Annotated in this window: 64 protein-coding genes, 2 riboswitches and 1 other annotated feature (2 of these 67 cut by a window edge); of the genes, 7 read left to right on the forward strand and 57 right to left on the reverse strand. The window is 43.1% G+C overall.

The features are described from left to right. The 5 genes from kdpC to EJP82_RS04515 all read right to left on the reverse strand — a co-directional run. On the reverse strand, window positions 1–525 hold the 5' portion of the coding sequence (gene kdpC / locus EJP82_RS04495; protein ID WP_127190846.1) for a potassium-transporting ATPase subunit KdpC. The gene continues 96 nt to the left of window position 1, outside the view; 525 of the gene's 621 nt are visible here — the first part of the coding sequence; it begins with the start codon at window positions 523–525; its stop codon lies beyond the left edge, outside the window. A gap of 37 nt (window positions 526–562) precedes the next feature. Continuing rightward, window positions 563–2596: a potassium-transporting ATPase subunit KdpB gene (gene kdpB, locus EJP82_RS04500; RefSeq protein ID WP_127190847.1), complete on the reverse strand. Its 2034-nt coding sequence runs from the start codon at window positions 2594–2596 to the stop codon at window positions 563–565. Window positions 2597–2612: 16 nt separating this feature from the next. After that, entirely contained in the window at window positions 2613–4289 is a 1677-nt protein-coding gene (gene kdpA, locus EJP82_RS04505) for a potassium-transporting ATPase subunit KdpA (RefSeq protein ID WP_127190848.1), read from the reverse strand. Continuing rightward, window positions 4237–4443, reverse strand: coding sequence for a K(+)-transporting ATPase subunit F (gene kdpF / locus EJP82_RS28785; protein WP_170220126.1), 207 nt, complete (start codon window positions 4441–4443; stop codon window positions 4237–4239). Before kdpF ends, kdpA begins: the two co-directional genes overlap by 53 nt. 127 nt (window positions 4444–4570) lie before the next feature. After that, the gene (locus EJP82_RS04515) at window positions 4571–4984 is read right to left on the reverse strand and encodes an HAD family hydrolase (RefSeq protein WP_127190849.1); all 414 of its coding nucleotides are present in this window, start codon (window positions 4982–4984) and stop codon (window positions 4571–4573) included. Between the two features lie 199 nt (window positions 4985–5183). Continuing rightward, window positions 5184–5371, reverse strand: a riboswitch (cyclic di-AMP (ydaO/yuaA leader). 412 nt (window positions 5372–5783) lie between these two features. Then, window positions 5784–5950, forward strand: a riboswitch (cyclic di-AMP (ydaO/yuaA leader). A gap of 126 nt (window positions 5951–6076) precedes the next feature. Between EJP82_RS04515 and EJP82_RS04520 the strand changes: the two genes are divergently transcribed. The 3 genes from EJP82_RS04520 to EJP82_RS04530 all read left to right on the forward strand — a co-directional run bounded on the left by EJP82_RS04520 (window position 6077) and on the right by EJP82_RS04530 (window position 7591). Continuing rightward, on the forward strand, window positions 6077–6535 hold the full coding sequence (locus EJP82_RS04520) for a hypothetical protein (protein ID WP_127190850.1): 459 nt from the start codon (window positions 6077–6079) through the stop codon (window positions 6533–6535). 63 nt (window positions 6536–6598) lie between these two features. After that, window positions 6599–7084 (forward strand): hypothetical protein, encoded by a 486-nt coding sequence (locus EJP82_RS04525; RefSeq protein WP_127190851.1) that lies wholly within the window; start codon window positions 6599–6601, stop codon window positions 7082–7084. Between the two features lie 36 nt (window positions 7085–7120). Then, window positions 7121–7591, forward strand: a complete 471-nt coding sequence (locus tag EJP82_RS04530) for a hypothetical protein (protein WP_127190852.1) — start codon at window positions 7121–7123, stop codon at window positions 7589–7591. A gap of 13 nt (window positions 7592–7604) precedes the next feature. On the opposite strand, the gene EJP82_RS04535 is transcribed toward EJP82_RS04530, so the two are convergent. From EJP82_RS04535 to EJP82_RS04550, 4 genes are all read right to left on the reverse strand, one after another. Then, window positions 7605–8276, reverse strand: coding sequence for an ABC transporter ATP-binding protein (locus EJP82_RS04535; RefSeq protein WP_127190853.1), 672 nt, complete (start codon window positions 8274–8276; stop codon window positions 7605–7607). Continuing rightward, window positions 8273–9391, reverse strand: a complete 1119-nt coding sequence (locus EJP82_RS04540) for an ABC transporter permease (protein ID WP_127190854.1) — start codon at window positions 9389–9391, stop codon at window positions 8273–8275. The genes EJP82_RS04535 and EJP82_RS04540 overlap by 4 nt, the downstream gene beginning before the upstream one ends. 69 nt (window positions 9392–9460) lie before the next feature. Continuing rightward, window positions 9461–10837: a sensor histidine kinase gene (locus EJP82_RS04545; protein ID WP_127190855.1), complete on the reverse strand. Its 1377-nt coding sequence runs from the start codon at window positions 10835–10837 to the stop codon at window positions 9461–9463. Next, window positions 10834–11511, reverse strand: coding sequence for a response regulator transcription factor (locus EJP82_RS04550; protein WP_127190856.1), 678 nt, complete (start codon window positions 11509–11511; stop codon window positions 10834–10836). The genes EJP82_RS04545 and EJP82_RS04550 overlap by 4 nt, the downstream gene beginning before the upstream one ends. A gap of 212 nt (window positions 11512–11723) precedes the next feature. Between EJP82_RS04550 and EJP82_RS04555 the strand changes: the two genes are divergently transcribed. Further along, window positions 11724–12659 (forward strand): amidohydrolase family protein, encoded by a 936-nt coding sequence (locus EJP82_RS04555; protein ID WP_127190857.1) that lies wholly within the window; start codon window positions 11724–11726, stop codon window positions 12657–12659. 81 nt (window positions 12660–12740) lie between these two features. Here the strand turns inward: EJP82_RS04555 and EJP82_RS04560 are convergent, their stop codons facing one another. The 25 genes from EJP82_RS04560 to spoIVA all read right to left on the reverse strand — a co-directional run bounded on the left by EJP82_RS04560 (window position 12741) and on the right by spoIVA (window position 35231). Continuing rightward, window positions 12741–13244, reverse strand: a complete 504-nt coding sequence (locus EJP82_RS04560; protein WP_127190858.1) for a DUF2798 domain-containing protein — start codon at window positions 13242–13244, stop codon at window positions 12741–12743. A 384-nt stretch (window positions 13245–13628) separates the two neighbouring features. After that, complete coding sequence (locus tag EJP82_RS04565) at window positions 13629–14723, reverse strand: prephenate dehydrogenase (protein ID WP_127190859.1); 1095 nt, start codon at window positions 14721–14723, stop codon at window positions 13629–13631. 25 nt (window positions 14724–14748) lie between these two features. After that, the gene (gene hisC / locus EJP82_RS04570) at window positions 14749–15846 is read right to left on the reverse strand and encodes a histidinol-phosphate transaminase (RefSeq protein ID WP_127191165.1); all 1098 of its coding nucleotides are present in this window, start codon (window positions 15844–15846) and stop codon (window positions 14749–14751) included. A 29-nt stretch (window positions 15847–15875) separates the two neighbouring features. Then, window positions 15876–16697, reverse strand: a complete 822-nt coding sequence (trpA, locus tag EJP82_RS04575) for a tryptophan synthase subunit alpha (RefSeq protein ID WP_127190860.1) — start codon at window positions 16695–16697, stop codon at window positions 15876–15878. Next, the gene (gene trpB / locus EJP82_RS04580) at window positions 16694–17893 is read right to left on the reverse strand and encodes a tryptophan synthase subunit beta (RefSeq protein WP_127190861.1); all 1200 of its coding nucleotides are present in this window, start codon (window positions 17891–17893) and stop codon (window positions 16694–16696) included. Before trpB ends, trpA begins: the two co-directional genes overlap by 4 nt. After that, window positions 17890–18558 carry a phosphoribosylanthranilate isomerase gene (locus EJP82_RS04585; protein WP_127190862.1) on the reverse strand — a complete coding sequence of 223 codons (669 nt, stop codon included), beginning with the start codon at window positions 18556–18558 and terminating at the stop codon, window positions 17890–17892. The genes trpB and EJP82_RS04585 overlap by 4 nt, the downstream gene beginning before the upstream one ends. Next, window positions 18551–19390: an indole-3-glycerol phosphate synthase TrpC gene (gene trpC, locus EJP82_RS04590; protein ID WP_127190863.1), complete on the reverse strand. Its 840-nt coding sequence runs from the start codon at window positions 19388–19390 to the stop codon at window positions 18551–18553. The genes EJP82_RS04585 and trpC overlap by 8 nt, the downstream gene beginning before the upstream one ends. Continuing rightward, window positions 19380–20420: an anthranilate phosphoribosyltransferase gene (gene trpD, locus EJP82_RS04595; RefSeq protein WP_127190864.1), complete on the reverse strand. Its 1041-nt coding sequence runs from the start codon at window positions 20418–20420 to the stop codon at window positions 19380–19382. Before trpD ends, trpC begins: the two co-directional genes overlap by 11 nt. A 73-nt stretch (window positions 20421–20493) precedes the next feature. After that, window positions 20494–22056, reverse strand: coding sequence for an anthranilate synthase component I (trpE, locus tag EJP82_RS04600; RefSeq protein WP_127190865.1), 1563 nt, complete (start codon window positions 22054–22056; stop codon window positions 20494–20496). A 543-nt stretch (window positions 22057–22599) separates the two neighbouring features. Continuing rightward, the gene (aroH, locus tag EJP82_RS04605; protein ID WP_127190866.1) at window positions 22600–22974 is read right to left on the reverse strand and encodes a chorismate mutase; all 375 of its coding nucleotides are present in this window, start codon (window positions 22972–22974) and stop codon (window positions 22600–22602) included. Further along, complete coding sequence (aroB, locus tag EJP82_RS04610; RefSeq protein ID WP_127190867.1) at window positions 22967–24070, reverse strand: 3-dehydroquinate synthase; 1104 nt, start codon at window positions 24068–24070, stop codon at window positions 22967–22969. The genes aroH and aroB overlap by 8 nt, the downstream gene beginning before the upstream one ends. Then, window positions 24070–25239, reverse strand: a complete 1170-nt coding sequence (gene aroC / locus EJP82_RS04615) for a chorismate synthase (RefSeq protein WP_127190868.1) — start codon at window positions 25237–25239, stop codon at window positions 24070–24072. The genes aroB and aroC overlap by 1 nt, the downstream gene beginning before the upstream one ends. A 222-nt stretch (window positions 25240–25461) precedes the next feature. Further along, a complete protein-coding gene (locus tag EJP82_RS27890; RefSeq protein ID WP_170220127.1) occupies window positions 25462–25629 on the reverse strand; it encodes a hypothetical protein in 168 nt (55 codons plus the stop codon). 67 nt (window positions 25630–25696) lie between these two features. Continuing rightward, window positions 25697–26527, reverse strand: coding sequence for a CheR family methyltransferase (locus EJP82_RS04620; RefSeq protein ID WP_127190869.1), 831 nt, complete (start codon window positions 26525–26527; stop codon window positions 25697–25699). Continuing rightward, the gene (gene ndk / locus EJP82_RS04625) at window positions 26518–26961 is read right to left on the reverse strand and encodes a nucleoside-diphosphate kinase (RefSeq protein WP_127190870.1); all 444 of its coding nucleotides are present in this window, start codon (window positions 26959–26961) and stop codon (window positions 26518–26520) included. The genes EJP82_RS04620 and ndk overlap by 10 nt, the downstream gene beginning before the upstream one ends. Window positions 26962–27070: 109 nt before the next feature. Further along, window positions 27071–28045 (reverse strand): polyprenyl synthetase family protein, encoded by a 975-nt coding sequence (locus tag EJP82_RS04630; protein WP_127190871.1) that lies wholly within the window; start codon window positions 28043–28045, stop codon window positions 27071–27073. Continuing rightward, window positions 28045–28908, reverse strand: a complete 864-nt coding sequence (locus tag EJP82_RS04635; RefSeq protein WP_127190872.1) for a menaquinone biosynthetic enzyme MqnA/MqnD family protein — start codon at window positions 28906–28908, stop codon at window positions 28045–28047. The genes EJP82_RS04630 and EJP82_RS04635 overlap by 1 nt, the downstream gene beginning before the upstream one ends. Further along, window positions 28889–29515: a UbiX family flavin prenyltransferase gene (locus EJP82_RS04640; protein WP_127191166.1), complete on the reverse strand. Its 627-nt coding sequence runs from the start codon at window positions 29513–29515 to the stop codon at window positions 28889–28891. The genes EJP82_RS04635 and EJP82_RS04640 overlap by 20 nt, the downstream gene beginning before the upstream one ends. Further along, complete coding sequence (locus EJP82_RS04645) at window positions 29515–30387, reverse strand: UbiA-like polyprenyltransferase (protein WP_127190873.1); 873 nt, start codon at window positions 30385–30387, stop codon at window positions 29515–29517. The genes EJP82_RS04640 and EJP82_RS04645 overlap by 1 nt, the downstream gene beginning before the upstream one ends. After that, on the reverse strand, window positions 30380–31108 hold the full coding sequence (locus EJP82_RS04650) for a demethylmenaquinone methyltransferase (RefSeq protein ID WP_127190874.1): 729 nt from the start codon (window positions 31106–31108) through the stop codon (window positions 30380–30382). Before EJP82_RS04650 ends, EJP82_RS04645 begins: the two co-directional genes overlap by 8 nt. 14 nt (window positions 31109–31122) lie before the next feature. After that, window positions 31123–31995: a heptaprenyl diphosphate synthase component 1 gene (locus EJP82_RS04655; protein ID WP_127190875.1), complete on the reverse strand. Its 873-nt coding sequence runs from the start codon at window positions 31993–31995 to the stop codon at window positions 31123–31125. A 138-nt stretch (window positions 31996–32133) separates the two neighbouring features. Further along, window positions 32134–32673 carry a hypothetical protein gene (locus EJP82_RS04660; protein WP_127190876.1) on the reverse strand — a complete coding sequence of 180 codons (540 nt, stop codon included), beginning with the start codon at window positions 32671–32673 and terminating at the stop codon, window positions 32134–32136. A 105-nt stretch (window positions 32674–32778) separates the two neighbouring features. Next, on the reverse strand, window positions 32779–33039 hold the full coding sequence (gene mtrB, locus EJP82_RS04665) for a trp RNA-binding attenuation protein MtrB (protein ID WP_127190877.1): 261 nt from the start codon (window positions 33037–33039) through the stop codon (window positions 32779–32781). A gap of 129 nt (window positions 33040–33168) precedes the next feature. Further along, a complete protein-coding gene (locus tag EJP82_RS04670) occupies window positions 33169–33441 on the reverse strand; it encodes an HU family DNA-binding protein (RefSeq protein ID WP_127191167.1) in 273 nt (90 codons plus the stop codon). Window positions 33442–33752: 311 nt separating this feature from the next. Then, window positions 33753–35231, reverse strand: coding sequence for a stage IV sporulation protein A (gene spoIVA, locus EJP82_RS04675; protein ID WP_127191168.1), 1479 nt, complete (start codon window positions 35229–35231; stop codon window positions 33753–33755). A 45-nt stretch (window positions 35232–35276) separates the two neighbouring features. On the opposite strand from spoIVA, the gene EJP82_RS27895 reads away from it, so the two are divergent. Continuing rightward, complete coding sequence (locus tag EJP82_RS27895) at window positions 35277–35426, forward strand: hypothetical protein (protein ID WP_170220128.1); 150 nt, start codon at window positions 35277–35279, stop codon at window positions 35424–35426. A gap of 271 nt (window positions 35427–35697) precedes the next feature. On the opposite strand, the gene EJP82_RS04680 is transcribed toward EJP82_RS27895, so the two are convergent. The 20 genes from EJP82_RS04680 to EJP82_RS04770 form a co-directional block, all read right to left on the reverse strand. Beyond that, entirely contained in the window at window positions 35698–36456 is a 759-nt protein-coding gene (locus tag EJP82_RS04680; RefSeq protein WP_246053985.1) for a hypothetical protein, read from the reverse strand. Window positions 36457–36491: 35 nt separating this feature from the next. Further along, a complete protein-coding gene (locus tag EJP82_RS04685; protein ID WP_127191170.1) occupies window positions 36492–36842 on the reverse strand; it encodes a 2Fe-2S iron-sulfur cluster-binding protein in 351 nt (116 codons plus the stop codon). A gap of 11 nt (window positions 36843–36853) precedes the next feature. Beyond that, window positions 36854–37495, reverse strand: coding sequence for a nucleotidyltransferase family protein (locus tag EJP82_RS04690; RefSeq protein ID WP_127190878.1), 642 nt, complete (start codon window positions 37493–37495; stop codon window positions 36854–36856). A 43-nt stretch (window positions 37496–37538) separates the two neighbouring features. Then, entirely contained in the window at window positions 37539–37718 is a 180-nt protein-coding gene (locus tag EJP82_RS04695; RefSeq protein WP_127190879.1) for a DUF2768 family protein, read from the reverse strand. A 168-nt stretch (window positions 37719–37886) separates the two neighbouring features. Next, complete coding sequence (locus tag EJP82_RS04700) at window positions 37887–38159, reverse strand: stage VI sporulation protein F (RefSeq protein ID WP_127190880.1); 273 nt, start codon at window positions 38157–38159, stop codon at window positions 37887–37889. Window positions 38160–38295: 136 nt separating this feature from the next. Then, on the reverse strand, window positions 38296–39336 hold the full coding sequence (locus EJP82_RS04705) for an NAD(P)H-dependent glycerol-3-phosphate dehydrogenase (RefSeq protein ID WP_127190881.1): 1041 nt from the start codon (window positions 39334–39336) through the stop codon (window positions 38296–38298). Next, on the reverse strand, window positions 39329–39940 hold the full coding sequence (plsY, locus tag EJP82_RS04710; protein ID WP_127190882.1) for a glycerol-3-phosphate 1-O-acyltransferase PlsY: 612 nt from the start codon (window positions 39938–39940) through the stop codon (window positions 39329–39331). Before plsY ends, EJP82_RS04705 begins: the two co-directional genes overlap by 8 nt. Before the next feature lie 11 nt (window positions 39941–39951). Further along, window positions 39952–41274, reverse strand: coding sequence for a ribosome biogenesis GTPase Der (der, locus tag EJP82_RS04715; RefSeq protein WP_127190883.1), 1323 nt, complete (start codon window positions 41272–41274; stop codon window positions 39952–39954). A 196-nt stretch (window positions 41275–41470) separates the two neighbouring features. Further along, window positions 41471–42709, reverse strand: a complete 1239-nt coding sequence (gene rpsA, locus EJP82_RS04720) for a 30S ribosomal protein S1 (protein WP_127190884.1) — start codon at window positions 42707–42709, stop codon at window positions 41471–41473. A 115-nt stretch (window positions 42710–42824) separates the two neighbouring features. Further along, a complete protein-coding gene (locus tag EJP82_RS04725; RefSeq protein WP_127190885.1) occupies window positions 42825–43412 on the reverse strand; it encodes a lysophospholipid acyltransferase family protein in 588 nt (195 codons plus the stop codon). Then, entirely contained in the window at window positions 43409–44113 is a 705-nt protein-coding gene (gene cmk, locus EJP82_RS04730; RefSeq protein WP_211350041.1) for a (d)CMP kinase, read from the reverse strand. The genes EJP82_RS04725 and cmk overlap by 4 nt, the downstream gene beginning before the upstream one ends. Before the next feature lie 399 nt (window positions 44114–44512). After that, window positions 44513–45166, reverse strand: coding sequence for a flagellar brake protein (locus EJP82_RS04735; RefSeq protein WP_211350042.1), 654 nt, complete (start codon window positions 45164–45166; stop codon window positions 44513–44515). Window positions 45167–45301: 135 nt separating this feature from the next. Next, window positions 45302–46669, reverse strand: a complete 1368-nt coding sequence (ypeB, locus tag EJP82_RS04740; RefSeq protein WP_127190886.1) for a germination protein YpeB — start codon at window positions 46667–46669, stop codon at window positions 45302–45304. Between the two features lie 101 nt (window positions 46670–46770). Beyond that, window positions 46771–46923 carry a hypothetical protein gene (locus tag EJP82_RS27900; protein ID WP_170220129.1) on the reverse strand — a complete coding sequence of 51 codons (153 nt, stop codon included), beginning with the start codon at window positions 46921–46923 and terminating at the stop codon, window positions 46771–46773. Window positions 46924–47000: 77 nt separating this feature from the next. Beyond that, on the reverse strand, window positions 47001–47690 hold the full coding sequence (gene prsW, locus EJP82_RS04745) for a glutamic-type intramembrane protease PrsW (protein WP_127190887.1): 690 nt from the start codon (window positions 47688–47690) through the stop codon (window positions 47001–47003). A 72-nt stretch (window positions 47691–47762) separates the two neighbouring features. Next, window positions 47763–48383, reverse strand: coding sequence for a genetic competence negative regulator (locus EJP82_RS04750; RefSeq protein ID WP_127190888.1), 621 nt, complete (start codon window positions 48381–48383; stop codon window positions 47763–47765). Between the two features lie 189 nt (window positions 48384–48572). Beyond that, window positions 48573–48926 (reverse strand): hypothetical protein, encoded by a 354-nt coding sequence (locus EJP82_RS04755; protein WP_127190889.1) that lies wholly within the window; start codon window positions 48924–48926, stop codon window positions 48573–48575. 157 nt (window positions 48927–49083) lie between these two features. After that, complete coding sequence (serS, locus tag EJP82_RS04760) at window positions 49084–50397, reverse strand: serine--tRNA ligase (protein WP_127190890.1); 1314 nt, start codon at window positions 50395–50397, stop codon at window positions 49084–49086. 278 nt (window positions 50398–50675) lie between these two features. Continuing rightward, window positions 50676–51041 carry a hypothetical protein gene (locus EJP82_RS04765; RefSeq protein WP_127190891.1) on the reverse strand — a complete coding sequence of 122 codons (366 nt, stop codon included), beginning with the start codon at window positions 51039–51041 and terminating at the stop codon, window positions 50676–50678. Further along, entirely contained in the window at window positions 51038–51631 is a 594-nt protein-coding gene (locus EJP82_RS04770; RefSeq protein WP_127190892.1) for a CPBP family intramembrane glutamic endopeptidase, read from the reverse strand. The genes EJP82_RS04765 and EJP82_RS04770 overlap by 4 nt, the downstream gene beginning before the upstream one ends. 106 nt (window positions 51632–51737) lie before the next feature. On the opposite strand from EJP82_RS04770, the gene EJP82_RS04775 reads away from it, so the two are divergent. Both EJP82_RS04775 and serA read left to right on the forward strand, forming a co-directional pair. Next, window positions 51738–52658 (forward strand): hypothetical protein, encoded by a 921-nt coding sequence (locus EJP82_RS04775; RefSeq protein WP_127190893.1) that lies wholly within the window; start codon window positions 51738–51740, stop codon window positions 52656–52658. Window positions 52659–52826: 168 nt separating this feature from the next. After that, window positions 52827–53055 (forward strand) — a binding site (T-box leader). A 220-nt stretch (window positions 53056–53275) separates the two neighbouring features. Then, window positions 53276–54865 (forward strand): phosphoglycerate dehydrogenase, encoded by a 1590-nt coding sequence (gene serA / locus EJP82_RS04780; RefSeq protein ID WP_127190894.1) that lies wholly within the window; start codon window positions 53276–53278, stop codon window positions 54863–54865. Between the two features lie 198 nt (window positions 54866–55063). Here serA and EJP82_RS04785 read toward each other — a convergent pair whose 3' ends face one another. From EJP82_RS04785 to ccsA, 3 genes are all read right to left on the reverse strand, one after another. Beyond that, entirely contained in the window at window positions 55064–56509 is a 1446-nt protein-coding gene (locus tag EJP82_RS04785; protein WP_127190895.1) for an ATP-binding protein, read from the reverse strand. Between the two features lies 1 nt (window position 56510). Beyond that, a complete protein-coding gene (locus EJP82_RS04790; RefSeq protein ID WP_127190896.1) occupies window positions 56511–57227 on the reverse strand; it encodes a response regulator transcription factor in 717 nt (238 codons plus the stop codon). Between the two features lie 63 nt (window positions 57228–57290). Continuing rightward, on the reverse strand, window positions 57291–57671 hold the final stretch of the coding sequence (gene ccsA / locus EJP82_RS04795; RefSeq protein ID WP_127190897.1) for a cytochrome c biogenesis protein CcsA. Its footprint extends 882 nt past the window's final position; the window shows 381 of its 1263 coding nt (coding positions 883–1263); its start codon lies off the right edge, out of view — the gene reads right to left on this strand; the stop codon is at window positions 57291–57293.

A 57671-nucleotide genomic window follows, 5' to 3' on the forward strand; every position in this document is an offset into this window, starting at 1 on the left:
GCTTACCAACTCCTCCAATTGAGAAGCTGGAATACCGGTCAGTTTGCTGATCCGCGGAATTTGCACGATTGCCGAGTCCGGTGTGATGTGTGGATCAAGTCCTGATCCAGAATTGGTTACCAAAGCTACGGGTAATTCGCTCAAGGGAACATCCGGGTTATCCACTTGCCATTGTGTAATGAAATCTTTCGTACGCTGCAACATATCCACGTTAGATGGTCCATAGTTATTGGAACCGGAAGCCTCCGCTTTATACTCAATACTAGAGACCCGACTATGGAACAACGCAGGATCACTAAAATTTTGACCTATCAATTCCGATCCCACTACAACCCCATCTTCATTCTTCAATAGGCTCCCATTCGCTTGGGAAGGCATGAGAACTTGGGCGATGGCTGTAGATGCCAGAGGATAAATGATTCCGCAGAGAACAATGAATACCAAACTTAGTCGTACAATAATAAAGAAATAAGAACCTTTCGATGGTGACTGCTGTTCAGGAGCAGCTTCGATGGAGTTCGCCATGATGCTCTCACCCTTTCTATAATTAGTCAATACGTCGTTATATCCACACACTTACAATCATATCAATGATCTTAATACCCACGAAAGGAACAATGATCCCACCCAGTCCGTAGATCAAAATATTACGGCTGAGTAGCTTAGTGGAACTCATCGGTTTATATGAAACACCTCTCATAGCAAGCGGAATTAATAACGGGATGATGATCGCATTAAAGATTAGCGCCGATATGATCGCCGAGCTCGGTGAGCCGAGTCCCATAACATTCAATGCTTCCATCTCTGGAATAGCTAATGTGAACATCGCTGGTATAATTGCAAAATATTTGGCGATATCGTTCGCTATACTAAACGTTGTCAAAGCGCCTCGTGTCATCAGCAATTGCTTACCTATAGCTACGACTTCAATAATCTTTGAAGGATCGGAGTCTAGATCGACCATATTAGCTGCTTCTTTGGCTGCCGACGTGCCGCTGTTCATCGCTAGACCAACATCAGCCTGAGCTAGAGCAGGTGCATCATTCGTACCGTCACCTGTCATGGCTACCAGTTTACCTTCGTTCTGTTCACGGCGAATGACAGCAATTTTGTCCTCAGGCGTACTTTCGGCAATAAAATCATCTACTCCAGCTTCGCGAGCAATCGTTGCGGCAGTCAGTGGATTGTCACCCGTACACATGATCGTCTTGATCCCCATAGAGCGAAGTTCTTCAAAGCGTTCCTTCATGCCAGGCTTAACCGTATCCTTCAGATAGATGAGTCCATAGATCCGGTTATCTACCGCAACAGCAAGCGGGGTTCCCCCTAGCCGGGCAATGGCATCCGAGTTACTATCCAAATTAGTAGGAATCTGACCCCCTTTGGACAGTACCCATTTCTTCACGGAGTCAACCGCTCCTTTACGAACGGAGCGTCCGTCAAGTAGATCAATACCACTCATTCTTGTTTCCGCCTTGAACTCTACGAATTCACCACCATCTCCAAGACTGCTGTCATAACTGCAATCTAGCTTCTTAGCCAATTCAATGACAGAACGTCCTTCTGGTGTCTCATCCTTCAGTGAGCTTATCGCTGCCCAAGCCGTAAGCTCGGCTTCCGTTTCATTCCCCACGGGTACAAATTCACTTGCCATCCGGTTACCGAAAGTAATAGTACCGGTCTTATCTAATATCATCGTATTGATATCACCGGCAGCCTCAACCGCCTTCCCTGACATCGCCAGCACATTAAACTGAGTAACGCGGTCCATGCCTGCAATACCAATCGCTGAGAGTAACCCGCCGATCGTTGTAGGAATCAGGCAGACCAGCAATGCAATCAAGACTGGGATTTCAAGGTCAATATTTAAATAGCTCGCAATGGGACGCAAAGTAACTACGACGATCAAGAAAATAAGTGTCAAACTAATCAGGAGCGTATTCAATGCGATTTCATTCGGTGTCTTCTGACGCTTGGCACCTTCTACAAGTGAGATCATCCGATCTAGAAATGATTCGCCTGGGTCGCTTGTAATCCGCACTTTGATCTCATCACTCACCACTCGTGTGCCCCCAGTGACGGAGTTGAAATCACCACCCGCCTCTTTAATGACAGGTGCGGATTCTCCTGTAATAGCCGATTCATCAACGGAAGCTAGCCCTTCAATTACCTCGCCATCACCAGGGATTAGTTCTCCTTGCCTTACGATGACGATATCTCCCTTACGAAGTTCCGAGGAAGAGACAGTCTTAAGTACCGTTCCCACCAACTTATTAGCGGTAATGTCCTGTTTCGTCTTCTTGAGCGAATCAGCCTGCGCCTTTCCTCGTCCTTCCGCTAGTGCTTCAGCAAAGTTTGCAAACAACACAGTAAATAGAAGAATGAACAATACGGTAATGTTGAAGCCTACTGAATCTTCAGCGTTGAAATACCCTGGTGCCAACACCATGAGTAAAACAACGATCGTTCCGAGCTCAACGACAAACATGACCGGATTTTTCATCAAAGTTACCGGATTAAGCTTTATAAAACTATCCTTAACAGCGCTTAGGATTATGGGTCCGGTCAGCAGCTTTTTTCTTTGTACAGTACTCATCTAGATCTCCCTCTTCCTATCCTAAGGTCAAATATTCTGCAATCGGACCAAGCACGATGACCGGCAGAAAGGTCAGCGCACCGATAATTAGTACCGTAACAATCAGAATACCCGTGAATAGGTGATTGTCTGTACGGAAAGTACCGATTGTCTCTGGAACTGGCTTCTTGCGGAGCAGGGAGCCTGCTACTGCAAGCATGGCTATCATCGATATATATCGTCCTAGCAACATGACGATCCCTGTGGTGATATTCCAGAAGGATGTGTTATCCGCAAGTCCTTCAAAACCCGAGCCGTTATTAGCGGCAGAAGAAACATATTCGTATAATACCTGAGACAACCCATGAAAGCCGGGATTCGTAATAGCACCTTTACCGAGATCAGTCAGAAAGGCCCCGGCCGTAGGTACGAGAATAATAAGCGGATGAGCCAAAATCGCGATCGCGATCAGTTTCATCTCCCTCGCTTCTATCTTTCGTCCGAGAAATTCTGGTGTCCTACCGACCATCAGACCGCAGAGGAACACGCCCAGGATGGCATACATCAGCATATTGATTAGCCCGACACCCTTGCCGCCAAATACATTGTTCAGCATCATCAACGCCAGTGGGGTAATCCCGCCCAGTGGGGTCTGAGTATCATGCATATTGTTAACACTACCTGTGGTCGCCGCAGTTGTTACAGCAGTAAACAGCGAGGACTGTGGTATACCGAAACGTACCTCTTTACCTTCCATGCTGCCCTGCGATGAGTCAATTCCCATGGCGTTAATGACGGGGTTCCCTTTGCTTTCGGCATAAAAATTCAGCGAGAGTAGCAGGACGAATAACGTCATCATCGCGGTGAAAATCACCCAACCTTGACGCTTGTTCTTAGCGAACAGTCCAAACATATACGGTAGGGATGCCGGTAACAACCACATCGAGAGCATTTCAATTACATTGGTAAGTGGGCTCGGGTTCTCAAATGGATGCGCTGAGTTGGCACCGAAGAACCCTCCTCCGTTAGTACCTAAATGCTTGATCGATTCTAGTGATGCAACCGGGCCGATGGCAATTTGCCCAGTTTGCCCCTCAAGTGTAGCGACCTCCAGTGTCGACTTCAGCGTCTGTGGTACCTGTAATCCTACCAACACTAGGGTAACCAGTAACGCTAAAGGAATGAATACACGGATATGTGCTTTGACAAAATCCTCGAAGAAGTTTCCCACCGACTTTTGCCCGGTTATCCCTCTGACAAAAGCAACAGCAACCGAGAAACCACTAGCCGCCGAGGTGAACATCATCATCGTAATGACCGCCATTTGCGAGAAATAGGAAAGCCCCGTTTCACCGCTATAATGCTGTAGATTCGTATTCGTCATGAAGCTGATTACTGTATTAAAAGAAAGCGTCTGCTCCATGCCCCCGATTCCATTCGGGTTTAGCGGTAATCCCCGCTGCAATCTAAGAAAAATATAACTGAAAGCTACCAATACGATATTGGTCAAAATAAAACTCATCGCATATTTTTTCCAAGACATTCGATCCCGTTTTTTCAATCCAATCAAGGAATAGATGCCCTTTTCAATACGCGAAAACCATTTATCCGTACGATTCGGCTCATTGGAAAATACATGAAATAAATAAGTGCCCATCGGCTTAACCAGTAACAGCAAGATTCCGATTACCACTATGATTTGTAAAATGCCCATGAATGACTGACCCTCCTATAATTAGGCTTATATTGCCTAAAACTTCTACAATATTTAGAGTTACGTTATTATGAAATAAAAATTTTTCCGGATAAATCAAGGCATACACTAAATATAGGAACAATAAAAAGGTAATCGAGATAATCAGAATCACAATTCATTCCTCCCCGTATCTTCAATTACACGTTCGCACCAAGTCGTAAATCCATAAAACAAACCGTATATAACTGCTAATGCAACCACCATATACAGATCCATCATGGTTCATCACACTCCTTTCATTATTCTAATAGGGCGGATTTGTCTGCCAGAAAGGCCACATCACCGCTGTGAGAATAAATTACATATTTCGCCCCAAGCCCCTTATACACTAATCGCGGATTTATAGAAGTTGTGATTACAAAAATGGGTTTTCTCGTCCATGAGCGGCACATCTGAATGTAACGACAACATAACGTAAGGCTGCTCTCAAACAGATATACTCTTCCTACCGGGAACGGCGGGAGATTCCACGTATTCGGATGACTCGTATCTGCCAAAATACAATGCTCGATTCCCAATTCTTCTAGCCGACTTTTGCCCATTTGGCTGTTGGTTATCCCTGATACCTTAATGCCTTTGAATTTCAATAATTTTATGAAATTTTCTCCGGCCTTTGTTGGTGCCCATACAACTACATATTCTTCTTTCGCCATCTCTATCTTTTCCCTTCTCAAGCACATAAGGAGGCAACGAAAATCTCCGAACGATCCTTTGATCAGTCATCATTTTCGGACACAGTTCCTAATCACTGTGTCACGTCATTAGACGGTACCTGTAAATAATTTTCATAAAATGGCACAACAAAAAGCCACAGAGGAAATCCTCTGTGACTCAAAAGCCGTCACATTGCACTCATCCTCTCTCCATACGCTTACGAGGTTAGCTGTCGGATTCGGGCGGTGAGAGTCGCCCTACCTGTATCAATGCACTACTCATGCATCATTTACAGGATTCACCCCATAATCGGCTCCGACTCTCACATCGGATGCCCATTGTTGGTTCCCCCGCTTTCCTTAACGGAAATTAAGCGGATAAATATTCGATTGTTTTTTGAATTGTGTGATGGAAACAGGAGTAATCATACATTCAAGCTGATTTATTGTAAAATGCGATTGTTGCCAAAAAAATGCAAATTCGAAACTAAATACATATTGGAGAGCGCTTACTTGATATCTATACTCCTTATCTCTCTTATTTTCGTGAGTTTGCAATGATTATCGCGAAAATGGTAATGATTGTGATAAATTTAATACAGAATAGAAAATGGGGACTTTGACCACTCAAAAACCTATAAATCAAGAAACCGAGCCTGAGAGAGGTAGAGGCCTTGTAATAGGTCACATATATGCTTTTAGTCCATTTTTTCTCCGTTGTTGCCCGAATTTGGTTTAACCCTGACTTAAGAGATAACTTTTGACTTTTACAAAAGGATTCAAGCCATAGTATCATTCTGAGGAACACACGCTGAATTACCGCGTTCCGCGGGAAACGGGGGAACCATCAGGCCGATAAGGCCTACTGGGGTGAATCCGAAGGAGATGATTTGTAGTCTCATAAGGTAGGGCGACTCTCACCGCCCGAATCCGACAGCTAACCTCGTAAGCGCATAGAGAGAGACCCTTCATTCGCCACGCATTTGCGTCAGGTTTATTTGTCCCTGTAATCGCAAACCGCAGCAGAGGTCCTACTCTGTCTGCGGTTTTTTTGATGCCTACAATGAAAGAGTTGCAAAGGGATGAGTCACTTTGAATGAAAAAAAGGTTTATTATTTGGGGATACATCAAAACATGCTTGAACCCGTAAGTCTAAGCTACTTATGCTTCGGGGCGCTATGGTATGAGGATAATAATCAGCGATATATTGTGGGTTACGGATTTGGTGAGAACAAAATAGAGGTGCTTCGCCAGTTTAGTAACCATTCATCTTGTGAGAAATGCATGGATCCAAACATTGTACGCGAGGTGTATAGAAGCATTCGGGATAAGCAGCAGAAACAGGATTGGTCTACACGACTCAGATTTCCACTCTCCAATGTCTTTAGAGCACCTTGGAAGGATGTTGCCTCCGGTTGGTATATCGTAAGATCTCGCAAGATCTTTCCTTTACATCTATCTGCTATTCATAAAAAGAGATATCGGATATGGCTGGAGCACTGGAGCATACTGCTGTCTGTGAGAGTGAATCCGAACTGTTCGCTTTTATAGAAAAGGTTAAATTCACCCATAATGTGGATCTTAAACTTATGGAATCCTCAGGAGGAACGCTAAATGGATCAGAATAAACTTTCGCAAATAGAACTCTTTGCTTTTGATTCTCCCCCATTTCTTCTGAGTGGGACCGGACAATCAGAACGATGCTGGCATGTTGTCCTTAAGCTTTCTTGTGGTAAACAATGTGGCTTTGCTGAATGTATCCTTTCTGCGGATGATACAGCAGTGGATTTAATTAGGTGGGGTTCCTTCCTAATGAATATCCGGAACCGTACACTTGAAGAGGCGTTGGAGATTGTTCGCCATAAAGACTCTGAATGGGCAAAAAATCAGTTTAAATTGGTTCAGACTGCCTTACTGAAACTTGCTCAAGTCAAATATGTACAGTATAGAATTGCTGTGGGTTCAGAATTATGGGAGTACCGCAATCATTCAATTTTATTAAAAGCATTGCCGAAGGTCTTAATCCCGAAGCAGCCTCACTTTGATCTAAATACAACGAATTTAATCAATAAATCTACGGCTTACTTCTCGATTTTATAAATTTATCACAATTTTTCTTTAGAGAGGACTTTTGCAATGAACACGTCTCCCTTACTACGAAAACTCCATAGTAACAATAAGATGTATGCCAAATACGTACACAAGTACGCGAATTCAATATACTCCCTTAGTTATGTGATGTTGGAAGAATCCGTTGCAGCGGAAGAAGTAACAACGTGTACCTTTTTGGAGCTCTACGAGCCCTTTTCTCAAGCGGATTGGAATCCTCGTCAGTTCTCTTTGCAAGCTTATCAATTTTGTATACGTCAATGCTCTGAAGGACTGACGAGCGATCCCCTACGATCTACTGAGGCTCTTAACGAGAGAGTCCTGAAGTTTCTATGGTACGGGATGAAGCTCCCCTTAGCCGATATTCAATGCATACTTGGGCAAAGTGTTCCTATACTGAAAGCGCAGCTTAGAAAAGAACGTGAACAAGCTAACAAAAAGGGGCATCCCAGTAACCATTCACATGGTTTGTGGAACACCCCTATTTTAAAAATATAAGTGAATGAATTCTTTACACAAGCACTCCATCCTGTAAGTGCAACACACGGTCACACCACTCTAACATTCGCTCGTCATGCGTAACCATGACAGCTGATTTACCTTCTGATTTCACTTCATCAGCTATCATTTGTACCACTTGTCTACCTCGCTTGAAATCCAAGCTGGCTGTTGGCTCATCTGCGAACAGAATCGCAGGATTGTTCATCCATGCCCGAGCTATAGCTACCCGTTGTTTCTCCCCTCCAGATAACTTCTCAGGATAAAAATTACGACGTTCCCATATATCCAGACGTTTCAATAAACGCTCGGAACGGTCTTTCGCTTCCTTGGAATTCATCCCAGTAAGCCTTGCCACATATAACAACTGCTCTTGCACTTTTAAATAAGGCAGTAGATTGGCGCTTTGAAACATAAAGCCAATTTTGTGCAAACGAATTGAAGTAAGCTCCTGCTTACTTTTTCCAGTCAGAGACTCTCCGTCCAGAATGATCTCTCCACTCGTTGGAGATAACAGCGCACCCGCCGTTGACAAGAACGTACTCTTACCAGAACCAGAAGGACCAAGAACAGCTACAAACTCTCCTTCATTAACTTCGAGGTTTAAACGGTTAAGGATTGAGATCGTTGAATCTCCGTCACCAAAGGTCTTTGTAACTTGCTTCATTATCAATTTTGAACTCATGCTCCAACCCTCCCAATAGCTTCCAATGCATCTACTTTAGCAACCTGAGTTACTGAAATAAGTGATCCTAACAAGGACGTGACCACAAACAGACCACTTGTTAATAAAGCGGTAGACAGATTCATCTGGAACGGCATGGATTCAGGAAGGATTGACATTAATCCCCATGTCAACAACAGACTCAGACTAAGACTTACAACAGATAAGATTAAAACCTGTCCTACCACACTTCTTGCGAGATATGCTGTCTTCGTTCCCATGGCTTTCAATATCCCAAATTGACTGGTCTTTTGAATCGTTAGGACATAGAAGAAGACTGCTAGAACGAATGCACCAATAACATATAAAAAGGATATCATCAGCAAGAGTGATTTTTGCTCTTCCGCATAACCTGGAATATTAGAAACAGCTTCTTTTTGTGTCATCACTTCCAAGTTGTCCACTTTCCCCGATAACGCCGTTGCTTGATCAGAAGTGACATCTAGTGCAATAGCATTAAACAGGGATGATTTCAATATCTCAGGGTCCTGAGACATCAGCCCTTTCATGGTTTGCCAGTCATGAATATTCATAAAAATAACCGGAGTATGGCTATAGGACTGATTTTTGACAATTCCCGTAACCGTCAGAGTCATTCCCGTCGATTGATCTTTAATGGTGCTACCAATCTTCAATCCTGCATCAGCTAACTTAGAATCCACCAAGACATTCCCATTGTCATCATTGGTGACAGCTTCACCTTCCACAACTTTAGGTGAGAGTGCTCCTGCCATATCTACTGCAAAAAAGGTAACATCCGATTTCGTATCCAGTCCTTCAACTGTAACTGCACTCATTTGCATTGCAATTGGAGTTGCGTTCTCTTCTCCTACAATCGAGCGGACTTTGTTCAAATCATCTTCACCCAGTTGCGAACGTCTAAATTTCTGCTCCGCATCCCCCTGCATCACGAAATGATTATTTGACATACTTTCGATTGCCGAGATATTCGCGTCAGCAAGTCCCTTCGCCAAACCGGTTACGAATAGAACCAGAAAAGAGACTAACAACATAATGACCATTATAAAAATGTATCTAACCTTCGAGTGACGCATTTCTCTTAGTGCTAAGAACATAAAAATTTCCCTCCTTGTCTCTATGACTCTAGTTTAGGAGGGAAACATGAACGGAATATGAATAACAAATTACAAATACGGCAAAGTCACGGTAAATACGGTTCCTTCTCCTAGCTTACTAGCTACTTGAATCGACCCGTTGTGAGCATGAACAATTTTTTGAACAATGGAAAGTCCGAGCCCCGTGCCGTTACTTTCACGAGTTCGCACCCGATCCACCTTAAAGAAACGGTCGAAGATATTAGGTAAATCCCCCTCAGCAATGCCTTCACCCGTATCGGATACAGTAACAATGCAGTGCTTGTCCTGAACTTCTGCAGCGATCATCACCTTACCGCCAGCCGGAGTATGTTTTATCGCATTTGAAATGAGATTCATCCATACTTGATGCAATAAATCTTCATCCCCATATAAATTCATGTCAGGCACACTTAATTTAAGAAATAATTCCTTATCCGTAAGTTTCCATTCCATGATTTGAGCGACTTGGCGAATTTGGGCGCGAAGATTAAATGTTTTCATGTGCAATGTATTTGAATCATAGTCCAAGGTGGATAACGTCAATAATTGCTTACTTAGTAAGGATAACCGTCTGCTCTCCTCTTCTATAATAGAAAGATAATAAACCCTTTGATCATGTGTTATCGATTGATCCTTAAGTGTAGTAGCAAACCCCTGAATAGAGGTAAGTGGAGATTCGATTTCATGAGATACGTTAGCAACAAATTCCTGTCTCGCTCTTTCAGTCCGTTCCAGTTCTTGACTCATTATTGTAAAACTATTTGCTAATTGCCCTATCTCATCACGTCTTCGAGTCTGCACTCTCAAGTTATACTTCCCCTTGGCAATATCTTGGGTAGCCACAGTAAGCCGTGAAATCGGTCTTACGATATGAAGAATGCTAATCATTAAGAAGAGAAAGCTAAATAAAACGGCCGCACCTAAGAGCAGTGCAAAGAACACTCGCAATTCACCGAATTGCACATTAGCATCTGGACGCATAAACATGGCGAAAGTCCGATGTTCGATTTGAACAGGTACACCTATCGCATTTTCTATTTCACTATCAAAGAATCCTGTAATAAACAAATTGGCCTTATACTCAGCGACACCATGAAAAATATTTCCGTCTAATACATGCTGTAATTGCTCCTGTTTCAAATCATAACTCTTAAAGGGGTTACCAAAAAAACGTTCATCCCCTTTATTGTCCGTCAAGTATATTCGATATCCTAGCGAAGCAGCATTACTAAGGTATTCATCAATCGAGTTCGGATGCTCTTCACTAAATTTCTGTAAGTTCAACGCCATTTGTGTTAATTTCTTATCATTTTGAGGTTTTATCTTTACATGATAATAGCCGTTTGATAACAGAAATCCGAGAAGAAAGCTCACGACAATCATCGAACAAAATACAATGCACATCCTTGCATATAAAGACTTCATGTATTCACCAGCTCCAATTTATATCCTACACCTCTAACAGTACGAATAATGAAGCTATCCTCGTAATCGGCAAATCTTCCCCGCAGCCTTTTAATATGTACATCAACTGTTCGTTCATCACCTTCATAATCAAACCCCCACACTAACTCAATCAATTCTCCTCGCGAGAAGAGCCGACCTGGAAACTGAGCTAACTGGGCTAGGAGTTCGAATTCCTTTGCGGGCAATAACAGCATATCTTTCCCATCCGTAACCTCATAGTTTTTACGATCAATCACAAGTTCCTTCAAACGAATCTTGTCCTCAAAAGCAATCGAGTAGCGGCGAAACAATGCCCGTATCCGGAATAATAACTCATCAGGTTCAAACGGCTTAGTTAAATAATCATCTGTTCCACGCAAATACCCTTGTTCCTTATCACTTAATTGTTGACGCGCTGTCAGCAAAATAATCGGAATATCATAATTCTCACGGATATGCTGGCAAAGTTCCAAGCCATCGATATGTGGCATCATGACATCGAGAATGGCTAAATCAACCGTAGCCTCTTTCATTTTTTCAATAGCCTCTTTGCCATCCTTGGCTTCCAATACGAAATACCCTTCATTAGTTAATACATGTCTTAATAAAGTACGAATATGTGGATCATCATCTGCGATTAATAGATTTTTCACCGTTCCAACTCCTAACGAACTGTAATATTACTGACGATCGATGACCGCCTCATGGGCCAAATATCTATACGATCACTGTTATTTAGTGTAACTTATATTTCTTTATTTTCAAAAATTAATTCGCACCCCTTAGTACCTACATTTCGCACACCCAAAATCCCCTTAATCTGCTACGCTGTTTTTATTTACATAGGTAGAGGGGGAATAAGCTTATGACAGATTCATTTATTTCGGCACTCGAAAACAATAACATCGACTTATTACGTCAAGCTCCCAAAAGTGATCTACATAACCATGCTGCACGAGGTGGTAACAGAAAATATATTGAAGCATGGTCGAACACATCGATTGTGGAGCCACCCAAATTTGAGTCGTTAAATGCGATGCAACATTGGTATGATACCCATGTGAAGTCACTTTGTATAGGTAAAGCGGGTTTTGTTATACGAATTGAGGCTGCTTTTCAACAGGCCCTTGATGATGGGATCCAATTGTTATGTATGAGTTTTGGAACAGGTGATAAAGTTCATTACAACGGAAGTTTAAAAGAATTTATTGACGCCATACATAACATTCATTTGGCAATTGCTCCACAAATAGAGTTTATCCCGGAAATCTGCTATCCAAGAACTAATGATATTTATGCTGTTGAAGAAGAATTTGAAGAGTTGCTAAGCCACGACTATTTTAAATCCATTGATATCGTTGGCGATGACACTCAAAGTTTAGATAATTTCAAGAATATTTATCAAAAGGCACGAGACCATAATTTCATTTTAAAAGCACATGTAGGTGAATTTGGTGATGCCGAATCCGTTATTCATGCGGTAAATATGTTGGGATTAGACCAAATACAGCATGGTATTAACTCAGTGTATTCAGATTACGTAATGGAACAACTGGTGGAAAGAGATATTCAATTAAATATCTGTCCCTCAAGTAATGTGATGTTGTGCAGGGTAAGTGATTATAAAAGTCACCCTATCCGTCAGTTGTTTGATAAGGGAGTGAAAGTAACTATAAACAGCGATGACATGTTAATTTTTGATCAAAGCGTAAGCGATGATTATATGACTTTATATAAAACAGGATTATTTACTGCGGAAGAACTCAATATAATCCGATTACAAGGATTAAATTCATTCTAATATTGTTAAGTGGATAAAAAAGAGAACGCCCACCATGGACGTTCCCTAAATATCTATATTCGTCTACCACGTCCTAGCTAGTTACGCATCTACACTTTCTGTTTTACGATCCTGTTTTGCATGTAATGTTTTCATTACAAATCTTGCTATCGGCTGTGCAACCAACAGTTCAATCCAAAATGCTATAGCAAAGTTTCTTGGCCAGATGTGAAGGAAGTTCTTAAGTGGTTCTAGGCTTATTTGTTTCGTCCCAACCCAAGTACCGATAATCGATAGTAAAATAGATAACACTGTGACATTCAATAAAGTATTCAATAGTACCCTAGCATTAAATCCATCGGTTTGTCCTATGAATTTGGGCATCAATTTCCCAACAACCGGTCCTGCAATTAATCTTACCGATAAAACAACGATTATCCACATGAACGGAATAATCTTTAGTGTATCTATATACACTTCCCTACTGAAACCACGTTCCAATCCCACAATAATAGGGGCAATAGTATTTACTGAAATGATTGAAATAATCAATAAAAATAAAATGCCTTCTTTTGAATTTCTAGGTAGTCTTGTTTCTCTTAACATGTTTGTCATCTCCGCGAATAATATTTCAGATGGCAGACGTATCATGAGACATATATTTTTGGACAATAGAAAAGACCAATATCTCTACACACTGATTATATAATCATAACATTTTCTTCAAATGAATGTCAGGATTTTTTACTTAAAATTTATTAATATCCAATCAGAGAGATGATCAAATACAAGTTTATTATTATTAGAAAATAAAAAAAGACCACTTCTTAACGAAGTGGCCACCGCTTATTTCGAGCGGTAATTATTGGATAGGAGTGGAGAGAAACCATACTGTACTTCTATTATATTGTATACGTTTTCATTCTGTCAATAGATTTTTATTAGCGCTTACATTTATTGATACAAAGCCATTTCTGGCCTTGAAAATTATTACATGTGAACCGTGTATCCAAGAGTCTGAAGTTGCTCTTTGGCTCGATCCATCTCTCCTTCATTTCGGAAGGACAGACGCATGACACCAGGTACATCTTCCCGACTTTCAATAATTTGAATGTTACTTAGATTGATTTGGCGAACACCCAGTTCCGTTGCGATTTGACCGATAATACCTGGATGGTCAGGGACATCAATATAGATATCGAAGAGCGAAGTTATTGCACCCTTACGTCGTTCAGGAAGTTCACTGCGGAACATGTTTGCTTTCTTGAACGCTTCTTCAATTCCAGTGCCATCCATTCCCTCCAACATAGAGATGAATCCGCCGACTTCCTGATTCCAATCCCGCAGTAAGGATAGCAATACATCTCGGTTGCTGAGTAGGATATCCCGCCAAATGATCGGATCACTAGAAGCAATTCGGGTAATATCCCGGAACCCCCCGGCTGCTAACATGCGGTACAGTTCATTGTTCTCATTGTAATCGCGAACCTGATTGACAAGTGCCACCGCGATAATATGTGGTAAATGGCTGATTGCACCCACGATTTCGTCATGAAGCATCGGTTCAACTCTGACGATCTGTGCTCTTGTATGCGTCAGGAGTTGCTCCAATCGAGTGTAAGCCTCTTCAGGCACATCTGGAGATGGAGTTAAAACGTAGAAGGCATTCTCGAATAGTAGCGAAGAAGCTGCCTCTACTCCAGAACGCTCTGAGCCAGCCATCGGATGTCCTCCGATGAAATGGACACCTGGATGTGAGAAACCTTCTGCACAGGTTGCCACTGCCGCCTTTGTGCTTCCTACATCTGTAATAATACATCCTTGTTTCAAAGGAAGCTCGGTTAGCTGCTTTAAGTAAGACTCTAGATTACCCACAGGAACACATAAAAAAATAAAATCGGCATCACACGCCGCTTCTTCCATAGAAAGAGTCGCGACATCTACGACGCCGCGCTCCATAATTCTTTTCATGGATTCTGGTCTATGACTATGCCCGATTACTGTAATACCAGGCTTTCCTTTTAAACATAGTGCCAACGAACCACCGATCAATCCTACGCCAAATATTGCGATTTTTGTTGTCATATTCCCTCACTCAATCCTAACTTAATTATACATGTGCTTTCTTCTTATTTAGTACTTGTTTCAAAGCCGCAATGAACTTCACGTTCTGCTCAGCTGAACCAACGGACACTCTTATATAATTAGGATACTTTGAAAATCCTGAACGGATAATCACACCAAGTTGAAGTAATGCTTGGAACATATCTACTGCCGATGTCTGCACATCAACCATGATGAAATTTCCATGTGCTGGGAAGTATGATAGACCCAACGCATTAAATTGTTCATACAAATATTCAATACCACTGCGATTTTTCTCCCGGCAATCCTTAACAAACTGTTCATCCGCAATGGCAGCTTTTCCAGCTGCTTGTGCAATCCTCGAGGTATTAAACGGTTCACGTACCCGATTAATCAACTGGATAATTTCCGGTTGTCCCACACCGTACCCGATACGAAGCGAAGCAAGACCATGAATTTTGGAGAATGTCCGAAGGACGATCACATTAGGATACTTACTTAGAAGACTAATTCCATCCGTGTAAGTTTCATCCGTTACAAACTCAGCATAGGCTTCATCCAACACAACCAGCACATGATCCGGTACAGAGTCTAGGAAAGTGGTAAGAGCGTTATCCGAAACAATCGTCCCCGTAGGGTTGTTTGGATTACAGATCCATACGATCTTGGTTCTATCGTTAATCTCACTTAACATAGCATCTAAGTCATGCGTTCCATCTTGTAGTGGAACCTCGATAACAACCGCACCCTCAATCTCTGCGTTAGACTTATACACCGAGAATGTCTGGTCTGCCATGATGGTTTCATCCCCAGGAATAAAGAAAGCCCGAGCAATCAAAGCAATAATCTCATCCGAGCCACATCCAAAAATAATTTGGCCCCGGTTTACTCCCAAATGACCTGCTAATACCTCCGTCAGTTCAGCAGCGCTACCGTCTGGATAGACACTGATTTGTGCAAATTCCGCTTCAATCGCCGCACGGACTTGGGGTGAACAACCATAAGGGTTTTCATTTGAAGCAAGCTTGATAACCTCATCCAGACCAAGCTCTCGCTTCACTTCCTCAATCGGCTTACCTGGTTGGTATACCGGAAGGTTAACGATTTGGGGTTTCGCCAACATCATGATTCCTCCTCTATCTCTTTATCAGTTTATGATTTTAATAATCTCACAAAATCACGTATTTGCAACAATCCTTCTTCTTTCGAATGCCCCTGTTGCAACAAAGGAACGCTCTCTTCTATTTTACGCACAATCGCACTCCCGACAACAACTCCATCACAAATTTTCGAGAATTGTCTCACCTGTTCAGCATTCGAAATGCCAAATCCAATCGCAACAGGCAAATCACTCATTTCTTTGACGGACTTAATAAAAGCCTCCAAACCTTCATGGAACGTAGCTCTCTCTCCTGTTACTCCAAGTGAGGATACACAATAAATAAATCCACGTGCTTTGGACAATATGACGGCAATACGATCTTGCGAAGTTGGAGCAACCAGCGGAACGAGGCTTACATTGGCTGCGTCAGCCAGTGCAAGTACTTCTCCCGATTCCTCTACCGGTAGATCTGGAATAATTAGTCCACTAATACCAGCAGCCTGCATGGAAGAAAAGAACTTATCTAATCCCATCTGCAGGACAGGATTATAATAAGTGAACAATACGAATGGCATATTTACACCACGTGTTCGAGTCTCGCGAGCAACATCAAAGCAAGTATCTATCGTAATCTTGCGAACTAGAGCTCGTTCTGAAGCTCTCTGGATCACCGGACCATCCGCAAGTGGATCGGAGTAGGGTACGCCCAGTTCAACAATATCAGCACCGGCTTGCTCCAAAGCTACGATAATATCTACCGTTGTAGCTGGATCTGGATCTCCTACTGTGATAAATGGAATGAACGCTGTTTTACCTTCTTCTTGAAGTCTCACAAACGTTTCGTCCAACAAGTTCGAGGTTATCACACTCATAGTATCCCCCCACCCTCTGTATACGCCATAATCGATTCAACATCTTTGTCCCCACGCCCGGATAGGCAGATGACCACAAGATCGTCCCTAGTCATATTTGGAGCTAGCTTAACTACCTGTGCAACGGCATGTGCGGATTCCAATGCGGGAATAATCCCTTCCGTCCGACTGAGTAGATGCAGTGCATCCAACGCCTCTTTGTCGGTTATTGGATAATATTTTGCACGTTCAATATCTTTTAAATACGAATGCTCAGGCCCGATCCCTGGATAATCCAGTCCCGCCGAGATGGAATGCGCTGGCAACACTTGACCAAAGGCGTCCTGCAGGAGGTAACTAAGTGAACCTTGGAAAACACCTTTTGTCCCCTTCGTCATCGTCGCCGCATGAAATTCTGTATCCACGCCTCTACCAGCCGCTTCTACACCAACCATTTGAACGTCCGTGTCTTCTACGAACGGATAGAACATCCCAATTGCATTACTTCCACCACCTACAGCAGCAACTAGCATATCCGGCAGTCTGCCCTCGGCTTCTAGAATTTGACGACGCGTCTCATCACCAATAACACGTTGGAAGTTGCGAACCATCATGGGATATGGATGAGGACCTGTCGCTGAACCAAGGATATAAAAAGTATCATGCACGTTGCTGACCCAATAACGAAGCGCTTCGTTGCAAGCATCCTTTAGGGTCCGAGTTCCGGACAGTACAGGCACTACTTCTGCACCGAGCAATTTCATTCGGAATACATTAAGTTGCTGACGTTTCGTATCTTCTTCGCCCATGAATACTTTACATTCAAGACCTAGTAGAGCAGCTACCGTTGCCGTTGCAACACCATGTTGACCAGCCCCTGTTTCCGCAATTACCTTTTTCTTGCCCATACGTTTGGCCAGAATTCCTTGTCCGATAGCATTATTGATTTTATGCGCACCCGTATGGTTCAAATCTTCACGTTTCAAATATATTTTTGCACCACCCAAGTGCTCAGTTAAACGTTCAGCATAATATAGTGGCGTTTCCCGACCTGAATATTGCTTCAACAAGTAACTAATCTCTGCTTGGAATTCGGCATCATCTTCATAATGTCGGTAAGATTTCTCCAGTTCAATGAGCGCATTCATCAATGTTTCTGGCACATACCTTCCGCCAAAAGGGCCGAAACGCCCGTGTTCATCTGGTACTTGCGTCATATCCCTTTCACCCTCTCTACAAATGCTGTAATTTTCGTTATATCCTTAACTCCATCGCTCTCTACACCACTTGAAACATCCACGCCATCAGGGGCTAAAGTATTGATCAATTCCCCTACATTACCGGCATGAAGTCCTCCCGCCACTAGAAAAGGAATGACTTGATTTTTGGCCCATGTTTGATATGGCGCGGCTAAATTCCAACGGAATGTCACACCCGATCCTCCACCATAATGTGGATCGTAAGTATCAAGCAACATGCCATCCAACACTCCATTATATCGTTCCAGTATCTCTTCTACATGAATTGATTCGTCATCACGCACTGAGAATGCCTTATATATTTTGATGCCAAAGAGTTCGCTTGCTTCACGGCAAAATTCTGGACTCTCCGAACCATGTAGTTGAAGTACATCAAGTGGAACTTCAGCTAGAAGACTTTGGAGTTCCTCTATGGTTGGATTTACAAACACTCCAACGCTCTCTGGATTGTGGCTAGACGTCCATTCACTCAGAACAGATAGAAGTTCAACAGCCTGCGAACTGGTAACTTGGCGCTTGCTTTTTGCAAACACAAAACCCAGATAATCAATGGGTAAGTTTATCATAGATTTTAGCACTTCAACGGACTGAAGTCCACAAATTTTTAAGATAACATCACTCATGGGAAAGGCTTCCTTCCTCTACAGCATCCGTAAATTTGTTAACCCTAGGAGGTCCCATCAACTCATAAACGGCTCGATCTACCTGCTCATTACGCATAAATGTTTCACCGATGAGTACTCCTTGTGCTCCATTGGCGGCAAGATATTCAACATCCTCCCGCGTCACAATGCCACTCTCACTGATCAATGTCACTCCAGCAGGTACCAATTCAACCAAAGCAGCCGTTGTCCCAAGGGACGTCTCAAATGTACGTAAATTCCGATTGTTGATCCCAATCAATTTCGCTGTTCCAAGACTGAGTACACGCTCCAATTCCACACGGTCGTGAACTTCGAGCAACGAATCAAGTCCAAGCGAAGCAGCAAGCTGCATGTAGTCCCTAAGCTGAGTATCACTAAGAATAGCGGCGATAAGCAGTATAGCATCTCCACCTAGTAACCTAGCCTCATAAATTTGACGTTCATCAATGATGAAATCCTTACGCAATAGTGGAACGCTAACCGCCTCACGAATTGCCGTAAGATATGCTCCGCTACCCTGAAAATAAACTTCATCCGTCAGCACAGAAATGCAATCCGTACCTGCAGCTTCATATGCCAAAGCAAGTTTAACAGGATCAAAGTCCGGCCGAATTAGACCTTTCGAAGGAGAAGCCTTCTTAACTTCCGCTATCAGGCCAAGTTCACGTTTGCGTCCTACGGTAAGTGCACGATGGAATCCGTGAGTTGGCGGAAGCTGCGAGATCCTTTGTTCAACCTCTGTTAATGAGAAGGCGTTCGCTAACAACTCTACTTCTTGTTTCTTTGTCTCTACGATACGATCAAGATACATAACTAATGTCCTCCGTTGTTTGAATAAGCTGATCTAACTTTCCTAGTGCTTTGCCGGAATCGATCGCTTCCGCAGCTATAGATACTCCTTCGCGAATATCCTTGGCGATTCCTGCAACGTAGATACAGGCTCCCGCATTCGCAAGAACCACGTCCCGATACGCCCCCTTTTGACCCTGCAGTACACGCTTAATAATATCAGCGTTCGTTGCAGGATCACCACCGATCATATCCGCCAATTGGTAAGTGCCAAGTCCCAGATCATGCGGATGGAGATCATAAGTTACCACTTCACCATTTTTCAATTCCGATATACGAGTCGGTGAAGAAATACTAATCTCATCCAATCCTTCCTGACTTGTCACAACAAGCGCGCGTTTAGATCCAAGCTCACGTAACACTTCGGCTATCGTTTCTGTCTTATTACGATCATAGATACCAAGTACTTGACGGTCTGCACCTGCGGGATTGGTCAGCGGTCCAAGCATATTAAACACCGTCCGTATACCAAGTTCCTTACGCGGGGCCGCTGCATACTTCATGGATGGATGATATATCTGAGCGAATAAGAAGCAGATCCCAATATCATTCAGACAACGCTCCGCCTGCTCGGCATTCAAATGGATATTCACGCCAAGTGCTTCAAGCACATCCGCACTTCCAGCCCGCCCTGAAGCAGAACGATTACCATGCTTAGCAACCCGTACTGATACCGAAGCAGCAACGATAGCGGACGTAGTGGAGATATTAAACTTATGAATGCCTGATCCACCTGTTCCGCACGTATCCAACAGTTGTCTAGTGTCCGTATGCAATCGACTTGAATGAGAACGCATCGCTTCAGCAAAACCTGTAATTTCATCCACTGTCTCGCCCTTAATACGAAGTGCTGCCAACAATCCACCAATTTGTGCTGATGTCGATTCACCGTTCATAATCGATTCCATTATTGCACGGGCCTCTTCTCGCCCCAAGTTCTCCCCTAATATCAGCCGACTGAGGCCACTTTGTACCGGATGGTCTACGTTCATCGTATTCTGCTCCCTTCTTCTCACACTACAGTTCGCTATAATTTGTATAAATTTTAAAGGCTCAATCTAAGAATCACCGGTTCTCTGAACTATATTCATACAAATAATCTTGATTAATCACGGAATCATGAAGCGATTTTGGCGGAAACATCATTTCGGCCATCCGAATTGCTTTCAGTAGGGCCATTGCTTTGTTTACCGATTCTTGATACTCATTCTCCGGAATTGAATCCCATACAATACCGCCTCCAGCTTGCACGTACGCTTTACCTTGCTTAAAGACGATCGTTCGAATCGTAATGCAGGAATCCATATTACCCGAGAAGCCAAGGTAACCAATAGCTCCGGCATATGTGCCCCTCGCTTCACGTTCTAGCTCCGCAATAATTTCCATTGCTCGTAGTTTCGGTGCACCTGATACAGTTCCCGCCGGCAAGCAGGACAGAAAAGCATCAAAAAAGTCTTTATCATCTCTCAGTTTCCCTGAGACCTTAGAAACCATATGCATGACATGCGAGTAACGCTCTATCTCCATGTATGTTTCGCATTTCACGCTGCCAAACTCCGATACCCGCCCAAGATCATTTCGTCCTAGATCGACCAGCATTAGATGTTCTGCCCGTTCTTTCTCGTCCTTCAGTAGGTCTGCTTCTAACTCACTATCCTCTTGTGCGTTAGCTCCTCGGGGCCGAGTTCCCGCAATGGGTCTTGTCTCTACTCGGTCACCTTCTACCTTCACTAGCGCCTCCGGTGAAGTTCCCACGATGATTTCATCATCGAGCTTAAGGTAATACATATACGGAGAAGGATTCATCGTACGTAATATCCGGTAGACATGTAGTGGGTCTACCTCAGTCTCTATATGGAACCTCTGAGATAACACCACCTGAAATATATCACCCGCAGCGATGTATTCCTTACCTTTCTCCACATTAGCAATGAACTGCTCCTTCGTCAGATTAGAACGAACATCTCCGAGTTCCACATCTGCTGGAAGTGAACGAGTATTGAACGTCTCGCTTGGTCCTTCCTGTTGCAACAACTCTGCGATCTCATCCAACTTTTGCTCGGCAAGTTCGTATGACTTCGCGATGTCCGAATCCCGATCGCCTTCCTTGACATGAACATTTGTTACAAGTAACAACCGCTGCTTCACATGATCGAATACAATCACTTGATCACAGAACATGAACTGAATATCTTGTAAATTCATATCGTCCACTTTATGGGCTGGCAATTTCTCATAATACTGCAGAAGGTCGTATCCGAAGAATCCAATAGCTCCACCTGTAAACGGAGGCAATTCTGCTAACTTTGGACTCCGATAATTCCGCAGGATCGCTTTGAGCTCCTCAATGGGTTTGCCAGGTAATGTCTGCTTTTTCCCATCACGCTCCATGACAACCTCGCCCTTCTTAGCTGACACCATCATGAATGGATCTGTTCCGATGAACGAATACCGTGCCCATTGAATGCCACCTTCTACACTTTCAAGCAAAAACGCCCGTTCTCTTTGTGCTATTCGGCGAAAAATACGAATCGGGGTTTCCATATCAGCAAGCAGTGGGCGGACGATGGGAATCAAATTATAATCTTTCGCTAAGGCAATGGTTTGTTCTAATTGCGGGGTTGCCATGTCTTTCACTTCCTTTTCATCAAAGTTGGTTGTGGTGAACTATGGTAACTACGAGAACATTTGGGCCTTCGATCGCTGTTATCCTCAGATTTCTTGAATTTATACCGCTGATAGCGGATGAAATCCGAGGATAAAGGCGAACGCTTCGCTTCTCCAGCTCCAAATTTCCTCTTCGTTACTTCCCCACCACTGTTAGCAAAAAAGCAAACAAAAAAACCTCTACCGAAGTAGAGGTTGGTTGGATTTGCAGTCAGTTTGACAGTCACATGTTATGAATAGGTATAGCAAATAAATTCGATGGAATAAAAGTAAGGCAAACAAGCCCACTTCGGAGAGGAATTCAAAAGTACCCTCCAACCAAGATCTCGAATCTCATGCTAACTCTACTTACACTAGGACTATCCTCGGCTCAACTCTGCTCATCTCAACTATACTCAGCTCTACTCGTCTCAAACATCTCATAAAAACTAACTTACCTAAAAAATATAATTTCAATATACCTTATGCTATACCAATTTGGCAACCACCAGTTTCTGTGATTACTTATTGAGCAGGTGTACTCAAATCAGGACGCAAGCTCTTGGCTTCGTTCTGATATACATGTATCATCTCACGCTGGCTCTTCATTGTATTCGTCTGAATGAGCAGCCGGATACATTTAGGAAGACCGCCTTTAACAGGAATTTCAGTTGAACACATCAATGGAACCATGTCCCAACCATTCAATACACGGATAGCTCTAGCAGGAAACGTAGTATCCAGATCCGGGGTCACCGTAATCCAGACACTACAGATATCCTCAGGCTTAATCTCGTTACGCTCCACAACTTCCTTTAAAAGGACTGCCGTGGCTTGAAGGATTTCCTGTTCCTCGTTGTGGGATACTGTAGTAGCCCCGCGAATTCCTCGGTTATACATGCTGTCCCTCCTCTTTCAGTTCTCGGATCACTCGTCGTACATCGGTGAGAGTGACATCAGATACAATTTCTACTTCCCCGATGACAACTGGAAGTACGAAGATGATTTGATTCTCCTTAAACTTCTTGTCATGCATCATCGCCGCTATAATGTCATCCTCATTCATTTCAACTGGCAACGTAGTAGGTAGGCCGAACCCTTCCAGCAATTCCTTCGTATCCGAGTATAGAGAGCGATCTCTTCCCCGGTTCACGGCTATCCTTGCTGCTGCAGCCATTCCAATCGAAATTGCTTCACCATGTAGAAATTGTCCATAACCACCCGTTGCCTCTAGCGCATGTCCAATCGTATGTCCCAAGTTGAGAATGGCACGAAGTCCATGCTCTAGTTCATCCGTAGACACGACTTGAGCCTTAACCCGGCACCCTTGTGTTAAGCCATAACCTAAAGTTTCTGGGTCTAGAGCGAGTAACTTCTCGGTGTGCTCACGACACCAGTCCGTAAATTCTTTATCCCAGATCAGTCCATGCTTGATCATTTCAGATAGACCAGAGCGAACATCACGTATCGGCAATGTCTGCAGGGAGTCCACATCGTAGAGTACCATTTCTGGTTGATGGAATGCACCGATCATATTTTTCGCTAGTCGGTGATTCACCGCTACTTTGCCACCGACACTGCTATCATGCGCTAGAATGGTTGTCGGCATTTGCACGAACTTCACACCACGCATATAAGACGCAGCCACAAATCCAGCTAAATCACCAACTACACCACCACCAAGTGCAACAACTACTGAATGTCGATCAAGCCCACTTTGGATTGCAACAGTCATGATCTCTTCAAATACTTCAAGTGACTTCGACTTCTCACCGGCTTTTACAACCTTACTAACCGTATGATATCCGGCATCTTGCAGCGACGTTTCCACCTTGCTTAGATACAAGGGCCCCACATTATCATCTGTGACAATAAGTACGGGACTTTTCTTCGCTAACTGATGCCGTTCGAAATATTCCCCTGCCTCAGAAAGTAAGCCGCCACCGATATATATCGGATAAGAACGTTCCCCCAAGTCCACCTGTAATGTTCTCATCAGTAGTTCTCCAATTGTGACAAATAGCCCTTCACATTGCGTTCAATTTCCTCTATGGAATCGCCGCCGAATTTCTCTAAGAATGCCTTAGCAATTTCCCATGATACTACGTGTTCCAGCACTACACTCGCGGCTGGCACGGCACATGCATCTGAACGTTCTACTTGCGCTGTGAATGGCTCTTTGGTATCAATATCGATACTTTGCAGCGGTTTATAAAGCGTTGGAATCGGCTTCATCACACCGCGAACGACAATCGGCATACCATTAGTCATACCGCCTTCAAATCCACCTAGACGATTACTTCCTCGATGATAACCAAGTTCATCGTTATGCAAAATTTCATCATGTACTTTCGAGCCTGGTAGTGTACCGGCTTCAAAACCAATACCGATCTCTACTCCCTTAAAGGCATTAATCGACATAACCGCCTGAGCAATCCGTCCATCAAGCTTACGATCGTATTGTACATGGCTGCCAAGTCCTATCGGAACTCCTTCAACGATGCACTCTACAATTCCGCCGATCGAGTCACCATCAGCTTTAATCTGATCGATGTACGCCTCCATCTTCTTCTCTGTCTCAGCATCAACAACACGTACTGAAGATTCTTCCGTCACTCGTCTCATTTCATCAATGGACAAATTATGTGGAGGTGCTTCAATTTCACCGATACGAGTAACCTGTCCGGCTATTCTGATACCAAAGTGTTCTAGGAACTGCTTGGCTACTGCGCCACATGCCACACGAATAGCGGTTTCTCTTGCACTGGAGCGTTCCAGTACATTGCGTAGGTCCTTCAAATTATATTTGAGTCCTCCGTTCAAATCCGCATGTCCAGGACGTGGCCGGTGTACACGACGTTTCTCCTCATCCGATCCTTCAATCGGCTCAATGTTCATAATCTTCTGCCAGTGCTTCCAATCGTTGTTCTCAACAACTAGCGCAACCGGTGCTCCTGTCGTATAACCGTGCCGAACACCTCCGACGATACTAACTGTATCCTTCTCGATCTGCATCCGGCGCCCTCTGCCATAACCCTTCTGGCGACGAGCAAGTTCAAAATTAAGAGCTTCGAAATCAAGCTCCAGATTGCTTGGTAGTCCTTCAATAATTGCCGTCAACTGGGGACCGTGCGTCTCCCCTGCCGACAAGTAACGTAAACTCATAATACGTTCCCCCTTTAAACTGTTAAACTGTAAAGAGCTAAAATCCGATAATTTCTTTGCTCATTATAGTATAGGTCGCTTCCTTTTGACAAGAAGACACCCAATAGAAGTGCAGCATACATCATGAACTTCTATACCCATAACAAAAACACGCCGCTCCTTCTACCGTAGCAGAGCAAGCGACGCGCCTTCATATATCCTACATATTCTAATTTTTCTCACCTATCCTGAAGCTGGGTGATTATCCAATGTTACAGTACGCTGAGTTTCCATTGGAAAGTCCTCCAATAGTCCCTTTAGTTGTGATTTTTCCAACCCGAGAACTTGAGCGCACTCCTGTGGTGTCAGAAAACCACGTTGGTAAGCATCAATTACTTTTCTCTTATCCATGACCAACCTCCACGATAGCTTATGTTCTCCAGTATCGGGATTGAACAAGAAGAATATACTGTGGCTCTTAAGCTTTTTTGCGGTAAAAAAATGTTTCCGTTGCTTCAAGACCAAAAACAGCCGGAGAGAAAATTTGCTCTGTACTACCTACAAATAAAACGCCCCCAGGACGCAGAGCCTTAGCAAATTTATGATATAATTCCTGTTTTGCTTCCTCAGTAAAATAGATCATGACATTACGGCATACGATGAGATCAAAACCTTCTTCGAAAGAATCGAGTAACAGATTTTGCTTCTTGAATGTAACCGCCTTTTTCAGTGCACCGTCAATCCGAAACATCGCGCCCTCTTGGTTGAAATATTGCTTCGCAACAGCAGGAGGCACGTCTTTGAGTGAACGTTCAACATACAGTCCCTCTGCTGCTTTGCTGAGCGCCCCGTCATCAATGTCAGATGCAAGCAAATATGTATTCGTTAATAGTCTCAGGTCTGCCAAAATCATCGCTAGAGTGTACGGCTCCTCACCAGTTGAACAAGCAGCACTCCAAATCCGCAGACGTGATTTATTTGATGCCACCTCTGGCAGAACTACATCTCTCAGCATTTCCCAGCGGTTGGGATTACGCCAGAACTCGGATACATTAATCGTCATCTTATCTAAAAATTCATAAAACAATGGCTTATTGCTCATCATCGCACTGAAAAATGCCTCAAAAGTTGAAAACCCATTTTTATTACGCAATGTTGTCAACCGACGCTTCATTTGTGCTTCTTTATATTGAGCCAAATCGATGCCTGTATGTTTCTTAATATTCTGGATAAAACCTAGATAATCTGGATCCTTTGGCTCTTCGCTGTTCCCCCGTAGGGATGGTGTAAACTTTAGATTTAAATCCATAGGTCAAGGTTTTTGGAATATCCGAGGAGTTCCTGCGCTTCAAAGAAATTGGCTATCTCTCGCTCTGCGCTTTCTGGTCCATCGGAACCATGTATCAGATTAAATGGGGTATGTGCTGCAAAATCCCCACGAATTGTACCCGGTAGTGCTTCAGTAACCTTCGTTTTGCCAATGACTAACCGTGACAAAGCGATCACATCATCACCTTCCCATACCATAGCAAATACAGGCCCAGAAGTTATGAAATCAACCAACTCGCCAAAAAAAGGTTTGCCCTCGTGCTCTGCATAGTGGGTTTGTGCCTGGATAGACGAAATCTGAACAAGCTTTCCTGCTACCAGTTTGAATCCTTTGTCCTCGAATCGACTAATAATTCTGCCAATTAGGCCTCTTTGTACTCCGTCCGGCTTAACCATCAAAAATGTTCGTTCCACGGTTTCCCTCCCGAATTCTCAACGTTCTTTACATCATTTCATAATTCTGTACATGATTGAAGTATTACTTCACCCGTAGTTTACCAGAAAAAAGACGGAAGGGTAAGATTCAATAAGAACGTTTATTTACAAAGAGCGCGATTTCCTTTAAATGTGCCCTCGATTTATTCTCAGGTAGACCTTCCAGTGCCTCCAAAGCTTTGCTAATAAAACGATCTGCTAATTTTTCCGCTTGTCCAATCCCTGGACCGGAAATAATCATATCAATCGCTTTCGACACGTCACCTGCACCGTCCTGAGCACGAATTCCATGAATTTCATGAAGTAGACTATCCCTTAGCTTTGGTTCTTGCAGTGCATAAATCACCGGTAGCGTAATATTCCCTTGACGCATATCACTTCCAGGAGGTTTCCCGATACTCTTCTCTGTTCCACAGAGATCTAGTAAATCATCGCGGATTTGAAATGCCATTCCTACGTTATATCCATATCTGTACAGCAACCAACTTACCTTCTCCGGTGCCCCTGCTGCCATAGCTCCAAGTTGACAACTGATCGCAATAAGTAATGCCGTTTTACGCCGGATCCGCAGTAAATAATTTCGTACCGTCTGTTCCGTATTAAAAAAATCACGGATTTGCTCCATTTCGCCGATTGACATTTGCACTAGCGCTTTGGATAAAATACGGTGGATTTCTGGATTACTCAGTTCTGCAGCCAGTACAAGAGCTTTGGCATAAATAAAATCCCCCGTATACATGGCGATTTTATTATCCCATTTCGCTTTAACTGTAGGCTTACCTCGCCGAGTTCCTGCATCATCAATCACATCGTCATGTACCAGCGAAGCTGAGTGGATGAGCTCCAGCGGAACGGCTACATGCTGAAGCCGCTCTAGGTCATAGTTTCCAAACTTCCCCCCAAGTAAAACAAAGACGGGTCGAAGTCGTTTTCCTCCCGCTTTGAGAAGATGAAGAGACGTTTCACTAAGCAGTTCATCATCACCATCGATGCTCCGGTACAACTGCCGCTCTATAAAATCCATATCTCTCTTTAACGTGCCGAAAATATCCATTAGTTTCATTATTTCACCCGTGTCAGCGTATTGTCACTCCAAATATCCATACGGACCTCATTCTGCAAGAGTCCCAACTCATAGGCATAGGCGAAATACAAAGCCAGTCCCGCCTGTTGCTTATCGTTAAAATCATAACATAAATTGTTAAAATAATGATGCCAATAATCTGCTGTGCCTCCGATTTCACGACATGCCTCTGAAACCAACGAAGACAAATCATTCAAGCTTTGCTGCTTACTTCTCTTAAAAGCTGTGCATACTTCACTGAGGAACTCGGGGTTAGCCTCAGCAAAACTGCGCTGAACAGTCCACACGGCAAAGCTCATACCGTACCCCGTCCACTTTTTCCAGATATCCCCTAAATCCGTGACAATATACCCGTGATCCCGCCATGAAGCCCGAATAGCATGATCGCCAATCAGCAAAGCTGCATCATGATGAGCCATCATTTGATCCAGATCTGGCTCACCAACCGAATAAGTTGGATTCAGACCATATGCTTTCTGCATTATAATCTTGAGTAGATTGACAGAGGTTGCAGAAGTATTTGTCAGTGCAATGGTTCCTTCCTTCATTTCCTCAGGTGGTTTACGTGAGAAGAGAAGGATGGAGTTAACTGGACCATCTGAACTGACGGACAGATCAGGCAGTAATAACAGCCTGTCAGCTCCTACACCAAAAGCGAAGGAGGATACAGGAGCGATATCTAGTGATCCATCAAGAATACCCCGATTTAGCACGGAAGGTACTTCTGTAACTAATTCACTCTTGCGAGATAAAGCCCCAACATTGAAATGATGATACACAGGCCAAGCATTCGTATATTTTATTTTTCCAATGAGGATATTGTCATTCTCTCTGCTGTTCATTCTGATCCCCCCACCTAGTAAACAAAGCATGTTCGATTCTTAAATTATCTAGTACTTTACCCACAAGGAAAGAGACAAGATCGTCTATACTCTTAGGGCCAAAATAAAAAGCTGGCATGGCCGGAATCATCACGATACCCAGCCTGGCAAGCTTCAACATATTCTCCAAATGGATGGCATGCAGAGGTGTCTCACGTGGTACTAGTACCAGTGGACGTCTCTCTTTCATCATTACGTCAGCCGCGCGCGTTAACAAATTATCAGAAGTTCCATTAGCAATAGCAGACAATGTCCCCATCGAGCAAGGCATCACAATCATACCTTCAACAAGATAAGAACCGCTAGCAATTGTGGCCCCGATATCGGAATTATTATGATAAATATAACTTCCAGGACGTCCACCGAATTTCTCCGCAAGCACCTTGTCCCGATCCGTAGTATTCCAGCCTAGCTCTTCCTTAATTACTCGCCAGCCCGCGTTAGTAATAACTAGATGTACATTATACCCAATCCCTAGCAGCGTCTCGATCAGCTTCACACCGTAAATTGAGCCGCTGGCCCCCGTGATTCCGACCACGATTGATTTCCTTGTTGGGTTCAACTCCATCAATGATTTCGCACCACCAAATCAATTAAAGTGAATGAGAATACGACGATACTAAGCACGCCATTCATCGTGAAGAATGCAGTCTGCAGACGACTAAGATCGTCCGGCGATACAATATAATGTTCGTAGAACAATATGAGATAGGCGATAACCATACCTGCAATATACCAGCCACCTAGATCGGTCATCAGTAAGAGTGCAATAAATCCTAATGCAGTAATAATATGAAGCACTCTAGCAATCTTCAGTGAGTTGGCCACACCAAAGCGTACCGGAATCGAATGTAGTCCTTCTTTAAGATCAAATTCAACATCCTGACACGAATAAATAATGTCAAAACCCGCGATCCAGAAAGTGATTGTTGCAAAGAATACCATTGCCGTCCAGTCTACTACACCAGTAACTGCCGCCCAACCACCGAGTGGTGCGAGTGCAATCGTCAGACCTAGCACAACATGGCATAGCCAGGTAAAGCGTTTGGTGTAGGAATAGACTACCAACATCACCACAGCGATAGGTAGCAACTTCATAGCTAGTGGATTAAGCATAAAGGAAGCCCAGAATAACATAGCAAATGAAACAAAAATAAATAGGAGCACTTCTCCGATCTGCAATAGCCCAGCAGGAATAGCTCGGTTCGAGGTACGAGGATTCTTCGCATCACTGACCCGGTCAATCAACCGATTAAGCCCCATAGCCGCACTACGAGCGCCAAACATAGCTAATAGCACCCAACCGATCTGCGCCCAGGATGGGAGATGGTCGTTAACAGCTACGGATCCAAGTAGCGCACCCATAAAAGCAAATGGCAACGCAAATAACGTATGTTCAAATTTGATCATTTGCAGAAATACAACAGCTTTTTTAAACATTATGTGTCTCCTTTATGCCGATATGTAAAGCAGCGATACCGCCAGTTAAAGGATATGCTTGGACCTTTTCCAATCCGGTGTCAGCGAAAATGCGCGCTAATTCCTCACGCCCCGGAAATTGAGCAAGCGAATCAGGAAGCCATTTATATTGTTCATAACGCTTTGCGAATAGCTTTCCAAGCTTGGGAAGTACCTTTTGGAAGTAGAAATAATAAAGTCCTTTGAACGGCTGCCAGGTAGGTTTAGACAGCTCCAGACATACAACCATCCCACCCGGCTTCACAACACGCTTCATTTCCCTCAGCACTTGATGAAGGTCAGGAACATTGCGCAGACCGAAACCTATCGTTGCATAATTAAATGTATTATCTTCGAACGGTAACTCCATCGCATTACCTTGTATGGTTGTGATATTGTTACCCAAGTTCCGATCACTGATTTTGCGACGTCCAATTTCGAGCATATTCTCGCTAAAATCTAGGCCCGTGATGTGACCACCAGATGTTTCCGCCATGCTAATTGTCCAATCACAAGTCCCGCAACATATATCGATTGCGTTATCACCTTGTGACATATTCATCTTAGCCATTGTAAATTTACGCCAAGCCTTATGACGTCTAAAACTCAAAATATCATTCATGATATCGTATTTCGGAGCAATACTCTCAAAGACAGAATGAACAAACTGTTCTTTCGGTTTAGATACAGAGTCATTATTCATTTATTCGTTTCACCTTACCCTTCCTGCAGAGAGCGACACGGAGGAGAAATAATGGAAATAAAAGGCTCCAGAGCCTTTCCCAGCTCGGAGCGTACCGTCTCACCTTTACATTCTTGGAGCAGCAATTGAGTCCGCTCTACCGATTGATGAAGCAAGACTATCAATTGTTCCTTCACACCGTATTTGGCAAGCAAAGACTTCCATTCCCGATCTCCAACACTGCTTCCTGTTAATGTCTCTTTATCTTCAAATGTCCCTGTTTCCATAATTTTCAGATAGGCATAACCCCGATGGTTCTGCGGCAGCTCCCCGCTAGAGTTGATCTCGCTAAGAATTATTTCGCAGCGGCTTAATTCAGCAAGTAGCAATCTCCATATGTTATGAACCGACTTGTCCAAGAGATGGGAAAAAGACAGAAAGAGTGGCATCTTCAGATGAACATGCTCTTTCAAATAATCCTCAGCAGACAGCAGCATCCCTTTTAACTTTGAATACAGGTTTACTTTTAATTTGTTCACTTCACAAATAGCGGCACTCATTACAGATATCATTTCGATTTCTCCGGCTTGGGCAAGCAGTTCATAGAATGCACTGCTGAAATAATCCCCTGCCAACACTTTCAATTGCCTAGAACGCATACTCCGTTCCTCTTTACGATGGCTTTCTTGATCGATTCGATCATGGATATCTAGACCTAACTGTACTAGAAAAGCCGCCAACGCAAACGTTTCTGCCGTGCGATAAGATTTACCGCCGTCCCGATCCATTAGAAACGTATAAAGTAAACGAACACGGGGAACCGGAAAATCCGGGAGCGCCGTGTGAGTTGAAATCATGTCATAATCAATATACTTTTTTGCTAGTTCAGTTATACGATAAGGTTTCATCCTTAGCCTCCGAGCCGGTATACTATCATACATATCACATAAAGTTGTCAATATCTTGTCTATTATAGCATATGTTTTTTCGGTGCGCACGATCAGCACCGCTCATTTTCGCGCTGAATAAAAAAATGAATCTCTTGACTATAAATCCCGGAACTTCGATTTCCAGAGATGTGTTTCCGTCATACGAAACCAGGTTTGGAGTTCCTTAGGGATCTCCTTGTTTCCTACATTGCGCAAATTCTCTAGCGCCGTTTCTGGCCATTGACCTCTACGTACATCAGCAGCGAGCAATAAGTATCTTGTTCCGAGCCATTTATCTTCTGCCACAAGTCTTAATAAGAGTTGATCCACATTACTAGTTCGCTCCATCGAGAAGGAGATTAATTCCGCCATCCCTTGATACAACTTTGCTGCATCAAAATCATCTTCCGTCACCTTTAGGTCGACTGACAAGATACTCCTGTTCAAGTTCACCTTACCAATCCTTGTAGGAAGCTCAAGAGCACTCAACCCTTCGACAAGGTTATCATTAGTTAGCATGGCTGGTTGTTCCTCAGCAAACACCGTGTAGGCCCCACCAGCTTTGTCTCCTTGTGTGCTTAACCAAGACAAGGAAGCAAGCAGAAGTGTACAGCCAAACATCATTACAATGACCTGAAGTACCCATCTTTGTTTCATGGGGCATTCCCCCTTTGATTTCACCCGTTTACAGATGACTTCCGTTCGGGTCCATACCCCATTGTACAATTAAAAAAAGCAGGCTATGCCTGCAAAACAAAAAAATCATTCATCCGTATCGATTACACCGTGCTTCGTCATCACAATTGCTTTACCTCTAACCTTCACAGCTGAGGTATGGTCTGTGAATTGTGCAATCAGAACTTCACCCTTGTCTAATTTCTCGGTATGATGAAATCGTGTATCTTTTCCCCGGGTCAGTCCGATCACCGTAACGCCCTGCTCTTTGGCTTTCACCACGAAATAATCGCCACTTATAGCTTCTTGCTCGTCTCCACTATTGGCTTTGTGATTGTGACTATCCATGATCAGACCTTCTTCCCATGTCTTATTTACACCTGAGTGACATGATTCCCATATTTTCTGACTAATTAAAAAGAAAAGGCCGTGAACAATTGCCCACGGTCTTTTTGCAGAGAAAATATGTAGAAATCATTATTTGATTCCGTCTTTGAGTGCTTTACCCGGTTTGAAAGCGGGAACTTTACTCGCAGCAATTTCAATTTCCTCTCCAGTTTGCGGGTTACGGCCTTTACGGGCAGAACGCTCGCGGACTTCAAAGTTACCGAAGCCAACCAGTTGTACTTTATCACCATTTTGGAGCGCTTCGGAAATTGCTTCGAATACTGCGTCAACTGCTTTAGTTGCATCTTTCTTCGACAATTCCGTGCTTTCCACTACTTGAGAAATCAAGTCAGATTTGTTCATCATGATTCACCTCCCTACTAAGTAATCTAATAATACCATGATATTCTGTGTTTCCGTTTTGCGGCAGAATATACGTTATACTACGTCCAATATCATCAAATCCCCTGTAAATTCGCCATTTCACAGCGAAAACCAGGAGGGCCGAACAAATTTATAGTAATACAGCCTATCCATAATTTCAAGCTTTTTAAGTCTTTAACCTATTTTAACTGTAAAAATAATAGATAAAATCACTAAATTATGAGCTAAAATACAAAAACAACCGCACGCAGCTCATTAGCTTGCGCACGGTTGTTGTGAGGAATCAATGGTTATAAAATTATGGCTATTAAACCACCGGAGCCTTCGTTGATAATTCGTCCTAGCGTTTCCTGCAACTTGTAGCGTGCATTGTCTGGCATCATAGCTATTTTCCCTTGAATGCCTTCTCTTACAATGGAATGGAGCGAGCGACCAAAGATGTCGGATTCCCAAATCTTGATTGGATCGTTTTCGAAATCTTGCATTAAGTAGCGAACTAATTCCTCGCTTTGTTTCTCGGTGCCAATAATCGGTGCGAATTCCGACTCCACATCAACTCTAATCATGTGAATAGAAGGTGCTGTTGCCTTCAGCCGCACACCGAACCTTGCTCCCTGGCGAATAAGTTCTGGCTCGTCAAGCGCCATTTCAGCCAATGATGGAGCTGCAATCCCATAACCTGTCGTCTTGACCATCTCAAGCGCTTCAGCAAAGCGATCATATTCCTTCTTAGCATGAGTAAACTCCTGCATGAGCTGCAACAGGTGATCCTTGCCTCTGATTTCAACCCCTACTACTTCCATCAGAATTCGGTCATACAGATCGTCTGGAGCGTACAGGTCGATCTCAGCTACCCCTTGCCCCATATTCAGCCCGCTAAGTCCGGCACGAGCAATAAAATCATAATCCAAGAAGTTAGTGACAACCCGGTCAACATCACGTAACCGTCTGATATCCTTTACGGTATCGCGGACAGAGTTCTCATAATTGCTACGGAGCCAATGATCCTCGTTTAGTACCATTACCCAACTAGGTAGATTAACATTGACTTCGTGAACAGGAAACTCATACAGTACTTCCCTCAGAACGCCAGTAACATCTTCCTCGGTCATCGTTGCAGCACTGAGTGTAATAACTGGAATGTCGTATTTCGCAGCCAGTTCCCCACGCAATTGTTGTGCTTCTTCACTACTAGGACGAGTCGAGTTGATGACTAACACAAATGGTTTACCGACTTCTTTCAGTTCAGCTACCACACGCTCTTCTGATTCCACGTAAGAGTAACGTGGGATATCTGCGATCGTACCATCAGTTGTTACTACCACACCTAGTGTGGAATGTTCTTGAATCACTTTGCGAGTTCCTATTTCCGCCGCTTCTTGAAATGGAATAGGTTCTTCAAACCAAGGAGTCGAAATCATCCGTGGTCCATTCTCGTCTTCGTAACCTTTAGCTCCTTCGACTGCATAACCAACACAATCAACGAGCCTTACGTTTACATCAAGACCTTCAGCAACCTTAATTTGCACCGCATTGTTAGGTACAAATTTGGGTTCGGTCGTCATGATCGTTTTACCAGCTGCGCTTTGTGGAAGTTCATCCACCGCGCGGATCCGGTCCGCTTCGTTCGCGATGTTCGGTAGCACAATCGTCTCCATGAATCGTTTGATAAAGGTAGACTTCCCGGTGCGGACAGCTCCAACCACACCTAGATAGATGTCTCCTCCGGTACGTTCGGCAATGTCCTTAAAAATATCAACTTTCTCCAATACCAATGATATCCCCTCCTCAAAATTCGCCGAAGGAAAAATGCCTTGAGAGCATCCGCTTCGTTATTCACCATCTTTTTCACAATCACTGCTACGGCAGGAGCGGCAGCTCCTCTTGCCCGTGTCCGCCGCCGAAAACCACTGGGGAGAGAACCTGAACGAAGCGGCGTTAACTCGTACATGCATTTGGACTAGTATCATCATATGTACCAGATGCGTAATTATGACGGTAGAAACATGCCACGCCCATTTTTTTTTGCAAAGTCGCTGCTTCGCCACGAACAAGGCGGATTTTTTTCCGCCATATTAAATTTGTATGTATCAACAAGTAGAATTATGACAATATCATCTTTACTATCAGTTGAAATATTGATAGTGATGATTAATGCTATGTTCAATCGTTGACAAATAACAAATAGACAAAAAAACACCTCACGACTAAGTCATGAGGCAGGAAAATAATTGCTTATTCAACTTGTGGAACTGGCAAGCCTTTGACCCAATGATAGGAAAGAGATTTCACCGGCACGAAGTATGACTGATCTACCAAAATTAACCTTAGATCCTCATCCCCTTCCGGTTTGATCCCTGCTTTATCCACAGCTTGCATAATGTCAACAGCATAATCCACGAATACCTGTCCCTTACCATTCATCAAATAGGGTAGTGTCTCGCCAGAAAACACACTTCGAAGTGGGTAATCTTTGCCGGCGATTTGTGGTAAATCCACGGTGTATAAGCCTGGATAGGTTTCTTTCCCGTCAACCGCAGGTAATTCATTTCCATGGGAAGCACGATATTTATCTACGAGTCTTTGCACATCATTGACCCTCTGGACTGTGTTTAAATCCATGACTTTAACCCTTGGATCAATCTCTTCGTTAATGACTAAAAAATATGCGCTACCCCCTTTTTCAAAAGCAGTATCTGGAATTTCATCGATGTATCCTTTTCGGTTCAACTGATCAAGATCAATGATGTATTTTTCATATCTTGGAGTCTCTATTCCTGCCGTAATGATCGGTAGAATCCCCTGTTCTTCTTGAAACTGATCCATCGCTCTTTGAATACGATCTACACTTTCTCGATAAGTCACAACCTTCTCCTGCCGCTGTTCCTTTGGATACATGCACCCGGACAAATACACTGTCCCGATTGTAATCAGACACAGTAGGAGCCCACTACGGGCAATTAGATTGACGATTTTATACCTTCCAGGTCTCACAATGAATCATCCTTTACTCATGGACTCTTGCCGGATTACCACAAATCGTCATTTTCCTTCTGCCGCTCTAATTGCTTTCGGATCGCCGCTTTCAAAGGATCCTCTGGTAGTCTAACTTCTGCAGAACCACATATCTGGGCCTGACAGGCCAAACGAATGCCCTGATCTAGTAAGGGACCCAATTTACGGAGTTCAGCATCGCTCGGAGGGGTCAATGCAGACTCATGCTCAGGTTCCACCTCAACTTTACACATGAGACAGCCTGCATGACCGTCACAACGTGTTGAAATAAAAACTCTAGCTTCCCGTGCCGCGCGAAGAACACTTGTCCCAGGACGGACCTTAAGTGTCCTACCTTGTGGTATGAATTTTATTTGGTATTCCACCATGTCCCTCCTTACGCCTCACAGTTTCGATTTCGGAACCATTGCTCAGCTAATGTCGGGCTGTCTAACAGATCAGCCAATTTGTTCACCAGGTGGGTGTTCCAATCGTTCCTTTTGAGTAACTTTAATAAAAGCGGCAAATGTCGCTCCATCGACCCCCGCATGACCTCAGCAATCGCTAGATACCGGTCCGGTCGTTCTCTCAACAAGTTAAACAGCAATTCATGACTCAGTGGCATTAAGAACATATTTATGCCCTCAAGTTGACCCAGCACAGCTTCTTCGTGTAATACATTAGACACTTCCGTCCTATAGCTACCATCCGAAGTCTTCACTTCGAACCCTCCGACTAGTTCTAACGTCAAATTTCCTAGTCTATAATGACTAAGTCGAGATATATATACACCACTTTCATCAAGTCGCGGGACATCCAGCAGAACGTCAGCCAGTTGTTCATGCAGCAGCACTGCATCATCCATATCCGCATAGATGTCAACATCCCTTGGAGGAGTTCCAAGCTTAACACCCTGTAACCAAAGCCCACAGCTCCCGCCTAGCAACCAAGGATTTCCAAAGTCTTGCAGGCGGACACTGAGCTCTCGGAGTGCCATTAATACTTCGGAATATAGGTTATCATTTATGTCTGAAATCATTTGTATACCTCTTCTCTATTCCGCTTCCGCTAGAAATCCTATCCTATGTAATCGATACAAGGCCGACTAGAAACCCAGTCAACATCATAACAAACGCGATCAACGATAGAATTCCTTTTACCCAACTTTTCGTCTTATTCCGGGCAAACGTGATCAAAAAAACAGATAACCCCATTACGAGAACCGCCGCAATGGATAACCACATTTTGGTCATAGCGTCCATAAGCGTTATCTCCCACTTTTCCATATTATTGATATGATAAATATTATAGCATTATCAAACAATTCAGGCTACGAACCTACCTATTACCACAAAAAAATAAGGCCTACAGCTTCATCGCCGCAGAGCCTAAGTCCTATTAATTACTTGTTAATCGGTCTAATACCCGCCTTATTTCTTCATCATTAATTTCATTAATGCTTCCATATTGGAAGGGTTCATGCCGCTCTTTTTCACAGCCCCGATGATCTCATTAATTGTAGCCTCAGAAACAGGTACCTTAGCCATTGTTGACACCTGCTTAATTAACTTACGCAGTTCAGTTTCACTCTGAAGTGTCGACGGCTTCACAGTACTAGCCAGTTTTTTAACGTTACCATCCGTGAGATGTTTGCCACTTTTCTTATTAATAGCATTCAGGGCTTCTTTAGAAATTTTACTCATCGTTTCGCCTCCTCCACTGTCCTCTTCAACAATGTATGAGGTAGGGAATCAAAAGGTGAGTATGCGTTAGCCTTATTGAGAAGCGAATGAACTAACAATAGTTTGCTACGTAATAATCGTAGCTAATTACGGCTTACTATGTATGCCATTGTTCCCATGTTTCCTGAGAAATAACTTCCATCTCTGTCTTCCGATCACGGCCCATAAGTGCCTCTACGGCCGTCTTAGGTTCCCTTCCTTCAAACAGAACAGAGTAGATCTGGTTAGCAATCGGCATTTGTACTTTATATTTCTCTGAAATCGTGTGTGCAGCCTTGGTTGTTCGAATGCCTTCCACTACCATGCCCATCGAACTTAGGACGGTTTCTAGTGGCTTACCTTCACCCAACATATACCCTGCACGCCAGTTACGACTGTGCTGACTTGTCGCCGTAACGACCAAATCACCAATTCCAGCGAGTCCAGCAAAAGTCAGAGGGTTAGCCCCCATCTCTACACCAATTCGCGTGATTTCCGCAAGTCCACGAGTTAATAACGCAGCCTTCGCGTTGTCTCCATAGCCAAGACCATCAGACATTCCGGCGCCAAATGCAATGATATTCTTCAAAGCACCAGCAAGCTCCACACCAATCATATCCCGGTTAGTATAGACACGGAAATAAGAGTTCATAAACAAATCCTGAGTTAAACTCGCCTGTTCATCATCCAGCGAAGCTACCACAACCGTTGTAGGACAACGTTTAACAACTTCCTCCGCATGGCTTGGTCCCGACAAGACGACAATCCGGCCTTCTTCACATCCTAGTTCCTCGGAAATAACCGTCGAAATACGCTTCAAACTTTCCGTTTCAAACCCCTTAGTTGCATGTACTACTGTCATCTCTTCATGCCAATAAGGTTTTAAGGAACGTGCTACTTCACGTACAGCTGAAGAAGGGGCAACAACGATAACAGCCTTTGCTCCTCGTACAGCTTCTCCCATATCACAAGTAGCTGCAATACGCGAAGATAAATCAACACCAGGTAGAAAACGCTCATTCCGATGGTGGTGGTTGATTTCATCCCTTTGTGCTTCATTTCGCGTCCAAATGGCAACATCCATCTCTTTATCCGCAAGTACGCTAGCTAAAGCCGTTCCCCAACTGCCCGCTACAAGCACAGCAGCTTTATTAGACAACGCGTTCTCCTCCCTTGGAACCCAGTTTATTCTCTCTACCTTGAGCTAGTTTTACAATGTTGCTACGGTGTCTCCAAAAGGCAAAAATACAAATGAGCAAACTGGCCCAAAAATATGGACCTATTTCACCGAAAATCCATAAAAATAGCGGTGTCAGTAATACAAAAATAAGCGAACCCAACGAAACATACCGAGTGAAAACAATTAATAAAATTGCAATCGCACCGGCATATAGCGCAGGTATAAGGGCTAGGGTAGCCATGACTCCAATCGTTGTTGCTATCCCTTTACCACCACGGAAGCGGAAATAGAGTGGCCAATTGTGACCCACGATGGCAGCGATACCGCAAAGCGCAGGAACCCACTCAGAACCCTCTCCAAGCCAGCGACCTAACCATACAGCTGCAATACCCTTTAATACATCGAGAATAAGAACCAGAATAGCTGGTCCTTTTCCCAGTACACGCAACGTATTGGTCGCCCCAGCATTTCCACTGCCATGCTGACGTATATCAATGCCTTTCAAGGACTTCGCCAGCAGGACACTGAAGCTGACCGAGCCAAGTAAATAACTGAATAACACTGCAATTAGAGATGGAATCACGTTATTCTCTCCTAACCTTCATCTGATTTACGTCTAGTAAACAAGCGAATTGGTGTACCTTCAAAGTCGAACGCAGCTCGGATTTTGTTCTCCAAGTACCGCTCATATGAAAAGTGCATCAAATCAGGGTCGTTTACGAACACGACAATCGTTGGAGGTTTGACCGCTACTTGTGTCACATAATTAATTCGTAGACGACGTCCTTTATCGGTAGGTGGAGGATTAATCGCGATAGCATCAGAGACAACATCGTTCAACAAATGCGTCTGTACTCGCTTAGTATGATGATCTGCCACATGCTGCACAACGGGTAGAAGCTTATGCACACGTTGCTTAGTTTTGGCTGAGAGAAATACAACTGGAGCATAGGTCATAAATAGGAAATGGTCACGTATTTTTTGTTCGAAATTTTGCATTGTTTTATCATCTTTAACAACAACATCCCATTTGTTTACAACAAATACGGAAGCTTTCCCAGCTTCATAGGCATATCCCGCGATGTGCTTGTCCTGCTCGATAATACCTTCTTCACCATTGATCAAGACAAGTACAACGTCAGCACGTTCAATCGCCTTCATGGCTCTCATAACACTATATTTCTCTGTCGTTTCGTACACTTTACCACGTTTACGCATACCTGCTGTATCAATCAACACATAACGTTGTCCATCCCGCTCAAATGGTGTATCAATCGCATCTCGCGTTGTACCGGCCACATCACTCACGATTACCCGTTCCTCGCCAAGAATTGCGTTCACTAGAGAAGATTTACCAACGTTAGGTCGACCAATCAACGCTACACGGATAATATCTTCATCATATTCTTCCTCTTCTAAATCAGGCAGTTTATTAACTATTTCGTCGAGTAAATCGCCAACCCCTGTACCATGGCTTCCGGATACAGCAATTGGTTCTCCAAAGCCAAGATTATAGAACTCATAGATATTGTCCATTCGACCAAGGTTATCTACTTTATTAACAGAAAGTACAATCGGCTTACCTGAACGGTACAACAGATTTGCAACTTCTTCATCCGATCCTGTCACACCATCTTTAGCATCACACATAAAGACAATAACGTCTGCCTCTTCGATCGCAAGTTCTGCTTGCATGCGAATTGATTTTAAAATAGGCTCTTGATCATCCAACTCAATACCACCGGTATCAATAATGCTGAATGACTTACCATTCCATTCACCAATACCATAAATCCGGTCACGTGTAATCCCCGGCTTATCTTCAACTATAGCCAGTCGATCACCAATAATACGATTAAAGATTGTGGACTTACCTACATTAGGCCTTCCAACAATCGCCACTACGGGTCTTGCCATGCGCACTCCTCCTAAAAATATCCTTCTATATAAAAGTCGATCAATTCTTAATTACCATGAACCACGTTACTCATCATAGCAAAAAAAGAATTAAATGGCTAACGTTTCAGTTTCCATGAAATATCGCCCTAAAAATAAAAACGGCGAACCACCTTCAAAGGAGGTCCGCCGATTATTATGCCTGCTTAAATCCTGCTTACTTCCATTTGCTCAGCTTATCGCCGAAACGTTCAGCTAGCGTGAAGCTCAATCCTTCATTACTTAGAGAAACATTTGGGTTGTTACCCAAATCTTCTTTTTTCACACTACTGCCTCTGGAAGGTCTGTCAGTTCTAGGAGCAGCAGCTGCTGGAGCTTCCTCAGTTTCTTTGATGCTGAGGCTAACACGTTTTTCAGAAGGGTTAACATCCAAGACTTTAACTTGAACGGTTTGACCTTCTTTCAACACTTCATGAGGAGTGCCGATATGTTTGTGCGAAATTTGAGAGATATGAACGAGTCCTTCAACACCTGGAGCGATTTCTACAAATGCACCAAAGGCAACAAGACGTCTTACTTCACCGCTCACGATATCACCGATTTTGAATTGCTCAGTAGCAGTTTCCCAAGGACCAGGAGCCGCTGCTTTGATGCTTAAGCTGATTTTCCCTTTTTCAGGATCAACTTTAAGCACTTTCACTGTAACTTTGTCGCCCTCGGAAAGAACGTCAGCTGGTTTTTCTACATGGCTCCATGCGATTTCGGATACATGTACAAGTCCATCCACGCCACCTACGTCAACAAATGCTCCGAATTGAGTCAAACGTTGAACAGTACCTTCAAGCACTTGACCTTCTTTAAGTTCGCCCATGATTTTGAGTTTGTTTGATTCGAACTCTCCATCAAGAACATCCTTAGCAGAAAGGATTACTTTGTTGTTCTCGCGATCAATCTCTTTCACTCTTACGCGAAGTGTACGTCCTTTGTAGTCGCTGAAGTCTTCTACGAAATGACGTTCAACCATAGATGCAGGAATGAAACCACGAACGCCTACGTCTACCACGATACCGCCTTTTACAACGTCGGCAACGACAACTTCAAAGATTTCCTTACTGTCGAAACGTTGTTGCAACTCATCCCAAGCGTTTTCGCCGTCGATTGCACGTTTGGAAAGAACAAGACGCTCTTTCTCATCGTCAATGCTAACAACTTTTGTCTCAACTTCTTGGCCAACTTCTACGGCTTCCGAAGCATTGCCCAATTGGACGGAGGACAATTCACGAATAGGAATAACGCCGTCATATTTATATCCAATGCTTACATAAGCTTGGTTATCCTCGATTTTGACGATCGTTCCTTTGACGGTATCCCCTTTTTTCAAAGATACGATTTGTTCCATTTCATCCTGGCTTACCGCTTCAACGGCTTCTTGACCATTCTTTAGTTCTTCCGACATGTCAATACCCTCCTAAATTCAAAAAAAACCATTTATTTAAACCCGCTCATAGCGAAGTTCAAAACTACTTTAATTATAGAGTTCCATATATTCCCGACCTTCATTCATATGCTAATTACTTAACGTATGATAATCCTAGAGCTTTCAACTCAGCAATGCGGGACATAATCTCCTGGGTAGCCAATTCGACCGGATCCGAGTCAGGAATATCCTTAACTTTGGATAGATCCACTGGTGCACCATAGATCACTCTAACTTTACGAAACAACTTATAATTACCGATGATTGCTACTGGTATAACAACAGCATTCGTGCGTAGTGCAAAGCTCGCAGCACCCTTTTTACCTGCTCCTTCATCGTTTCGGCTACCTTCTGGGAAGATACCCATAACTTTGCCATTGCGAAGGATATTAAGCGAATTCTTAATAGATTCCTTACTAACTCCACCCCGTTTGACGGGAAAAGCACCTAGCTGAGTAATTAGCCAACCCAATCCAAACACATCAAAGAGTTCTTTTTTGGCCATAAAATGTACTTTACGATCAAGTAAAATCCCGATAGTTGGTGGATCAAAAAGACTGATATGATTGGATGCAAGTAGCACACCACCCTCTTGTGGTATGTGCTCCAAACCACTTGCTTCGAGACGAAACAAAAACTTATAAATTACTCGTAGTAAACCGCGGCAAACATTATAAATCATGCTTTGCTCTCCATCCCATAAATCTTACAATAAGATACGATGGTTTCCACTACTTCCTCAATACACATATGAGTTGTATCCAGTAGTCTCGCATCATCTGCCTGACGAAGCGGCGAAATCTCCCGTTCCTGATCCAGACGGTCTCGCTCAGCAATATCCGCAGCAAGTTGTTCCAACGAAATTGCAGATTGTTCCTTCATTTCCTTGTACCTGCGTTTCGCCCGTTCTTCCACCGTTGCGGTCATATAAACTTTGACTTCTGCATCGGGAAGTACTGTCGTACCGATATCGCGTCCATCCATCACGACGCCTTTGCGTAAAGCCATTTGCCGCTGCAGAGAGACAAGTCTGCTTCGCAGCCCCTCGATTTGCGCATATCGGGATACTTTTGCATTAACCGCAAGAGAGCGAATTTGTTCCGTAACCTCTTGTCCATTAACTAATACCTGTTGTCCATTCTCTATCGGTATTAAATCGATAACCAGATCTTTTACAATTTGAAGCACTTGCTCAACTTCTTCCGGTTCGACACCAAGACTCTGGCAATACCAAGTAGCTGCCCGGTACATTGCACCGGTATCGACGTAGACGTAAGACAACCTACCCGCAACCATACGGGCAATTGTACTCTTGCCTGCCCCAGCAGGTCCGTCAATCGCGATGTTAATTTTGCCACTAGATGCTGACGTTACACTTGCCAACGGGGCACTCCTCCTCAGACACTGTCTCAAGAAAAAAGCAGGCTTTGCCTGCGACGTAAAAATTATACCACACATACTATAGGGATGCAAAAACGATCCACTGCAAATTTTCTTTTTTATCGTCTTATTGATTTGTGTATTGGGACACCCTCGTACCACTCAGCAGAGGAAATTAACTTGCGTAATTCCGGTATTCGTAGGGCTCCCTGGAAGATAAATAAACCTATTAACAATGTAATTACTGCCTTTATTAACCAAGGCTCGACGATCCCACAAAATTTTAAAAACAAGTCAGTGTAGTTTTCATCATCCCTGCTGTCCATAATAAAGAGGTCCCCTTTTCTGTTGAATAATTCTAGCTTATCCAATTCTAAAAAAGAGAACCGTATATCCATCGTATTAACGATTTTTGAAATCAAATTGACGTTCAAAGCAATATCGAATCAACTTCTGCCGTTCAAAATCTGAGATACTAAGATATTTCAACATCGTGATCCATCTTCCAGACTCCAACTTTTTTGAGCGGACTACTTCTGCTTCAAATGGTACATGTTCTATCGTCCCTGTCTTGTATGGGACAAGCAGCCAACACTCCAAAGTATCTCCTTCAGATAAGTTATAATTTTCATCGGTCAAATAGGAGACGCCACCCCCTCCAACATCATCTGTATATGCCAAAAACCGAGTGTTATCTTTCAATTTTACGGCAATTTCCAATTCAGCAACTACACGTAGAAAATCACGTCTTTGGATTTTTGTAATCGACTCAGGTTCTGGTTTGCGAATCCGTATCAGTTTTACCACATCATCAGCAAATCCAAGCACATATGTATTGAAATAATGTTTGATGCCGCCCTCGGTCAAGAAATATACAGACAATTCATCACCCAAAAACAATCTCTTACTCTGTCCACTTTTCATATCCATTGGAACTTCAATTAAAAATGATTCTTCTTCAATATCTGCGATCCGCGACTTACATTCTTTATTTACTTCATTCTTATCCACTGATGCTACTTGAATGTACACAAAATCGTTTACTTTAGGAAACAAGTTCCTCCACCCGCCCATCATTAATAAAACTACAGTATGGCATAATTATACCACGAGCCGGAGGAGTGGACATGTATAAATTCAACAAAATAAAAAGAGAACGTTCCACAAATTAGGAACGTCCTCTTGAACTTGTTAAGAAGCTGTTGGTGATTTTGCACTTTTGATTTCTTCAACTGTTTCTTCGGCACCCGAATCCGCGTTAATAAATATACGATACTCCGAGCCGTTAATTTTCCCTCCAAATTCGTAAGTGAGCACTTTTTCCGACATTTCGTTCTCAATAATCGCTAAGCGACTGTAGTCCATCTTATAATCCGAGTTCAGGTATTTCTTAGCTTGCTCCAAAGTAAGCTTCGGCTTCGTTTTAGTCACCTTCGCTGCCTCACCACTCTCATGTTCATACACATAATCAGTAGCTTGCATACCTGTGACTTCTCCATCGTCAAGTGCAACTCGAAGCGAGATTTTCTCTGGATAAATGAGGATCTCTCCCGACTTGCTAACAAAAGTAAAGTTACCAATGTCACCGAACTCATCATAAAATACAGCTGTTAGATCAGGATATCCTTTGTTCTGAAGAAACTCTTCAGCCCGCTTTTTAGCATCAGCATAGGAAACAGCTTTCTTCCCAATCTGACGATCTTTATTATAAGAAATCAAATGCCCCCCGTTACGTGTATAATCGAGGCTTACCGATTCTCCATTCTTTTTAGTCTTAACCTTTGCGGTATATGAAGCCCACTCGGTTCCCTTACCGTTTTCAACAACTTCTATCGCTGCAGAATCCTTAGATCCTACAAATTGGGCAGCCTTTTTCTTGATATCCTCTATAGTAGTAGGTGTATCGCCAAGCTTTTTAACGGAACGTTTGTTATAAATACTAGCGATTGACGGACCCCAGTCGAGCTCAGGATATTCACCAACTTTTTTGTCCACCGTCTTAAAACCGTCTATAATGCTATTTTCTTGATCATTTTCTGCTGCTAATGCGGTTTCAACATCCATCCAACGCAACCTGTCGTTAATTACTTTATCCTGAACTCCCTGCAAATCTTTAGAGATTTCCGCGGAATTTTTGTACAGCTCTTTCAAGTTCTTAACCTCGTTCTCGCTTAGAGGCTGCTTAGTCAAATCACGAACTGCTGTTTGATAAGAAAACTTAGATATCCGTGATAGCAACTCTTCCGTCTTATTAAATGGGAGTAAAGTCAATGGTAATTGATTAATCTCATTTTGAGCCTCGCTTGTAATCCTCCAGACATTAACCAGTCCTTTTCTTTGTGAACCGGTCGAAGCAGAATGTAACGCTAACGTATTCCCCAGTTCACCATGTAACTTATCCACATGGAAGGACAAATCGTGGAAAGCCCGCTGATACTGGTTCTCCGCTTTAATCAAAATGGCATTCTTCTCTTGGTTCTCTTGATAGCCCCATACCATCGAGCCGATCAATAAAAGAGTTACTATGGGAAATAATACTGCACTTAAACGCTTATACATCTTGATGTGCTCCCCTTTCTTCAACTAAAACTAATTGAAGTTAGTTTGACAAGAAGAAAGGGGCTTTATTCATAACAATAAATTATATGTAAATATATTAATTAGAGCGCCTCCATTTCCTCAATGAAGAACTGCTGGTTGTCGCATATACATCGCTTAAATCCCGTTTGAATATGTCCTCGATCCTTTGTTCCTCGGAGTACAAAACGTTCGCCGCAAGACTTGCAGGTAATTTTCACTTTCACACGCGCCAAAAAGGCACCCCCCTCCAGCTAAACGGCGATTTTTATGCCGTAAATAACTAGAATCAGGATGCCCATTTTTTCGGAAATTAGTCCTGTCCCCCTGCCCGAGTTAACCGGAAAGGAGAACGATTATTAGCACGATATATCTTTCCGATGCCACCATACCAGAGGAATGCCATCAATGGAACAATGTACCACACCCAATATTGAGTGATATTGTCTAGTACCCAATCGTACACTCCATGCCATAACATAGGGAGCATTAATGAAAAGAGGAGATACTTTACAGTTCTATTACCAGTAGAAAACTTGGCTCGGCCCATGTAATACCCCATCATCACACCAAACATTGCGTGTCCCGAAACTGGCAGTAATGCACGAATAAGTAATGCACCAACTGAAACCTGACTTGCTAGAGCAAAAATAACATTCTCTACTGTTGCAAATCCAAGCGAAATTGCTGCCGCATACACAATACCATCATAGGGCTCATCAAACTCCGTATGGTTATAAATTAGATGGAAAAGTACGAACCATTTCATCGCTTCTTCTACACCTGCGGAAATTATGAACGCACTAACAAAAGGACTATCCCCCAGCCATATTTCCAGTCCTCGTTGCAGGATCATAACAGGAAGCACTATCAGAAATCCAAGAAAAAACATCTTCATGACCATATGCAACGGTTCCGAATCGTACTTGTCCTTAAGATAAAAATAAGTCAGTAAAGCGATACCTGGGGCCACCGCTGCAATTCCAATCGAGAAAAAGAGCAACGGTTATCCCCCCTATCTAACACTTTTCCGTTTCTTATCTCTACCAAGCTAGCAAATAACCCGCTAATGAAGTTAATCCTGACGCTTAAAATGGCTACAAATCACACCAATGGCATTGTCTGCCATGATGACATCGCCGTACTCCTCTAGCATAGCTGGAGTAACCGATGTCGCTTCGCCGAATTCAGCCAACACAGCGATTATAGCTGCCTGTTTTCCTTCTTCTAGCTCCTCAGGTTCTAAGTGCAGAACCCATTTCCGATTATATTTATACAATCTGCCGGCATCGGCAAGCATATGCTGCAGAACATGGGCCGCTTCAATCAGAATTTCAAAATCATCAAACGAATACAAAATCGTATCGCTCTGCTCTAGCGTAACTTCCATCTCATAAACCTCTTCTGACATTTCATCCTCATAAGGAGATGGGCCTCCATGATGATGGTGATCGTATTTCCCGCGCGTCACTATGACGACCATTCCTTGAGCAGGTAGCGCGAACACTTCAACAGCCAAAGGTCCCGTAGCATCAAATCCCACTTCACTATAAGCCTGATCCATCATTTCGGTGAACAGGTCGTGGACTTTGGGAATTTCATGCCACATGTCCTCTTTCTGAATACCTCGTTCGCTAAGATCGTCAAACGTGAGGAAAATCCGTATCTTGTCATTACCTAGTCTTTCTATCTTCATACAGGATCCTCCTCTCCAAGCCTTGTTATCACAGATTATGAAACCTGTTCTAATATGTGCTGGAAATGGTTCTTTGTAATTATGTTATCATTAATTTTCTGTAAATGCACGCAATAAAATAGCCAAAAAAAGAATCATTTCCCGCCCACGAACTCGTGAGCTGAAAATGATTCTTGGAGTTAAAGATGATTACAAGCCTGGGATTACCGTATTTGTTTCTTTTAATATCCCTTCGACCTCACTGCGGACATCCGGATTTCCCTTAATGAATTCCAAGATTTGTTTCAGACTATGTTCCTTCGAATGATCCTTATCCGATGTGGAGCAACAACTGGGATGCACCTGGGTGCCTGAGGACCCGTTGGAGCTTGAATGTGACGTCGAATGATCACTCTTATCATTTGAATGACCTGACATCATACCGGACCAGTTCATCATGGACCCCGCGTCTTTTGCTGCGGTTAATAAACTTTGATTTTTCTTCGCCCAAGTTGTAGCTACAACCCCAAGGAGAATCCCGCATAGAAATGAGGATGACTTCACCTAAAAAACCTCCCTTGATGTATTAAAATCATAGGTAGTGTTCACTCATTTGAATAAACTCATTCGGCATAAATACAGGAAACCTCTCACTCAGATCTTCTTTCTCTGAGTTCATACATGTTCCTTCATTTTCGAACGAGATAATGCGACTCACTCTTTATAGGGCTTCTTCGTCCAGAATATCCTTCACATCTAAGGGCATTAATACCTCACGATTCCCCATATATTTACGCAGAGCTGGGGGGATATAAATCGAACCATCCTCTCGTTGATGATTCTCAAGCAGTGGAATCAATATCCGTGGTGATGCAACTGCCGTATTGTTAAGCGTATGACAATATACCAGGCGCCGCTCAGCATCATGGCAGCGAATGTTGGAGCGTCTGGCTTGAAAGTCGAGTAAGTTTGAAGATGAATGTGTCTCACCATAAGTCTCACGGCTAGGCATCCATGTTTCTATATCGTATTGTTTGTAAGTTTTTTGAGACATATCGCCTGTACATACCAACATTACCCGATACGGAAGTTCTAACAAACTGAGCAATTCTTCCGCATGGGAAGTAATTTCTTGAAGAAGTGCTTCTGATTTAGCTTCGTCCGGGTCACAAATGATGACCATCTCCACCTTGGCAAACTGATGCACACGATACAACCCTCGCACATCTCTTCCAGCAGATCCAACCTCACTTCGGAAGCAGTTCGACACCGCTGCGAGTTTAATGGGTTCCTGTAAATCTAATACCTCGTCAGCATAATATGATACTAAAGGAACCTCTGATGTCCCCACCAACCATTTATCTGCGTCATTAACCGCATAAGTCTGCTCTTGTCCTATCGGGAAATGCCCTGTATTAATTAGAGGTTCTTCTCTCACCATTAATGGCACTTCCATTGGTGTGAATCCCCGTTCAAGCAGCATATCTAAAGCTAGCTGCTGTACAGCTCGATGCAACAGAAGTCCAGCCCCCTTGAGATAATAACTCCGAGCTCCGCCTACTTTCACCCCACGTGGCATATCGATGATATCATGCAATACTCCAAGCTCCATATGATTCCGAGGCACAAAATTCCATTCCGGAAGTTCTCCCACACACCTTACCTCAACATTATCGAGATCCGACTGTCCAATTGGAGAGTCAGGCGAAGGGACATTAGGAATAAGCAGCATTAGACGCTGCACATTCTTCACAGTCTCCTCCAACTTCTCTTCTACGGAACTTAATCCTTCATTGAGGTTCTTAAGCGATTCACGCAAAGTAGCAGCTTCAGCGTGCTCTCCAGCTTGCAGTAGCGCTCCCATTCGATTAGACCCGAGGTTTCGTTGCTCACGAAGTGACTCCGTCTCTCTCATCAACGCTCGTCTTTGATCATCCCAGCTTATTAATTCCTGAACAGAAACCTGAATTCCCTTTTGATCAGCCGCTTCTTGAACTTTTGCTGCATTACTTCTAATCGATTTCAAATCTAACATACCGTATCCCTCCATTTGTCCGTAAAAACACAAAGAGCGCCCTCATCCCTTGGGACGAGGAGCGCTCTGCTCGCGGTGCCACCCAACTTATTAAAGCAATAACATTACTTTAATCTCTTGGTTCCGCGATAACGGACGGGGCCGGTTAACTTAAGGAATGACTATGATTCCTTTGGCGAAAACGCCTCCGAGTTGGATTCTCTTCATAGGCATATTTCCGAATCTTTAATTTATTCTTCACAGTATACGTTACCCAATTATCAAAATCAATAGTCATGTTACCGCACATTGTTGTATTTTTGCCCCCACGGTGAGTCACTGATTCCCCACCAAAGCAAAGCAATCATAATTGCTACAAAAATAATCACTAAAGAATTAAAGAACCATCTCGTTAATTTCAGCCTTTGTGATGGAAACAATTCTCTTCGCGAAGGCATATTTTCCGGCGTATTCACATTCTGAGAAGCGGGCTGTTTCTGTTTCCTGATACCTAAATTTAAAACATCTTCGTTGATACTGTATTCATTACTGGAGTAGACTTCGGAATTATCCATAATGTTTGTAGTAGAATCATCATCTTTGCTCATTTTCCCGCTACGGCCACGCCCATGTCGTTCCATTCTACTCAGTCGTTGTTCATTCATGATTCCCTCCGAAATTTAATCACTAAGCCCGAGATAAAATCAATGAGAAAGTGACATATAATCGGAGCCCAGAGACTCCCGGAAAGTATATAGATATAACCTAGTCCATAACTGCTAGCAAACACCCAGCCCGTAGGAATCCAATGCTTTAAATATCTAATATGGATCACTGCAAACAAGATACTTGTCCAATAAGGACCTATCCCATGTTGAATCGCCCCCCGAAACAGCAATTCCTCACAAATAGCCACTACAGCAGATATAACAAAGATATGCCAGATAGGACGTTTGCGGAACAACATGACGTTAATACCACCATCGTCCAGGCTATCTTCTGCTATAAATTTGGAGAGTAAGAGGTCAATAACAAACATTACAACCGCTAAACCTACACCCCAATACAAAAATTCGACACTTTTAGGGAAATGAAATAAGGAAATCGGGTTCCGTTTCTGAAATAAAAGTATCACTAAGCCGATAAATAAAGTAAGTCCTTGAGTAATGTATAAATTTATTAATAGCAAACGATCATTCAACTGACGGGGATCGACTGTTCTAATCTCAATTTTACCAAACTTGAATTTTTTCATAGTTTCTGTCAAACCCTGTCCTTTATAATTGATCTATAAGTACATATCTCAGTATAGCTTAGACTCTTGGACTTTTTAAAAATACTTAGTTAGGAGTGTCATTATTATGATACGAAAACGTAACTCCCGATTTGAAATCTTCTTTATACTTGGGTTCCTCTGCACTCTCATCATCGCATTTGGTACATTCTTTATGGGTATGAAAATGGGTATTGCACAAACTGAATCGAAATATGCTTATTTAAAAATTAACATCCCAGAATTAGAAACGGAAGATTCTTATACTCAGCAGGATTTGGTCACATTCTACTACGTAGTATTTCAACCGTATCAGCAGTTTAAAGATAATTATTTAGCTCATATTGACATTTTAGGTCGGAGTGATTCCAGTTTGAAATCTAAAGCTACGCTACGGGAAATCCGCGATTCTGCTCAAAAACAGTATGAACAAATATCTGCCACATCCATTGCTGCATCCTCCCCTTTGTTGAAGGATGCTCACGGAGACATTCTCAAAAGCTTAAAGCTTTTTGACGAAAGCATAGACCGAATCCTTTCAGAATCCGGAAATAATAACGGTTCCCAATTTGCGAAGAGTTTAGCAACAGATGAATTTACGGAAAAGGCCATAAACTTCGGTCTTCAAGCTCAGAAAAAATACTACACCTCCATACTGAAATGGACAGCTAAAGGTAATCAGAATATCTCGGCAGATTACATTTTTAGTAAGGATACCACAGTGCAACAATGGTCGAATTTATCTCTTGCTGTCAAAAACAAAGCTGTGACTGACATCATGAACACTGACAACTTATTCGTCTCTTACCTTCCACAAGATATGACTGCAAAGATTGATCAAATGATCGCTAGTGGTAAGGCATCAAGTCTAAACCTTCATTCTGTGTCATCCATTGTGAAAATTCTCACAGAAACTGAAGCTGTACAAAGTAAAGAATTCGTAAAATGGAAAACTACTTATTATGCATCCGAAAAACTTCCCGCGCTTCCTTTCTTTGTCGAGGATTAGTTACAATCATGATTGTTTTATGACAAGAAATAGCGATATGCGACATTATTAAAATCATAACCAAAATAACACGCAGATTCAAGGCGGCAGTTGTAAAGAATAAGAATATCATCCCCATAGTATTGACACGTACTTCTTTGCATGTTACATTATGAAAAATTGAATTTGTGAAACACTGTGAAGGAACAAAGTGTTCTGCATGCTTTACAGAGAGCCGGTGGTGCTGCAAACCGGTAGCAGAAGAACAACTTTAGCACTCCTGAGTCATTACGCTGAACTTCAAGTAGGCGTAATCGGATGAACTCCGTTATCAATCTTGTCATTTATGACAATAAAGGCTGCTTCTGTGAAGGCGCAGCGAATTAGGGTGGTACCACGAACAACTCTCGTCCCTTACTACGCAAGTAGTATGCGGATTGAGGGTTTTTTTTATTTATCCACTACTTTTCTGGGCTATAAGGGTCAATCCGTAACTCCCTACACCCCTACTCTTTGCTGCAGTGGAACGGTAATGGGGAAAAGTAGTTCAAAACTAAGCTAATGCTTCCGAAGAAAGTTTTGTACGTCCACTTTTCGAGGAAGCTCTGCTATACAAAACTTTTAGGAGGAATTAAACCATGTTAAAAGTACTAGTATCGGATCCAATTAGTGATCTGGGGATTCAACAACTTATGGATGCAGACGATGTTGTAGTTGAAAAGAAGACAGGACTTAGCGAAGATGAATTGGTGGAAATCATTTCTCAATATGACGCTTTACTTGTTCGTAGCCAGACAAAAGTGACCGAGAAAATCATGGAAGCCGGAAAAAACCTAAAAGTAATTGGACGCGCGGGTGTTGGGGTTGACAACATTAACCTCGAAGCTGCCACAAAACGCGGTATTATTGTTATCAATGCTCCAGATGGAAATACAATCACGACTTGTGAACACGCCTTTGCTATGATGCTAGCTCTTGCTCGCCACATTCCACAAGCTTATGCTAAGACAATTCAAGGCACATGGGATCGCAAGTTCCTTGGTGTTGAACTTCGCAACAAGACACTAGGCGTACTTGGCATGGGTCGGATTGGTAGTGAAGTTGCTAAACGTGCTAAAGCGTTTGGTATGGAAATCCTCGGCTACGATCCGTTCCTCACTGAAGACCGTGCAGAGAAGCTTGGAATAACGCTAGCAACTGTTGATGAAATCGTACGTAACGCTGATTTCATCACTGTGCATACCCCACTAACACCAGAAACCAAGCACATGATTTCCACTCCTCAGTTTGAAGTGATGAAGAAAGGAATGCGTATCATAAACTGTGCTCGCGGCGGTGTTATTGATGAGACAGCTATGCTTGTTGCGTTGGAGCAAGGCATTGTTGAAGGTGCAGCTTTCGACGTATTCGAACAAGAACCACCAGCAGCTGATCATCCATTCCTGAGCAATCCGAAAATCATCGTTACTCCTCACTTAGGTGCTTCTACAATTGAGGCACAAGAAAACGTAGCTATCGACGTTTCGGAACAAGTACTGCATATTCTTCGAAATGAATCTTTCAAAAATGCAGTTAACATGCCACCGGTTGCTCCAAGCGTAATGAAAAAATTACAACCTTACTTCGAGCTTGGAGAAAAGCTTGGTACGTTCGCAGCTCAACTTAACGACCAGGCTGTGAATGAGATTCAAGTGGACTATGCTGGTGACCTATCGGAAGTGGATACCCAGCCATTGACTCGTTATATTATCAAAGGTGTATTATCCCGCCATTTCGGGAATGACGTTAACATTGTTAACTCGATGCATCTTGCCAAGGTTCGTGATGTAAATATCGTCGTGTCCAAGGCAACAGCTACTAAAGGCTTCACGAATCTAATTAGCGTAACACTCAAAGCAAGTGACGGCACAGAACGCCGCATTGCTGGAACTTTACTCAATGGATATGGCGCACGAATCGTCCAAATCGACAAGTTCCCAGTGGATATTTCACCTGAAGGTAATCTAATCTTTATTTCACATAATGACAAACCTGGTATTATTGGTCATGTTGGAACGCTACTTGGTAAAAACGAAGTTAACATTGCCTCCATGCAAGTTGGTCGCAAGGTTGTCGGCGGGGAAGCTATCATGGTTCTAACGGTTGATAAAGCAGTGTCCAAAGAAGTATTAGACGATTTGACTAAACAACCAGAATTGAACAAAGCACTACAAATCACTTTCGAATAAGCAATCGAAGAGACTACTAAGAAGTGTAATAACGGTATTTTTAATTTTTAGACCAAATAGAAACGGGTACCCTCCATTTAGGACGGTACCCGTTTCTGCGTCAATATTGCAGCAAAGCTCAATATTGTTCCACGGCGAACAAGATTAATCTTGTGCGTTCAACAAAAAACATCCTTTGGCCAAAGGATGTTTTTACGTTTACTGCACCTTTTCGACAGGGAGCATTAGATTGAATACCGTTCCCTTGCCTACTTCACTCTCTGCATGAATGGAACCGTGATGAGCTTCGATAATATTCTTCACAATCGAAAGTCCCAGTCCTGTACCGCCAGCTTCGCCACGTACACGTGCTTTGTCGGCTTTGTAGAACCGTTCAAATATATAAGGCAAGTCTTCGGAAGGAATCCCTATACCCTCATCCTGAACAGAAACTTCTAGCACTAATCCACTCGTGCGCTTCACTGTACCCGCAATAATAGTGATATTTGCTCCCTCTGGAGTGTGTCTAAAGGCGTTGTCCAACAAGTTGGTTAATACTTGCTCTAAACGATCCTCATTAGCCTCCTTCAGGTAGAGTTCATCATTTCTAAACTCTAAATTAAGCGCAATAGCATTATCTTTGGCACGAACTGCAAACTTCCGATACACCCGCTCGACAAGTGCCCGGAAATCTACGTGTCTCATCGTCGTATCTGTATGACCAGCTTCCATTCGAGCAAGATCGAGTAAATCGCGAACTAATCTCCCCATCCGCAATGATTCATCATGAATGACCTGCACAAGCTCCATGCTTTCCGTAGGTGAAGTTGCAATCCCATCCAATAAGGCCTCGCTGTATCCTTGCATCATAGAGAGTGGTGTACGAATTTCATGTGATACGTTGGCGACAAAGTCTCTACGCATCTTCTCAAGTCTGACTTCTTCCGTCACATCACGCAATACAGCGACTGCGCCACGGATTTCACTCTCGGCTGTTAGCGGTGCCATGTGAACAGACCATACCCCCTGCTTCACATGTACATTCGAGCTCTGATCACCCTCTTGATTCAGCACACTCCGGAACAAGGGCAACAGGGGTTGAGGAGCCAACGTACCCGATCGATCATGTTGACCTTTCCCCACTAAACCCTCTTCCTCTTCTTCCGGCAAATCGCCCCACGATTTCATAATTTGATCTCCTGGAGGGTTAGTCAAAATAACACTACCTTCTCCATCCAGTGTAATCACTGCATCATTCATGCTTCGCAGCACACTTGCAAGATGCTCTTTCTCGTGGTTCAGGCTGCGAATCGTATTCTCCAATTCTTCCGCCATATGATTGAAGGCACTAGCCAATTCACCGATTTCATCGGTTGTACGAAGTGACAGACGCGTATGATACTTTCCTTTGCGTATCGAGTCAGTTGCCTTTATCAATTGCTGCATCGGTTGAGTGATTTTGGTGAACAGAAATAACGCAAAAAAAGTCGTAAGCGAGAAGCCGATCATCGAAGCGATGACAAATAATCTTTTGATGGCACCAGGATTAGTGAAATTCGTATCAATAAAAGGTAACAGGAATAACCCTAAACTGAGCAACACACAGGCTACCAGACAAATGATCGTAATCCACAGCTTGCCAACGAGTGTTCTCCAGAGGCTCAAATTATTTCGCGACCTCCAGTTTATAACCTACTCCCCATACCGTTGTAATCATCGCTGCGGATTCCGGAGATACTTTATTCAGTTTCTCGCGAAGTCGTTTCACATGAGTATCGACCGTACGCAAATCACCAAAAAACTCATAATTCCAAACATCCTTTAGCAGTTCTTCACGTGAGAATACCTTGTCAGGAGAAACTGCCAAATAATGAAGCAACTCATATTCTTTGGGGGTCAGACTGACTTCTTGACCATTAGCAGTCACCCGGTGTGCATCATGCTCAATAATGAGATGAGGGAACACAATATTGTTGCTAGTGCCACTTTCTTTGGTTAAATAGGCTGTTGCCGAAGCACGTCTCATGATGGCTTTCACCCGAAAGATGACTTCTCTAGGGCTAAATGGTTTGACTACATAATCATCTGCTCCAACTTCAAAACCTTGAACCCGATTAATCTCTTCCCCTTTTGCTGTTAGCATAAGTACAGGAGTTGACTTAATTTGTCTTAATCGGTTGCAGACCTCAACGCCATCAATCCCAGGTAGCATTACATCTAGCAGAATCAAACCATAATCATTCGCACTTGCTTTTTTGAGAGCGGTCTCACCATCTTCCGCCTCATCGATCTCATAACCCTCTTTTTCCAAATACATTTTAAGCAGACGGCGAATACGTTCTTCATCGTCGACTACTAGAATGCGGTTCTCTTGATCTGACATGGACAACAACCCCTTCATCATCTTACCCATTCACTTGAGATCTTGTATGGTTTGATTATATCGTTAGTCTGTGCCCGCGTAGGAATGCAAACCAGAAATAACTAAATTAACTCCTACGAGCGTGAACATCACAACCAAAAATCCGATAACTGCGAGCCAGGATGCCTTACGACCCTGAAAACCGCGTGACAATCGAAGATGTAAATAAACACTATAGAACAACCAGGTAATGAGTGCCCAAACTTCTTTGGGATCATTTGCCCAGAAACGCCCCCAAGCCTGCTGAGCCCAAATCATCGCAAACACAAGTGCTCCCAACGTAAAGATCGGAAAACCAATTGCGATAGCTCGATAGCTAATTTCATCTAGATCATCTGCAGCTATTCCCTTTAAGAATGGAGAAACTGCCTTACCTATCGGCTTACGTATCAGAAGACGTATTAA

The organism is Paenibacillus anaericanus, assembly GCF_003994475.1.
Lineage (GTDB): Bacteria > Bacillota > Bacilli > Paenibacillales > Paenibacillaceae > Fontibacillus > Fontibacillus anaericanus.

Bases quoted from the DNA above. Each gene is read 5' to 3' on its own strand.
- kdpB (WP_127190847.1), bottom strand. From the start codon at position 2,596: ATGAGTACTGTACAAAGAAAAAAGCTGCTGACCGGACCCATAATCCTA.
- kdpA (WP_127190848.1), bottom strand. From the start codon at position 4,289: ATGGGCATTTTACAAATCATAGTGGTAATCGGAATCTTGCTGTTACTG.
- EJP82_RS04515 (WP_127190849.1), bottom strand. From the start codon at position 4,984: ATGGCGAAAGAAGAATATGTAGTTGTATGGGCACCAACAAAGGCCGGA.
- EJP82_RS04525 (WP_127190851.1), top strand. From the start codon at position 6,599: ATGGATCAGAATAAACTTTCGCAAATAGAACTCTTTGCTTTTGATTCT.
- EJP82_RS04530 (WP_127190852.1), top strand. From the start codon at position 7,121: ATGAACACGTCTCCCTTACTACGAAAACTCCATAGTAACAATAAGATG.
- EJP82_RS04535 (WP_127190853.1), bottom strand. From the start codon at position 8,276: ATGAGTTCAAAATTGATAATGAAGCAAGTTACAAAGACCTTTGGTGAC.
- EJP82_RS04540 (WP_127190854.1), bottom strand. From the start codon at position 9,391: ATGTTCTTAGCACTAAGAGAAATGCGTCACTCGAAGGTTAGATACATT.
- EJP82_RS04545 (WP_127190855.1), bottom strand. From the start codon at position 10,837: ATGAAGTCTTTATATGCAAGGATGTGCATTGTATTTTGTTCGATGATT.
- EJP82_RS04555 (WP_127190857.1), top strand. From the start codon at position 11,724: ATGACAGATTCATTTATTTCGGCACTCGAAAACAATAACATCGACTTA.
- EJP82_RS04560 (WP_127190858.1), bottom strand. From the start codon at position 13,244: ATGTTAAGAGAAACAAGACTACCTAGAAATTCAAAAGAAGGCATTTTA.
- EJP82_RS04565 (WP_127190859.1), bottom strand. From the start codon at position 14,723: ATGACAACAAAAATCGCAATATTTGGCGTAGGATTGATCGGTGGTTCG.
- hisC (WP_127191165.1), bottom strand. From the start codon at position 15,846: ATGTTGGCGAAACCCCAAATCGTTAACCTTCCGGTATACCAACCAGGT.
- trpA (WP_127190860.1), bottom strand. From the start codon at position 16,697: ATGAGTGTGATAACCTCGAACTTGTTGGACGAAACGTTTGTGAGACTT.
- trpB (WP_127190861.1), bottom strand. From the start codon at position 17,893: ATGACGCAAGTACCAGATGAACACGGGCGTTTCGGCCCTTTTGGCGGA.
- EJP82_RS04585 (WP_127190862.1), bottom strand. From the start codon at position 18,558: ATGAGTGATGTTATCTTAAAAATTTGTGGACTTCAGTCCGTTGAAGTG.
- trpC (WP_127190863.1), bottom strand. From the start codon at position 19,390: ATGTATCTTGATCGTATCGTAGAGACAAAGAAACAAGAAGTAGAGTTG.
- trpD (WP_127190864.1), bottom strand. From the start codon at position 20,420: ATGAACGTAGACCATCCGGTACAAAGTGGCCTCAGTCGGCTGATATTA.
- trpE (WP_127190865.1), bottom strand. From the start codon at position 22,056: ATGGCAACCCCGCAATTAGAACAAACCATTGCCTTAGCGAAAGATTAT.
- aroH (WP_127190866.1), bottom strand. From the start codon at position 22,974: ATGTATAACCGAGGAATTCGCGGGGCTACTACAGTATCCCACAACGAG.
- aroB (WP_127190867.1), bottom strand. From the start codon at position 24,070: ATGAGAACATTACAGGTGGACTTGGGGGAACGTTCTTATCCGATATAT.
- aroC (WP_127190868.1), bottom strand. From the start codon at position 25,239: ATGAGTTTACGTTACTTGTCGGCAGGGGAGACGCACGGTCCCCAGTTG.
- EJP82_RS27890 (WP_170220127.1), bottom strand. From the start codon at position 25,629: ATGGATAAGAGAAAAGTAATTGATGCTTACCAACGTGGTTTTCTGACA.
- EJP82_RS04620 (WP_127190869.1), bottom strand. From the start codon at position 26,527: ATGGATTTAAATCTAAAGTTTACACCATCCCTACGGGGGAACAGCGAA.
- EJP82_RS04630 (WP_127190871.1), bottom strand. From the start codon at position 28,045: ATGAAACTAATGGATATTTTCGGCACGTTAAAGAGAGATATGGATTTT.
- EJP82_RS04635 (WP_127190872.1), bottom strand. From the start codon at position 28,908: ATGAACAGCAGAGAGAATGACAATATCCTCATTGGAAAAATAAAATAT.
- EJP82_RS04640 (WP_127191166.1), bottom strand. From the start codon at position 29,515: ATGGAGTTGAACCCAACAAGGAAATCAATCGTGGTCGGAATCACGGGG.
- EJP82_RS04645 (WP_127190873.1), bottom strand. From the start codon at position 30,387: ATGTTTAAAAAAGCTGTTGTATTTCTGCAAATGATCAAATTTGAACAT.
- EJP82_RS04650 (WP_127190874.1), bottom strand. From the start codon at position 31,108: ATGAATAATGACTCTGTATCTAAACCGAAAGAACAGTTTGTTCATTCT.
- EJP82_RS04655 (WP_127190875.1), bottom strand. From the start codon at position 31,995: ATGAAACCTTATCGTATAACTGAACTAGCAAAAAAGTATATTGATTAT.
- EJP82_RS04660 (WP_127190876.1), bottom strand. From the start codon at position 32,673: ATGAAACAAAGATGGGTACTTCAGGTCATTGTAATGATGTTTGGCTGT.
- mtrB (WP_127190877.1), bottom strand. From the start codon at position 33,039: ATGGATAGTCACAATCACAAAGCCAATAGTGGAGACGAGCAAGAAGCT.
- EJP82_RS04670 (WP_127191167.1), bottom strand. From the start codon at position 33,441: ATGAACAAATCTGACTTGATTTCTCAAGTAGTGGAAAGCACGGAATTG.
- EJP82_RS04690 (WP_127190878.1), bottom strand. From the start codon at position 37,495: ATGATTTCAGACATAAATGATAACCTATATTCCGAAGTATTAATGGCA.
- EJP82_RS04695 (WP_127190879.1), bottom strand. From the start codon at position 37,718: ATGGACGCTATGACCAAAATGTGGTTATCCATTGCGGCGGTTCTCGTA.
- EJP82_RS04700 (WP_127190880.1), bottom strand. From the start codon at position 38,159: ATGAGTAAAATTTCTAAAGAAGCCCTGAATGCTATTAATAAGAAAAGT.
- der (WP_127190883.1), bottom strand. From the start codon at position 41,274: ATGGCAAGACCCGTAGTGGCGATTGTTGGAAGGCCTAATGTAGGTAAG.
- rpsA (WP_127190884.1), bottom strand. From the start codon at position 42,709: ATGTCGGAAGAACTAAAGAATGGTCAAGAAGCCGTTGAAGCGGTAAGC.
- EJP82_RS04725 (WP_127190885.1), bottom strand. From the start codon at position 43,412: ATGATTTATAATGTTTGCCGCGGTTTACTACGAGTAATTTATAAGTTT.
- ypeB (WP_127190886.1), bottom strand. From the start codon at position 46,669: ATGTATAAGCGTTTAAGTGCAGTATTATTTCCCATAGTAACTCTTTTA.
- EJP82_RS04750 (WP_127190888.1), bottom strand. From the start codon at position 48,383: ATGAAGATAGAAAGACTAGGTAATGACAAGATACGGATTTTCCTCACG.
- serS (WP_127190890.1), bottom strand. From the start codon at position 50,397: ATGTTAGATTTGAAATCGATTAGAAGTAATGCAGCAAAAGTTCAAGAA.
- EJP82_RS04765 (WP_127190891.1), bottom strand. From the start codon at position 51,041: ATGAATGAACAACGACTGAGTAGAATGGAACGACATGGGCGTGGCCGT.
- EJP82_RS04770 (WP_127190892.1), bottom strand. From the start codon at position 51,631: ATGAAAAAATTCAAGTTTGGTAAAATTGAGATTAGAACAGTCGATCCC.
- EJP82_RS04775 (WP_127190893.1), top strand. From the start codon at position 51,738: ATGATACGAAAACGTAACTCCCGATTTGAAATCTTCTTTATACTTGGG.
- serA (WP_127190894.1), top strand. From the start codon at position 53,276: ATGTTAAAAGTACTAGTATCGGATCCAATTAGTGATCTGGGGATTCAA.
- EJP82_RS04790 (WP_127190896.1), bottom strand. From the start codon at position 57,227: ATGTCAGATCAAGAGAACCGCATTCTAGTAGTCGACGATGAAGAACGT.